The following is a 56,115-nucleotide window of genomic DNA, read 5'->3' as shown; positions in this document are numbered from 1 at the left end:
ATGCGCTCATGCATCTCTTTCGGCGGAATCCCCATATTTTCAAGTCCAAAACCGATTTCCTCATACACCGTGAATTTGGCCCCGGTCATTTGTGAAAACGGTTGGTCCAGAACGAGGCCGACTATCCCGGCAAAACTTGCGATCTCATGTTTGAATACTTCTTTGTTCCCGATGAACACATGCCCGCCGTAAGCCCCTTTGAAAAAATGGGGCACGAGTCCGCAGAGCGCATAGCATAGTGTCGTTTTCCCGGCACCGTTTTTTCCAGTGATGCCGATCAGCTCGCCCCGCTGCGCCGAAAAGGAGATGGAATCAAGGGCTGCTTTGCTGCTTTCAGGATATTTATACGTCAACTCGTCAACACGGATCATATGGCAAACCTCCAGGCGATTGCGCAGAGCAGGCCCGCGCACAGCAGCACCCTCAAAGCGGCGGCATGCCTATAAGGAACCGCCTGACGGAGCCGCGTCTTTCTGCCAGCCGCGCTGAATCCCCTGATTTCAAGCGCGATCGACCGCTCTCTTGTTTCATTTAGTGAGCTTAAGACAATCGGACCGATCAGCGGCAGAAAGGATTTGATGCGGACTGCGAGCGGCCCGTCTGTCTCAAGGCCGCGCGCCCGCTGGCTATCCATAATTCTTCCTGTCGTCATTTTCATCTGCGGAACGATCTGCAAAACTGACAGGAGGATATAGCCGAACTTTGGTGAAAGCCCCTGGGAAATGAGAGCTTCGACAAGATCATCGGGCTTAGTCGTCAAAATCAGGACAGCGAATGATGTAATCATATTGACGACCCGCAGTGCGATCAAGAGTGCGATGGAAATGCTCTCTTTGTAGATTGTGACAGGTCCGATGTCAAAGAGGGCAGTCTGACCGGAAGGGTGGAACAGTCCCTGAACGACCAGAATCGAGGCAATCAGGATAATGCTTACCCCGATAAGTGGAAGTGCATGCCTGAAAACCCGTCCTATGCATAAGAGCGCCATGCTGACAGAAACGATGCAGAGCACAGGCACGAGTGAATTCGCCAAATAGGAAGAAGCGACTGAAACAGCGACAAACAGCAGTTTTGTCAGCGGATCCACCCGGTGGATCGGCGATTCCTTATCCACATACAACGTCATTCTATTCATGCGGGCCCATCCTCACAGCCGCTCAATCCCGTTGCGCTGATCATATAAAGCAAGGACGTTTTTCGGCAGGCTTTTGAAGATGAGGTAGCTGAGCAGTACCGTGATCATCTTGTCAGGAACGTCCACAACAATACTGTCTGCAAAAGAGGCCAGCCATAGGGGGCTTCCTTTTGCAAGCATCACGCCGAACAACGCATCTCCCCAGACATTTCCTGTTGTGCCTTCCCAGAAGCCGATGTTCAGCGGCGTCGAGACGGCTGCGGCAATAAGTCCGACAACAAAGCCGAGAATCAGCGCTTTTTTTACACTCCCGATCCACCCTTTATAGGCCATGATGCCGGCTGCAATGCCGATGACGGCTGACGTGATGGCATATACGAACGAAACGGGGGAGGCGGTGAATCCATAGATGACATTGTTGATCATCCCGACAAGCGCGCCGACAATGGGCCCTGCGAGCATGCTGGACAGGATGGTGCCGATCGAATCGATCCATAGCGGCAATTTGAGCAGTTCAATAAAGAACTTCCCGATGAAATTGATGCCGACTGCGGCCGGAATCAAAACGAGGGCGGCTGTTGGCAAACGGAAGGACCACATACTTGTACGTACCATTTTACTATCTCCATTCAAAATATATTGTGGTGTGACTAGTGTAAAGACACATGACTATACTAATCTATTTTGATGGAAGAAGGAAGCCCCTATTTGGAAAAAATGAAAAGACCAAGCAGCCCCGATGAGTCGCTTGGTCTAATTGATTATTCATGTGACAGCTGGTTGAACCGTTTGTATCCGACGAACTTGTCCTTCCAATAGACGTTGTCGATGGATGTGATTTCAACTTTCTTTGTGCCGGCATGGATGAAATTGCCGTCACCGATATATATGCCTGCATGCGAAATGCCATCCCGATATGTATTATGGAAAAACACGAGATCCCCTGGAAGAGGCTCCGTGACATCGACAGAGTTCGAATACATGGCGATAGTGTCGTAACGCGGCAGGTCCATGCCGGCTGCCTTGAAGACATAGTAAATGAATCCGCTGCAGTCAAATCCGTCTGGCGTCGCTCCTGCCCATACATAAGGCGTATCAAGAAGCGGCATCGAAATCTCTACTGCTGTCCGCATGATGGAAGGCGAGCTATTCGGAAGTGCAGCCGCAGTCGTTGCCGCCTGTTTCGCCGGATGCACGTTCGGTTTAGCTGCCGGCTGCTTGTCCGCTTGAGGTGCTGGTGCTTTAAACAGCGCTGTTGCGGAAGTCTCTTTTGTCACCGAAACGCTTTTCACGTTTGCGGCTTTGTCCGCAGCGACCTTTGTTCCAGTCGGTTTCCCGGAGATTTCCTTCCCGACAATCAGCTTCTGGTCAATTTTAATGTCTTCCGTTTTCAAGTGGTTCAACGCTTTTAATTCATCGACTGTCAATTTATGCGATGATGCGATCTTCCATAGCGTGTCGCCCTTTTTCACGACATACGAGCTTGCGGCCTCTGCCTGTCCTGCTGTAAAAGCAGCAGCTAAAGCAGCCGCGGCGACAAACGACAAAATTTTGGTTTTCATCGTACTCCTCCGTTCGCTAAGTCCCTATGATTCTATTGTAATGTCGGCTAGTCGACAAAACAATAGGATAATAGGCTTGAAGCGTCAGAAAGAGTAGGATTTCAGCAAGTTTTCAAGCTTCAGCGCAAGGCCGATGTTCCCTTTGACCTTGAGTTTCCCCATCATGAACGCCCCAGTCGCATTCAGGTCGCCAAGAAGCAGTTTCTTGAAATCCTTTACGCTCATCGACAGATTGCAATCCGCTTCTTTGGAGGTCTCTCCCGTTATGGCTGTCGTAGCACCGTCTTTCAATTGAAGGGCAAACGCACCGCCGTCGTCCCCTTTCAGGTCGAACGAATAAAGAACGTCCATTTGCCCGAATGGCTCAGGGTTCGCGTTCATCCGCTCCTCGATCACAGTCCAGATCTCATCCATCCCCATCGCGTGAATATCCATATTCCCATCCTCCTGTTTCAAAAAAATGAATTCCCATTCATTATAGCATGGAAGGCCGGGCGGTTGGGGCAATGCTTTATTTCCTACTGAATTTTCTTTACATGCTATATGTAGAAAACTACTATTGCGCCGATATTATCCATAGGACTATCCAGCTTGAAAGGAGGCGATGATTTGGAGCGATTGACAACAGAGGGAATCGAGGCTTTACAGGAATTGTACCGCCAGCAGAAAAAGATATTTTCCCATGCGAAGGAACTGCAGATCTCACGTCATTCGATGAAGGAAGTGCTGGAGGATGTGTGCAGGGGAATTGCATCCATCATGGATTGTGAACGGGTGAGTATTTGGCTGTTTGATGAGGAAAGCAATAAAATGACAGCACAGAATGTATATAACGGAGACCAATCTTATCATTATTCGGGAAACGAGATTACCCGTGATCGCTACCCGTCCTATTTCCGGGCGATCGAACAGGAGCGTGTGCTGGCAATCGAGGATATACATAATCACCCTGCTACAAGTGAATTGAAGGAGTGGTATCACTATCATGACAATAGTATTTGGGGTCTGATGGATGCCACCATTATTTTAAGCCGCGGGTTAGGGGGAGTCCTTTGCTGCGAAACGACGAAAGAGCGGACTTGGACTTCCTTGGATAAAGTGCTCGTCGCGTCAATTGCAGACATGGTGTCCTTCATTTTCGACAGGATGCAGCGCATGGAAATGGAAGACTATGTGCGCAGGCTGGCGTATACCGACCTATTGACCGGGCTTCATAATGAGTATTCGTTCATGGAACAAGTAAGCGGCAAGCTGCAGAAACTGGAAAAGGGGCAGCGCGGTTTATTCATCTATATGGTACTCGACCAGTTTGACGAGATTCAGAGTGTTCTCGGCCCCGATATTGCATCTCAGCTCATCCGGCTGACGGGTGAACGGCTGCTTACGGTATTCCCTGAACCCGCTGTCACGGCACGGATCGCGTTTGACCATTTCCTGATCTACTCCCCGTATGACGGCGATACGGACGAGGAAATGATTGTTCGCAGAATGGAGCTGATCGGCAATGAATTGAGAAGGCCGGTCTATATACATGGCCAGGAAGTGCATTTGACGTTCAGCTACGGTGTCTCCATGTACCCTGACCTTGCACTTGATGTGCATGAGGGCATCCAAACGTCCATGCTTGCGCTGCAGTCTGGAAGGAGGAAGATGAAACGGCGGGTGCGCAGCCTATATGACAAGCGGATGCACAATGAGATGAAAGAAGCGCTCTTTTCGGAAATGAACTTGCGTAAAGGGCTGGAGAACCGGGAATTCCTATTACATTATCAGCCTCAGGTGGACAGGGAGGGGCGCTTGACAGGCTTTGAGGCGCTCATCAGATGGCGGCATCCGGAACGAGGGCTGATTTATCCGGGGGATTTCATCGACCTTGCGGAATCGACCGGGCTGATCATCCCGCTCGGGGAATGGGTCATCCAAGAGGCGACGCGGCAGCTGGCGGTATGGCACCATGCGGGATGCGAGGATCTCACCGTGTCGGTCAACTTATCGCCGCGCCATTTCCTGCAGCCGAACTTCCCGTTTTATCTGCAAAAATGTGTGGATGGCAGCGGAATCTTCGCGCACCATGTGAAACTGGAAATCACGGAGAACGTCGCCCTCGAAAATCCGATGGTCGTGGAGAAGCGGATTTCCGTCCTGCGGGATCTCGGCTTTGTCATCTCCATCGACGATTTCGGGAAAGGCTATTCGGCCTTCAGCTACTTGAAGCAGTTCACCGTCCAGGAAATCAAAATCGACCGGCAGTTCATCAACGAAATCGGAGACGACTCGAAAGGCGATGCGATTGTGCAAACGATCATCCATCTGGCGCGCCTGCTGAAACTCGATCCGCTCGCGGAGGGCGTGGAAACAGCGGAGCAGTGGGAGCAGCTGAAATTGTATGGATGCAATGCTGCGCAAGGCTACTACTTCAGCCGGCCCGTGCCTGCCGCCGAAATCGACGGCCTGCTCGCATCGTGCGCGCCAGGAAGCCTGCCGATCCTGCCGATCATCACGGCCGCCGCTTATTGATATCAAGGAAGCTGTCCTTTGCGGGACGGCTTTTTTGATTGGAATAAAGCATTCCGCCGTGGAGATTAGTTGGAGTTGGGGTAAATGAAGCAATCTCTTTGTGAAAGTAAGCAATCCGGGTGGTGAAGTGAGCAACATGCCTTCTAAAGCAAGCAACAACGGCGCGAACGAAGCAATCCCGGTGCAGAAGTAAGCAGCATGTCCTCTTAAGTAAGCAATAGCGACGAAGACAAAGCAGCACCGCTGTGAAAGTAATCAGCCCGTTCACAAAGCAACCGCGACGCGAATGAAGCAACTCATGCGCAAAAGTAAGCAATCCGCCTCCTGAAGTAAGCAACCTGTCCAGTACAGTAAGCAATCAACTGCGCTAACCAAGCAACTCATGCGCAAAAGTAAGCAACATGCCCTCTGAAGTAAGCAATCCGCCCGGCAAAGCGAGCCGCGTCCGCAGTGCGGCGGCAACAAAAACGTCCGCTGACGACAAAAAACAGGCAAGAGTGGAATGCTCTTGCCTGCTAAGATCAGCCTCTGCCGATCGGCCAGTCGAATGGCGACGATCCGGGCGGTGAATGTTTCAATATGTCGAAGACCGGGATGGTGTACGCGAACAGGATGAGCGCACATGTGATGCCGACCCATAAATACCAGTTCTCCAAAACTTTCGGTGTCTTTTCCGCATCCTCTTCTTCCTCGGCGATCGGGAATTCCTGGACACCTTTTGGCGCGAAGAAGGCTAGCTGGATGAAGATGTAGATCATGAGCACGATGCCGACGAAGAGAATCGTTCCGCCGATCGCCTGTGCAAGCTGATAGCCGATCCATGTTTGCACTTGCTCTCCGCCCGCATAGTTCGAGAAGTTCGAGCGGCGCGGCCCGCCGAGCAGGCCTTGGATATGCATCGCGGACGACATGATTGTCATGCCGACTGTCCAGATGATTGTCTGGATGATGCCGAGTTTATTCAATTTCGGAGTCAGGCGGCGGCCTGTCAAATGGGGTACGAGCCAATAGGCGATACCGAAATATGTCAAGATGACAGTTGTTGCAATTGTTAAATGGAAGTGGCCAGTTACCCAGATCGTGTTATGGATGAGCGAGTTCATTTGGTGGGAAGCGTTGACGATACCGCCCGCTCCGCCAGGGATGAACGCGACCATGCCGATGAACGGTGCAAGGAAACGGACATCTTTCCAAGGGAGATGCTTGAACCAGCCGAATAGGGTTTTGTAGCCTTTGCGGCGGCCGGTTGTTTCAAATGTCGCGAAAATCGAGAAGGCAGTCATGAGTGTCGGGATGACGACCATCATTGTCAAGACGACTTGGATAAATTTCCATGTCGGATCGATGCCCGGTTCTGTCAATTGGTGGTGGAAACCGACCGGAATCGAGAACATGAGCAACAGGATGAACGAAAGTCTTGCGAGTGAATCACTGAACAATTTTCCACCGATGATTTTCGGGATGATCGCATACCATGCCATATAGGCAGGGAGCAGCCAGAAATAGACGAGCGGGTGACCGAAGTACCAGAACAGCGTACGGCTGAGCAGGACGTTGATCGTTGCCGCGTAGCCGAGCGACCACGGGATGAACTGGATCACAACCGAGATGGCGACGCCGAGAGACGCGATGACCCACATCGCCATATTGATGACGACCATGAACGCGAGCAACGGAGATTTTTCGCCTTTATGCGCTTTCTTCCATACGTACAGCTGGCGGAAGTTCGTGAAAGCGGCGACCCAGCTGCCGATGATGACGAGTGCCAAACCGATGTAGAACGCGGGATGGGCGCGAAGCGGTGCATAGAATGTGTAGAGTACGTTCGCTTCACCGACCAAAATGGTGACAGCCGCCATGACAGTACCGACGAGCATTGTCCAGAATGCCCACCAGCCCGCTTTGCGCTGCTGATCCGACAAGCCGACTGTTTTGCCGAGCAAGGCGAATTGGAATCCGACGATGAAGAATGTTGTGAGCACCAGGCCGAGAATGACGCCATGAACAGTAAGGATCGTATAGTAATTAATTCCGAAAGGCAGCGTGAACTTGCCGGATCTTGCGAGAGTCTGGAGCAGTCCCATCAGTCCGCCGACGAGCAGCGCTGTGAAGGTGACATACATGAACGCCATATAGAGACGGGCGTCGCGTTTCGGGATGGATAGCTGTTTCATCATTCATACACCTCCACAGTGCCGAACATCTGATGGTGGCCGATTCCGCAATATTCATTGCAGACGACGGTGAACTCACCAGGGTTTTTCATTTCCACTTCAAGCCGGCTGACGTGTCCAGGTTCCACCATCATATTGACATTCGTCCCTGCAACTTGGAAACCGTGAACGACGTCCTTAGAAGTGATCTGGAATAAGACGGTCGAGCCTTTCGGGATTCGGATATGTTTCACCGGTGTCCCTTTTTCATCGCTGCCGAAATCGTAGTTGAACGCGGATGCGACAATATTCACTGTATATTTGCCATCGGCGACTTCGCGAAGGCCGAGATTCTCCGGCTGGAACGCTTCGTTCGCTTCGACATGATTCGGATCGATCGTTTCAATATGACTTTGCGGATGCGTACCTTTCCAAAAAGCCGCGAATCCGATGATGACGAGGAAGAGTACGAGAGATGCCATTCCGAACGCCAGCCATATTTTTTCAAATTTATGCAAATGCATTGTTTTCCCTCCTGACGGGTAATCCTATCTTGAAATGAATAAATAATAGCAGCCGAACCATGTAGCAAGAATGAAAACGCCGAGCAGCATGACCGCGATGAAGGTGCCTTTCAGGTTCATCTCCTGGTTATGGGAGGCATCCTGCTGTCCTCTGTCGTGAGGAGCCGCTGTCCGTTTCACTTCTTGGTTTTTCAACTTTGTCATAAGCTCACCTCCAAGGTGTTGTTTCGTTTTGTTACTTTTATCATAATCGAGCACGAAAAAATGAGAATCAGGGATTTCCCTATGAAACAAGTAATGGAGTCTTTGTTCACACTTTATTCAAACGCACTTCGAAATTTTGACATAGTTGAATATGTTTTAATTAGGGGAGCGCGGGAAAAGAAAAATGGTCAGGCAGCAATCAAGCGCAGAAAACGCGCTGTCTTCCCCATTGACCGGGCATTCCCGGGAATTTACAATGAGAAAGCGTAAAAAATCCATAGGAAAGACGGTAGATACAATGAGCGAAATAAATTGGGTCCAAGTAGATAGCCAGGAAGAAGGGGCAGAGCAAGTATACGGACAGATCAAAGAGGAACTGGATGCGGGACGGCTGCATGTGCTCGGTCTTGCTACAGGCAGCACGATGATCCCGGTATATAAGCGCTGGTCCGAATCAGAATTGGACTTCTCTGACGTCACGACGTTCAATCTGGATGAGTATGTCGGCCTCACAGCTTCCAATCCGAACAGCTATGCCTATTTCATGAATGAACACCTATTCTCCAATAAACCGTTCAAGGAAACGAATATCCCGAATGGCATGGCGGAGGATCTCGAAGAGGAGTGCAAGCGATACGAAGCAGCCTTGGATGAAAAAGGATTGGACGTCCAATTGCTCGGCGTCGGGGAGAACGGCCATATCGCCTTCAATGAACCCGGCACGCCTGCAAACTCTGTGACGCATGTCGCACAATTGACCGATTCGACACTTGGCGTCAACAGCCAATACTTCGAGAACGATGATAAAATTCCGGAAACGGCTTTGACAATGGGGATCGCCTCCATCCTTCATGCGAAAAAGCTGATCCTGCTCGCCTTCGGAGAAAAGAAGCGTCCGGCGCTTGAAAAGCTGAAAGAGGGCGGAGTGGATGCAGAATGGCCGATTACCCATTTGCATACACACGACAATGTTACAATTATTACAGACCTGAAAATCTGATAGAACGTGAAGAGACCGCATTCCTTTTGGAGTGCGGTCTTTTTTTAGGTAGAAATACATATCAGAAGGTTATATTTTTGTCATTGCCTTGTTACATAACTGTAATGTTTAGAGGGTGAAATGCATGATAAAGTGTTTGTAGATGATTTATTCAGACAAATAGAACACGGGGGACAATATGAGAATACTAACACGCATGCAAAAGCCTTTGGCGGTCATTGCAATGGCACTACTCTTATTTGTTGCGCCTTTCATGGGTCAAGCTGAAGCGTCATCCAAATCAGCCGATATACTGGAAACGGCCTTCAGTTTGAAAGGGACGAAATATGTATACGGCGGTACGACAACAGCAGGGTTCGACTGTTCCGGCTTTGTCGGTTATGTTTTCAAACAGCACGACATCAACCTAGCGCGCACGGCATCCGGCATGTACGCTTCCGGAAGCTCCGTTGCTAAGGATGACCTGGAGGAAGGCGATCTCGTATTTTTCAATACGACAGGCAAAGGGGTATCCCATGTTGGAATCTACGTCGGTGACGGTAAATTCACTCATGCTTCCACTTCCAAAGGTGTCCGGGTAGACGCGCTGAATGACCCGTATTACTGGGGAAAACGATATGTCGGTGCGAAACGCATTTCAAATGTGACTACTATTGCAGCTAAATAAGATAGAAGATGAGAAGCGGCTCCTGTTATACAGAGGGGCCGCTTTTGCTTTTGATTCAGCCAGGAAGGACTTTTTTCTAACGCAAAAACGCCACACGGCCGGATCCAGGCAGTGTGGCGTTTTGTTTGCTGTTTTATTGTGGAACACGGATAGTCCAGCGGGAGAAGTCCGGATTCTCTTTGCGGACCATGTCCTTCGGATAGATGAATGTCCACGGCTTCGTTGTGTTCGCCTTTACGGAAAGAGGAGCGAGTGTGAACGAGCCGCTTGCGACGACTTCGCCAGTCGCATCTACAAGTTCAAGCGGGAGCTTTTCGATGTTGATCTGCTTCGAGTGGCCGTTGCGGATGAAGACGGATGCGGCGATGCTGCCGTCTTCCTGTTCCTTCACTTGGAAGCCTGCGAAATTCACTTCACGCGGCTTGAGCTTCGGCATGCCTTCGACGACTTTTGCGAGGGCGTCCTTCTGCTCCTGGGGCAGGCCTTCTTCCCAAGCTTGTTCGAATTCAATCTTATGCGGAACCATGGACTGGACGTTGAACGCCAATTTCCAGCCTTCTGCCGGCGGTTCTTCGACTAGGATATTGTCTTTCGTGAAGACGAATACCCATGGACGTGCACTGCGGCCAGGCATGTCGCCAAGCTCCCCGAGGTCGAATTCCTGGGAAGCGGCCGTTTTGCCTTCCGCGTCGAGAAGCATGAGCTCAACCGAACCGACGGAGATCGTCTGGTCAAGCGACGAGCGGAAAAACGCTTTGACGAGCCAGCTGCCGTTCGCCGGTTCGACGTCGATGTCGATGCCGGAGAGTGAAATCTGGTTCGGCTTGAGCGGTTCGAGTTCGTTCGAAAGGAAGCGGAAGACGTATTCCTGCTCCTGCGAAAGCGACCATTCAGGATGAAGGGAGAGCGCAGTTTCGACATCCTCCGTGCCGCCGGCTGCGCCGGACCCTTCTAGGATTTCATTGGAATCAACCGTGCTTTCCGATCCGGTCTTATCTGTCTTTTTGAATAAGGAAAAGAGTTTCATATCGATTGGGCCTCCTGTTGTTGGGAAATGAGCTTCATGAAGCCGATGACTTCGGAAGCGATGTTGCGGCGCAGTTTCTGATAATGCTTCGCGAACAACTGCAAGCCTTCACGCTGATAAATACGCATCGGATCTTCCTGGCCATATGACCGGAGACCGATCCCTTCCTTCAGACGAGACATGACATCCAAGTGTTTCACCCACATCGTATCGATATGGCTGAGCATCACTTGCGGGATGATCTGCTGTACTTGTTCATTCTCAGCGAACAGGTCAAGGTATGCGAATAGCTCGTCCACCGGTTCCTTGTACGCTTTCATGATATCCTGGACGCGTTCATACGAGCGGTCAAGCGTGACAGGGTAGAGCAGCAGGCCGTTCATCGTCTGTTCGATCCGGTCATAATCCCACTGATCCGGCGTCTCGTTTTCAGGGCAGCTGTCGTACACGACGAACTCGACTGCTTCTGACACCATCGTCTTCAGCATATCGAACAGTGCATCCTGCTCGAGCACCTTATCACGGAGCGAATAGAGGACGCCGCGCTGGTCGTTGATGACATCATCGAGCTTCAGGTTGTATTCACGCATCGAGAAGTGGGCGCCTTCGACAATGCGCTGCGTCCGTTCCGTCAGTTCATTCACTTCAGGGTTCTGGACAAGGCCGGTTTCATCGGCTCGCACTTTTTTCTGGAACTTCTCGAGATCGTCCTTCGCGAACCGCTTGAACATATCATCTTCGAGAGACAGGAAGAACTGGCTTTCACCGACGTCGCCCTGGCGTCCGGAACGTCCGCGCAATTGGTTGTCGACGCGGCGGCTTTCATGCTTCTCCGTTCCGAGGACAAACAGCCCGCCAAGCTCATGGACGTCTTCGCCAAGCATGATGTCTGTTCCGCGGCCTGCCATGTTGGTAGCGACCGTAATATGTCCGCGCTGTCCGGCTTCGGAAATCAATTCGACTTCCTGCTCGACGCTTTTTGCGTTCAACAGACGGTAGTCGAGTTTGTGCTGGTCGAGAGCTTCGGCCACTTTTTCAGATTGGAGGATCGAAGTCGTACCGACGAGGACAGGTTGTCCTTTTTCATGACGTTTCACGACTTCTTTCGCGACCGCTTCGTATTTCTGTTCGATGGTTTCATACACTTTATCCGGCGAATCGATGCGCGCCCGCGGACGGTTGGTCGGAATCTGGATGACTTCCATGCCATACACTTCCCGGAATTCCTTCTCCTGTGTTTTCGCTGTGCCGGTCATGCCGGACAGTTTCGGGTACATCCGGAAATAGTTCTGTATCGTGATCTGCGCTTGCGCCTTGTTCTCATCCGTGATCGGCAATCCTTCTTTCGCTTCGATCGCCTGATGGAGTCCGTCCGATAACGTACGGCCTTCCATGATACGGCCTGTGAACATATCGACGAGTTCGACTTTGTCCTCTTTGACGATATAATCGACGTCCCGCTTGAAGATGACATGCGCCCGGACCGCCTGGATCATATAATGGTAGAGCGTCTGATGCTCGAGGTCATACAAGTTGTCGATGCCGAATGCCTTCTCGACCTTCTCGATGCCCGTCTCCGTAAGGGACGTCGCTTTAGTTTCATCATCGAAATCAAAATCGACGCCTTTTTTGAAGCGTTTTGCGAGTAATGCTGCAATGGAATGAAGATCCGGATCCGCCTGCATCTTGCCGGCGACGATGAGCGGCGTTTTCGCCTCGTCGATCAGGACGCTGTCGACTTCATCGATAATTGCGAAATGGTAAGGACGCTGCACTTTCTGGGAAATATGCTGCACCATATTGTCGCGTAAGTAATCGAAACCGAATTCCGTTCCGACACCATACGTGATATCTGCTTCATAGGCAGCTTTCTTTGCCGGGCCTTGCATCATCGGCACGTTGAGGCCGACTGTAAGTCCGAGGAAACGGTGGATCTGGCCGATCTGCTCGTAGTCACGCTTCGCGAGGTAGTCGTTCACCGTGATGACGTGGACGCCTTTCCCTTCGAGCGCGCGGACGTAAGAGGGAAGGGAAGCAACAAGCGTCTTACCTTCACCCGTCGGCATCTCTGCAATATTTCCTTCTGTCAGCACCATGCCGCCAATCAGCTGTACATCGAAATGCCTCATGCCGAGGATCCGTTTGGATGCTTCCCGCACGACAGCGAATGCATCAGGGACAATCTGCTGGACAGTTTCGCCCGCTGCAAGACGGTCCTTCAGCACTTCTGTCATATGAGCAAGCTCTTCGTCAGACAAATTGTCATATTTTGATTCCAGGTTATTTATGTGTTGGACGATTTTTCTATATTTCTTCAATTGTCTTTCGCTCGTCTGATTCGAGCGTTTAAATAGTGATAGCATGCGTGACGCTCCTTTACTATGCTCCTTCTGAAAGGATACGCTACTATTTTATCAAACAACGGAACAAAAGACTACCTTAAGTCGTCAATTCAAACGACACTAGGAAACTACTTGCGGATATTTTAAAAGAAAGGGGGTATACTAGATTTAGTCAGCAAGTCAATTCCGGGGAAAGTGTGCCATCCGGCATTAAATATGATATAATACGCGTGGCTAAATATATTACAGTTATTCAGGGAGGAACGACATGCTATTCCTTGCTATGGCCGCTGCATTTGCAGCTTCTATCATACTCACACCGCTTGTCATCAAACTCGCATTCAGGATCGGAGCGGTTGACCGCCCGAACTATCGGAAAGTGCATGCGAAAATCATGCCGCGCATCGGCGGGCTTGCCATCTTCGGCGCATTCATGGTCGGCTATCTCATACTGCGCCCGGTTGACGCGCATGTCAATGAACTAGGGATCATCGTCGGAGCCTTCATCATCATCATCACAGGCGTCCTTGACGATATGCTTGAAATCACCGCAAAAGCGAAATTCGCAGGACAGATTGCGGCAGCCCTTGTCGTCGTCATGTGGGGCGGACTGCAGATCGATTTCATCAACATCCCGTTTTACGGCCAGCTTGACTTCGGTTATCTCAGCATACCGATCACAATCATCTGGATCATCGGCATCACGAATGCCATCAATCTGATTGACGGACTGGACGGTCTTGCTGCGGGCGTTTCGACAATCGCCCTCATCTCGATGACGGTCATGGCTGCGCTCATGGGCAATGTGTACGTTATTGCGATTGCTGCAATCCTTGCTGCAAGTTCCCTTGGATTCCTATTCTTCAACTTCCACCCGGCGAAAATTTTCATGGGTGATACCGGATCGCTGTTTTTAGGCTATATGATCGCGGTGCTTGCCATGCTCGGTTTCAAGAATATCGCTGTCGTATCGCTCGTCATCCCGATTATCATTCTCGGCGTTCCGATTTCCGATACATTCTTCGCGATTGTCCGCCGCGTCCGGATGAAGCAATCCATCACAGCACCGGATAAATCGCACTTGCATCACTGCTTGCTGCGGGCAGGGTTTTCACACAGGCAGACGGTTCTGATCATCTATGGACTAGCTATTCTGTTCGGTGTCGCTGCCGTGCTATTTTCGCAAGCGACCGTCTGGGGAGCGATTGTCCTCATCGGCGTCATGCTGCTTGCCATCGAGCTGTTCGTCGAAATCATCGGCCTCGCGGGCACGAATTACAGACCGATCCTCAATCTTGTCAGGATGATCGGCAAATAATTATGACAGAAACACCGGCAATGGGAAGGTAATCTTCTCATTGCCGGTGTTTTGTGTATATAAAAGAGCCGCTCCCGATTTATTGGGGAGCGGCTTATCCTATTACTGAGAGAACGTGCTCTCTTCAGCTTCATCTGCTGTTCCTGTGACATGTTTCGTGCTGCTGTCCGTCAGGCTGGATGAATCAGGGATCAGGCCGAGGCTTGATTTCAGGATCTGTTGTACATTTTCAAGGTCTCTGTCGTCCAGCTTGTAATAATAAATGCCGGTCGACCAGTCGTCATATCCTCTGATCGACAGTGTGTCGACTTCAGGCATGCCGCCTTTTGCGTATTCAATGAACGAGGTCATTTCATCATATGTCATGTTCGTTTTCATATTGTTGCCGACCGCTTCGATGACATCACCGTATTTTGTAACGGATTTGAAGGATGCCGCTTCTTTCAAGATGGCTTTGATGATCATCTGCTGGCGTTTGCCGCGTTCGATATCGCTGTCCATCTTACGGGTCCGGGCAAGCGCAAGGGCGTGTCTTCCATCAAGTCTGTGAATCCCTTTTACGAGCTTGATGGCGTTTTTATCGTTCTCATCCTTCTCGATCCGATCATACGGCACTTCGACTTCAATGCCGCCGAGCGCATCGACGATTTCGATGAACGCATTGAAATTCATCTTCATATAGTAATCGATCGGAATATCAAGCATCTCTTCCACTGTCTCGATTGCAGCGTGCGTGCCGCCGTATGCGTGTGCATGTGTGATTTTATCCTTGTAGCCGACTTTCGGTATATAGACATACGAATCACGCGGAATGCTTAAAAGCTTCACCGATTTCTTATCGGGGTTGAAAGTCGCGACGAGCAATGCATCCGAGCGGCTGTTATCATCGCCTTGCATGCGCGCTTCACTATCATCCACCCCGATCAGAAGGATGGAGACATTATCATGGGCGGGCTCGACTTTCGCTTCCGCCCGCACTTCGGACTTCGGTGTATCCGGCACAGCTTCATATGCCTTCTCCACCGCTTGTTGCGCTTTCTGCTGCAGCGAAAGGGCGTAGGCCGCTACGACAAGCAGTCCGGACAAAGCGGTCAGCAACCCGATTTTAATGAACAAGCGGCTTTTGGATGACCGCTTCTTCATTTTCTTATAATCTTTTCTTTTCATGTATGAGCCTCCGAAAGAGATCGACTATGGAATCGGCATTGCCCGAGGGCATGAAAAAAAGGCGGAATTCCATCCGGCCTGCATTCCATGTCAGATCATTTGTGTGCATCCATTTAGTACGACGCCAAGCTGGCGCATAAAGTTCTCTTTATTCAAATAGACGCCAACTTTCCTCATTATACTATCAAATTCTTGCAACGTATACTACTTTAGACACTGAACTCAAGGAATGTCTCCGAAACATGCATAATCTCCGCTTTCCCGTTCGTCAGTTCTGTCATCCATTCGGTGAATTTGTCGACATCTAGAATGGGTGCATACATGTACAGGCTGACCCCTTCATCATACGTGATTTCATGGAGAGGGTAGGGAGACTGTCTCGCTTCGTTTTCCACTTTGCCGAGCAATGTATAATCAATGGTCACTTTCATCAATGCGTGCAGGCGCCGTTCGACAACACCGCTTGCTGCAATCCCTTCCGAAGTCGCCCGGCCGTATGCGCGGATCAAACCGCCTCCGCCGAGCTTGATGCCGCCGAAATAGCGGGTGACGACAACTGTCACATCTTTCAGCCCCTGCTTCTTCAGCACTTCGAGCATCGGAACGCCTGCCGTTCCGGATGGCTCCCCGTCGTCATTCGCTTTCTGGATCTGATCATGCTCCCCGATCATATAGGCGGAGCAATTGTGATTGGCGGAATGGTGTTTTTTCTTGATCTCCTGAATGAAGGCCGTTGCTTCTTCCTCTGTCTCTGTCCGTTTGACATGCGACAGAAACCGAGATTTTTGTATGATTAATTCGTTTTCACCGTACTTTCCTACTGTTTTGTAATCTGCTCGCATTTGCAGTAAACCTCCCATTTGTAATACAATCTTAATACGCAAATAGTAATGTGATGATATAATAAAGTGAACCAGCGCTCAGCGAAGACCGGTATGACTGAATCCGGAAGCATTTGTTCAGCAGGCATCCGCCGACATTGCCGGAAAAAAGTTGCCGGGCAGAATAGGTCTTTGTTCTAATCGAGTTATCCACAGTGTATAAGGTATTTCCGAATACTGCAACACCGCTATCTTTCCTTGTAAAGAATGGTTTCTGGCAGGAGGGGATGAATTGGCAGAGAAGACTATAGATATCCGGAAACTGGAATCCATTTTCGACAATATGGTAAAGGCGATGGACCAGTCAAAGAACGATATTTTTACAATTAGCGAGCAAAGCAGACAAAGCTATGAAGATATGCGGAGTGAGCTCACTATTATAAAAGAGGATATTTCCCGGGTAATAACTGAAGGGGACTACTTGGAGGATATGACAAGGCATTCCCGCAGAAGGCTTGCAGATGTCTCGAAAAACTTCATGAAGTATAGCGAAGAGGAAGTCCGCCAGGCTTACGAAGTGGCGAATGATCTGCTTGTCAGGCTGTCGATCAATCGGATGGAGGAGAAGCAGCTGCGGGTACGCCGGGATGAACTGGAACGCCGGATCGCCTCCCTGCTGGAGACGATCGAGAGAGCAGACCATCTTGTGAACCAGGTGACAACGGTCATTACATATTTGACGTCCGACTTGAAAAAAGTGGGGCAAGCGCTCGAAACTGCTCGACAAAAGCAGGAATTTGCAATCCAGATCATTCAAGCGCAAGAAGAGGAACGGAAGAGGCTATCCAGGGATATCCACGACGGACCGGCGCAGATGCTTGCGAATGTGCTCCTCCGCTCGGGTCTCATCGAAAAGACGTTCACCCAAAAGGGAGCTGAATCTGCTCTTGATGAAATGACCCAGTTAAAGGAAATGGTCCGGAATGCACTGCATGAAGTCAGGCGGATCATTTACGATCTGCGGCCGATGGCACTGGATGATCTCGGGCTGATCCCGACGCTGCGCAAATACTTGTCGACGGTCATGGAGTATCAGAAAGGGATCATCATCCATTTTGTGAATAACGGCAAGGAACGCCGATTCGAATCGAACATCGAAGTTGCCATTTTCAGGCTTGTGCAGGAATGCGTGACAAATTCATTGAAACATGGCAATTCAAGGGATGTGTGGGTGAAAATAGAATGGCTTCGTGATACAATGAACATTGTCATCAAAGATAATGGGCAAGGTTTTGACCAAACAGAAACAAAAGATAAATCATTTGGTATCATCGGAATGCGAGAGCGCGTCGACCTGCTGAAAGGTGAAATGAAAATCTTGTCATCTGCAGGCGAAGGGACGACCGTGCTGTTCCGCATTCCGCTTACCGACGAGTTACTAGCTGAATAGGGCATACGGGAGGGAAATGACAATGACTAAAATATTGATTGTAGATGACCACCAACTTTTCCGGGAAGGCGTGAAAAGGATCCTGGATTTCGAAGATTCCTTCGATGTAGTAGGCGAAGGGGACGACGGCAGTGAAGTGATTGATCTGTACCGTAAATATGAGCCGGATGTCGTGTTGATGGACATCAACATGCCGCGCATGAACGGAGTGGAAGCGACGGATCAGCTGCGGAAGGAATTCCCGGACGCCAAAGTGATCATGCTGTCAATCCATGATGATGAATCATACGTTTCGCATGCGCTGAAATCGGGCGCGCTCGGCTACATGCTGAAGGAAATGGATGCAGACGCGATTGTCCAAGCGATCAAAGTCGTCGCTGCCGGCGGCTCATACCTTCATCCGAAAGTGACGCATAATCTCGTGTCGGAATTCCGACGCTTAAGCGAACGTGAATATAAAGGTTCATTCCAACAAAGCGAAATCCGCCGTCCGCTGCATCTGCTCACGAAGCGTGAGTGTGAAGTGCTGCAGCTTCTGACAGACGGACAAAGCAACCGGACGATCGGTGAAACGCTATTCATTTCAGAGAAGACGGTCAAAAACCACGTCTCCAGCATCTTGCAGAAAATGGGCGTGAACGACCGGACGCAAGCTGTCGTCACAGCGATCAAGAACGGCTGGGTCGAAGTGAAATAAGAGCAGGAAACAAAGGGAGAGGGGAGGGATAGATCGCCTCTCTCTGCAATATGAAATGGGCTCTCCAAGCGGAAAAGCCCTTTTTCTTATGTATGGAGGGAATCAAATGAAACGAAAATGGCTAGTACCCATGCTGTCGGTCGCCCTGGTGCTCGGTGCTTGCAGCAAGGGCGAAGAGAAGCCGCCTGCTGCGCAGGGCTCAGTCGACGACGGGGAAGCTGCCGGCGGATACGGCGCAATCGACCACGGTGTCAAAGACAAGGGCGTCGGCTTCAATATGGCCGGCGACTCGATCGAAGAAGCGGAAAATGTGCCTGCGGAAGATGAGAAAAGCATCCGTCAAGCATTCGACGACTATATTGACGCGTTCAACGAGAAGGACATCGACCAGTACATCGCCCTTTTATCCCCGAACTCGGAAAGCTTCAATATAGAGGAGGAGCGCACGCTGCTCGGCACGATGTTCGAGGAATACGACATCAACCGGAAAGCGAGCGACGTGACGATCGTCAAATATAACGGATCGGAAGCCCAAGTCTTCAGCACGCTGAAAACGAAGCTGAAGCAGATCGAATCCGGCCTCACCACAAATCCGACAGGCCGCCAAGTGACCGTCTTCACAAAAGAGGACGGCGCCTGGAAAGTGTCTGCCGTGCATTATATCGGAGACAGTGAATCGAAATGAACAAGACCCCTTGCGGATGCCTGACAGGCGCCGTGAGGGGTTTTTTAGGTTAAAGTTGCTGTGAAATGATAAAACTGGCTTGTAACTGGACGTTGCTTGTTTGGAGTGAGCTAGCAAGCTGGTCGAACGGAGTTAGGTCATTGTGGAAGGGGGCAGCCGGCTGGGCGCAGGAAGCGACGGGCTGGGCTATGTAAGCAATGGGCGGGTCTCAGGAAGCAACAGGTAGTGCGAAGTAAGCAAGAGGCGTGGCAAAGTAAGCTATCGGCCGGGCGGAGGAAGCAACGGCTCCGGCAAAGTAAGCAATAGGCATGGCGAAGTAAGCAATCGGCTGGGCAGGAGAAGCGGCAGGCCAGTTGAAGCAACAGCCTCGGCTTAGTGAGCAATGGGTGGGTCTTAGGAAGCAACGGGTGGTGCGAAGTAAGCAAGAGGCGTGGCAAAGTAAGCTATCGGCCGTGCGGAGGAAGCAACGGCTCCTGCAAAGTAAGCAATAGGCATGGCGAAGTAAGCAATCGGCTGGGCAGGAGAAGCGGCAGGCCAGTTGAAGCAACAGCCTCGGCTTAGTGAGCAATGGGTGGGTCTTAGGAAGCAACAGGTGGTGCAAAGTAAGCAATAAACATGGCAAAGTAAGCAATCGACCGATCAGAGGAAGCAACATTCCCGCAAACGAAGCAACAGGCCATGCAAACTCAGCAATCACCTGGTCCGCCCCGCAGCCGCCCAGCCCCGAAAACAGACCGCAATCAGACGCGCAAGCTGTGCCGACATAAATTGGAATTGCATATCCAGTTGTATTTCTAGAGCATTCGGCATATAATAGAACAAATGTTCCTTTCGAGGGGAGGAAGTTGTGATGCCTTTAATACCGACGAAGGCATTGCCGCATTTCGAGAATATGATTTATTTGCCGATGCTTTGCATCATCTTGGAGCGGGATCGTATGCAGATTGAAAAGGGGTCTTTTAAACTGAAGGCGCCGTACTTGAAGATGATCGATGAGGCACTCCGATGCGTCAGGGCTGAACTGCAGGAGACATCCATCTATTTGCGGAAACGGAAGATGCGCGTGGTGCGCACGAAGACGGATGACACGTTCACGGAGTACGTGTTCATCAATGGGGGCTATGAGGATCGCAGGCGGTATTTGAATATCCGCCTGCGGAACCGGACGGAGGAGCTGCTCACCGTCTACTTCCAGATGGCAGCAGGCATCTCTTCGTCTCAGTCGGGCTTGAACCGGTAGGATTTGTTCAATATGAACTGTTTTTTGACGAAATCCTTTTCCAAGAAGCGCGCTAGTGAGCATTGGCGGAACATCGAAGTGGCGGAGATGTTCAATTCCAGATGCTTGTTGTTTTCAAGATAGACGATGCAGCCTAACTCGGTAGGTTCGATGTAATCGATTGCGTGGTAGGCGATCCACGTGTTTTGGTCCGAGCGCGGTGACTGGGTCGGGATGAACACGAATGGCGTGTCATAGGCCTGTGTCAGTAAGATGGGAGTCTTATGAATCTGCCCGAGAATGAGTTTTGCAGTGTTCGTCAGCAAGTGTAAAGAGGTGCCGTAGTATTTCGTTGATTTTTGCACTGTATGTATAGGCTTTGACGGGATTTCGAATGCATCATCCCGTTCGATGACGTATGTGTGAATGGTATTATCTTTCCGTACAGGCTGCAGGACAAATGTGTTAAAAGAGATTACATAGTCTTCGCTTTTTGATGGCTTTCTCATTTTCCAATTACACCCTTTCCTTTAAAAAGATATATTCCTAACCTATTGTAATCCAAGAAAAATATAAATCAACAAAATAGATAATTAATTTATCCTAATTTGTAAAATGATTAAAAGGATCTATGGAAATGAGTGGAATGTAGCAGGGAGAAAGGAGGAAGGACTAGTGGGAGACAAAAAAGAAACCCTCTCGCTAATGAGAAGGCTTCCTCTTCAATTTATCGTTCTTGGTACCCAACCGCCGCAGCGCCGAGTGTTTTCGCCGCGATGAGCATGGAGCGTTCATCGATGTCGAAACGCGGATGATGATGCGGGAATGGTTTTTCAGGCATGGCGCCTGTAAAAAAGAATGTTCCCGGGACGTTCTCCAAGTAGTAGGCGAAGTCCTCGCCGCCCATTTGGGGTTTTGTGCGGACGGCTTCCACTCCCGGAATCGTTTCCGCCATCTCTTTCAGGAATTCCGTCTCTTCCGGGTGGTTTACAACCGCCGGGTAGCCGCGGTAGTAGTTGAACTCGATTTCGCAGTCCGAGGCGATTGCTGTGCCGCGGACAACGCGTTCCATTTCACGTTCCATGAGGTCGCGGATTGCAGGGTCGAATGTCCGCACGGTGCCGCCGAGTTTCGCCGTGTCCGCGATCACATTGAAAGCATTATCCGCGACGAACGATCCGACGGACAGAACGGCGGATTCAATCGGATCGACCCGGCGTGAGACGAGCTGCTGCAAGTTCATGACAAGCTGGGAGCCGATGACGATGGCGTCTTTTGTCTGATGAGGCGAGGCGCCGTGGCCGCCGGCTCCTTGGATGGCAATTTCGAACCGGTCTGCGGCCGCCATGATCGGCCCTGGCGCGTATTCGACGCTGCCGAATGGCGTCAGCGACCAGAGATGCGTTCCGAAAATGACGTCGACTCCGTCGAGGCAGCCGTCTTCGATCATCGAGATGGCGCCGCCTGGAGCATATTCTTCCGCATGCTGGTGGATGAACACATATTCCCCGGCAAGCTGCTCGCGCAGTTCGTAAATCGCCTTCGCTAGCTGCAGCAATGTAGCGGTGTGTCCGTCATGTCCGCAGGCGTGCATGACGCCGGGAACGGTCGACTTGTATGGCACATCTTTCTCATCGTGAATGGGAAGGGCGTCAAAATCCGCACGCAATGCGACCGTCTTGCCAGGACGCGCCCCTTTGACGCGGGCGACAACACCGTTTCCTCCGACGCCGCCGCGCACTTCCACGCCGAGATCCGTATAAAAATCCTGAATGTACTGCGCTGTCTTCTCTTCCTTGAATGAAAGTTCCGGATGCATATGCAAATGGCGCCGGATGACCACCATATCCTCATACGCTTGATCCAGCTTCTCCAGCAACAGCTCCCTCATCGCCATACCCCTTTTCAAAAAGCATTTTCATTATTATAGCAATTTACTTCGGGGTCCGCAATAACAGCTGTTCAAAGAGATTCATCTTCCTCTTTCGCAGTATACGTCGTGATGTAAGGAGCCCCTGCGAAGATCCGCGTCGTATTATCAGTGAACCCATCGGCGGATTTCGGGTCATGGGCTTCCGTGAATGCGGTGGAATGCTTCCATTTGTCGAATGACATCGCATCCTCCCATTCCGTCATGACGACATATGTGTCGGAATCCAGCGGACGAAGCAGGCGGAAAGCGGTGAAGCCGGGCTGGTTCTCGATCATTTTGGCGCGTGAGGCGAACCGGTGCTCGAAAACCGGTTTCCCTTCATCGGATACCGGGATATTATTACAGACATAATATCCATTTTGCGATAATTGACCGGACGCGCTGATCACTTCATAGCGCCTGGGCGCCTGGAACACTGATTTCTTCTCGTCCGTTTCATACATCAAAAGAGAGCCGCCGCTGCCGTGCAACAGCAAGATGTCTTTTGAGGCGTGCTGATTCCTGATCTTATCAAGAAAATCCCTTGTTCCTGTCGTCATATAAATGAACATCGCCATTACCTCCTCGTATTGGTTGCAGTAATCATATTTTCCCTTCTACAGGCAAGTCAAACAAACGGTGGCTAAATCGTGTCACGCGCCGCGCACAAATTTATGACAAGCGGTTCAAATGCTATACAATAAGGCCGCAGTCGTCTATATTGGAAGGCGGAATAAACAATATATGATAGCAATTACAAAGAAAGTAGGAATCGATTGATGACCACATTTAACGATACTCTGCTTCGCGCCGCAAGAGGCGAAAAGATCGGCCATACGCCTGTCTGGTATATGCGCCAGGCGGGACGTTCACAGCCTGAATACAGGAAGATCAAAGAGAAATATTCCCTTGAGGAGATTACGCATCAGCCGGAACTGTGCGCCTACGTCACAAAACTTCCGGTCGACCAATATGGCGTCGATGCGGCGATCCTTTATAAGGATATCGTCACGCCGCTGCCGGGCATCGGAGTCGACGTGAAGATCAAGGCGGGCGTCGGTCCCGTCATTTCAAACCCGATCCGCGACGTGAAGGATGTCCAGAATCTCGGGGAATTCGATCCGGAGAACATCAAGTTCGTGACGGACACGATCAAGCTTCTCACGCAGGAGCAGCTGAATGTGCCGCTTATCGGATTCGCAGGAGCGCCGTTCACGCTTGCGAGCTATATGATCGAAGGCGGTCCGAGCAAGAGCTACAACAAGACGAAAGCGCTCATGGTGTCGGAGCCTGAAACATGGTTCGCGCTCATGGATAAGCTTGCGGATACGACAATCGCTTATATCGGCGAACAGGTCGCAGCCGGAGCGAAGGCGATCCAGATCTTCGACTCATGGGTCGGCGCACTGAATGTCCAGGATTACCGGACGTTCATCAAACCGGTCATGACGCGCATCTTCACGGAGCTGCGCAAACTGGACGTGCCGCTGATCACGTTCGGCGTCGGGGCGAGCCACCTCGCGAACGAATGGCATGACCTGCCAGTTGACGTCGTCGGGCTTGACTGGCGCCTGCAGATCGAGGAAGCGGAAGCGCGCGGCCTTACGAAGCCGCTGCAAGGCAACCTCGATCCGTCGCTATTGCTTGCGGACTGGCATGTCATCGAGGAGCGGGCGAAAGCGATCATCGAGCAGGGCGTCCGCCACGGCAGCCATATCTTCAACCTGGGCCACGGCGTCTTCCCGGAAGTGCAGCCGGCCACCCTTAAGAAACTGACAGAATTGATCCATACGTATAGCGCAGAATTACGCAATTAAAATCCAGACGAGGTGAATGAGATGACGAAAAAGACGATGGGACTTCTCGTGATGGCGTACGGAACGCCGTACAAAGAGGAAGATATTGAACCGTATTACACGCATATCCGCCGCGGCCGCAAGCCTGCGCCGGAGCAGCTCGAAGACTTGAAAAACCGCTACGAAGCGATCGGCGGCATTTCCCCGCTGGCGAAAATCACGGAAAATCAGGCGCAAGCGCTTGCCTCCCGGCTGAATGAAAAGCAGGATGACATCGAATTCAAGCTGTATATCGGCCTTAAGCATATTACACCGTTTGTCGAAGAAGCGGTCGAGCAGATGGCGAAGGACGGCATCAAGGAAGCGGTCTCGATCGTCCTTGCGCCGCATTACTCCTCCTTCTCCGTGAAGTCGTATAACTCCCGTGCGAAAGAGGAAGCGGACAAATACGGCATTTCGATCACCTCGGTCGAGAGCTTTTATAAGCAGCCGAAGTTCATCGATTTCTGGTCACGCCAGATCAAAGGCGCGTTCGACGCGATGGACGACGCGGAGCGGGAGAAGGCGTGCCTCGTCGTTTCCGCGCACTCGCTGCCTGAGAAGATCCGTCAGGCGGGCGACCCATACCCGGACCAGCTGGAAGAGACGGCTGGCATGATCGCAGAAGCGGCTGGCGTAAAACAGTACGCAGTCGGCTGGCAGAGCGAAGGGCAGACGGGCGAGCCGTGGCTCGGGCCGGATGTCCAGGACTTGACGCGTGCGCTGCATGACGAGAAAGGCTACACATCCTTCGTCTACACGCCGGTCGGCTTCGTCTCTGACCATCTGGAAGTCCTTTATGATAACGATCACGAATGTAAAGTCGTCTGCGACGAGATCGGCGCGGCATACCACCGTCCGGAAATGCCGAATACGGATCCGCTCTTCATCGACGCGATGGCGGATGCGGTCCTCGGCAAGCTTGAAACTGCCTAATGGGGTGAAGGGATGAACAGCGAAAACAAGAAAGTCGTCATCGTCGGCGGCGGCATCACAGGGCTCGCGGCCGCCTTCTATCTGCAGAAGGAAGTGAAGGAGAAAGGGCTGCCTGTCGACATCCAGCTGATCGAAGCGTCCAACCGTCTCGGCGGGAAGATCCAGACCGTGCGGAAAAACGGCTTCGTCATCGAGCGGGGGCCGGATTCCTTCCTCATCCGCAAAAAGAGCATGGACCAGTTCGCGGAGGATCTCGGAATCGCGGACCAGCTCGTCCGGAATGCGACAGGGCAGGCGTTCATTCTCCTGAATGAAAAGCTGCACCCGATTCCAGGCGGCTCCGTCATGGGGGTGCCGACGCAAATGGGGCCTTTCCTGAAGTCGGACCTCTTCACAGCGGCCGGGAAGCTCCGGGCAGCGGGCGATATCCTGATGCCTCGCTCCAGTGCGGCCGCGGACCAGTCGCTCGGTGCGTTCTTCCGCAGACGCTTCGGCGGAGAGCTTGTCGAGAACCTGATCGAACCATTGCTGTCGGGTGTCTATTCAGGTGACATCGACCAGATGAGCCTGCAATCGACGTACCCGCAGTTCTATGAGGTCGAGAAGAAGCACAGGAGCCTGATCCTTGGCATGAAGAAGACGACGCCGAAGCAGGTGCCGCAGAAAGGCGGACGCGGTGCCGGGAAACAGGGGGCGTTCCATTCGTTCCGCGGCGGCCTGGAGTCGATCGTGGAAGCGGCGGAGCGGAGCCTCGATCCGGGCATCGTCCAGAAAGGCGTGCGCGTCATGAAGATCGAGAAATCGGACGGGCAGGCGATCCTTCATTTGAATGATGGGAGAAGGCTTGTCGCGGATTCGGTCATCATGACGGCGGATCATGTCACGGTGAGCCAGCTGTTCGCACCGTACGGCATCCTGAAAGGGCTTGGCGAGATCCCGACGACGTCTGTCGCAACGGTGGCGCTTGCGTTCCCTGAGGAAGCGGTCGTCCAGGACGCGGAAGGCACGGGCTTCCTCGTCTCTCGGCGCAGCGATTATTCCATCACTGCATGCACATGGGTGCACAGGAAATGGCCGACGACGACGCCGGACGGCAAAGTGCTGCTCCGTGCCTTCGTCGGAAAGGTCGGCGACGAAGCGATCGTCGATTTGCCGGATGACGAGATCGAGCGCATCGTCCTCGCTGACCTGAGCCGCATCATCACGATCAAAGGCAAGCCTGACTTTTCCGTCATCACCCGTTTCAAAGAGGACCGGCCGCAATACCGGGTCGGCCATAAGGAGCGGATCGAACAGGCGCGCAAGGAGATCAAAGCTGAATTTCCGAACGTCAAACTGGTCGGCGCCACGTATGAGGGCGTCGGCCTGCCGGACTGTGTCAATCAAGGGAAAGCGGCAGTACGGGACGTGCTCTCGGATTTATTCGATTAAAAGTGGAAAGGGCTGCCTGCGGGCGGCCTTTTCTTGCATCCATGGTTAGGAAACTGGCGAAAACGGTTATAGAAAGGGCAGGCCGCTTGATAGAAAAGAGAAGGCCGCGAAGGGGAAAACACCATGAAACGCTTACTGCTATTGTTATTATTGATCATCCCGCTGTCCGCCTGTTCATTCGGCGATAAATGGAACAGCGCCATGCCGAAAGACGAATTTCTCGTCATCGGGCACCGGGGCGCTTCTGCGTATGTGCCTGAAAATACGCTCGCTGCTTTTAAGCTCGCAAAAGATCTGGAGGCGCCGTATATTGAACTCGATATCCATGAAACGAAAGACGGGGAGCTCGTCGTCATGCATGATAAAGACGTCAAGCGCACGACGGATGCCAAAGGGAAAATCGAGACGTTCACGCTGGCTGAGCTGAAACAGCTGTCGATCGATGAGCGGAAAAAAGAGAAAGTCGCCATAGATACGGATGGGAAAGACCTTGCGGTGCCGACCCTCACCGAAGTGTTCGATGAGCTCGGCGACTCGATGAATTATGTAGTCGAGCTGAAAGACCCGGAGCGCTACCCGGGCATTGAAGGGAAGCTGCTCAGCGTCCTTGAGGAATATGATCTGCTTAAAGAGGACAAGCATGGCAGGCCGCGCGTAGCGATCCATTCATTCAACAAAAAATCACTGAAGCATGTCCATGAACTGAACGACGAGGTCCCGCTGCTGCAGCTCATCTCATTCGACGAAGGGGAAGAGGCCGAGTTTTCGAAGAAGGAACTGGACGATCTGCTCACATATGCAGATGGGGTTGGTGTCAGCTACGAAGCAATTGTGCCGGCATTCGTCAACTATATGCATGAAAAGGGCCTCGCGGTCTACGCGTACACAGTGGATGACCCGGAGGAAGCTTTGCGGCTGAAGGCGATGGGCGTCAACGGCATCCATTCGAATAAACCCGATCTGCTGGACCGGGCAGAGGAAAAAGAGGGGCTGTCCGAGTAGTATCGGCGCCCCCCTTTTTCCGTTAGCTTGTCTTTTGCTTGTCCATTAAAGGACAGGCGTCAATTCGGAATTCAGCACGCGCTGCGCCGCGATGACGACGCCTGAAGCTGTGCGGCCGTATACGGAATAGATGCCGCCCGCTTGATTCGGTGCGATTTCCACTTCATATTGGAATGCGCCGCCTGTCAAAGGCAGTGTGACAAAACCGGAAGCATCCGCCCTGACATTAAAGTTGGCAGAGCTGAGCAGCCGTCTTGTCCCATTCAATCGATACACGCGAACTGTCCCTGTCAAAGGACCGCCTGTGCGATTGAGGATTTTGACGCGTACCGATGTGGCGTTGGATGGCTGGTTGCCGGTGTTTTCGATCGGACCCGTTGTAAGTGGCATGTATGTTCACCTCCCCTGATCGATAGTGAATCTGCAGATTCTACTGTCATACTATGCAGCGTGCAGAAGGGTGAGTGGGAGCTTGTACCGAATCGGGGAGATCATCTACATCTGCAAAATATAAAAGAGACGGCTTCTGCTCAGATGACAGCAGCCGTCTCTTTTCAGGGTTAACTCGGTTTGCGGTTAGAGAAGAGATAGGTTTCATTGCACGAATCGCATGTGTTGCCATAGCACTCATGCTGTTCTTCGATTGTTTCACCACAAGATGTACACAGTTTCGGGGGCAGGTTCCTGAAGAAGTCGACAATGCTTTCAGCCATCCATTCCACCTCCTGTTGTCTGTACTACTATTGAATAGAAATTGGTCGTTTGTCATATAACAGATGCGATAAAAAAATTACAGCATATTGCATGCGTCGCATTTCCTGCTGTAGCACTCATGCTGTTCCTCGATCGTTTCACCGCAAGATGCGCATTCCTTTGGCGGCAGGGACTTGAAGAATTCTACGATGTTCTCTATCATATGCACCGGCTCCTCTCTTTGTTATAGGACTGAGATTAAATTATTGGTAGTGTATTATAACATTGAATCTTTTGTCAACACTTTTCCCCCTACTTCAGATAAAATGGACGTATCACGGTACATAAGGAGCGAATTTCATGATTTTCATTGACAATAAAGGGATCACAGACCCGCGCATCAACCTCGCAATCGAGGAATATCTATTGAAGACGATGGATGTCGAGAAGGACTCGTATTTGCTGTTCTATATCAACGAGCCGTCGATCATCATCGGACGGAACCAGAATACATTCGAGGAGATCAATACCGAATTCGTGGATGCGAACGGCATTCATGTCGTCCGCCGGCTGTCGGGCGGAGGCGCCGTCTATCATGACCACGGCAACTTGAATTACAGCTTCATCACGAAAGACGACGGCGAATCGTTCCGCAATTTCAAGAAATTCACGGAGCCCGTCATCAAGGCGCTCCAGGAACTGGGCGTGAAAGCGGAGCTGCTCGGCCGCAACGACATCCTCGTCGAAGGGCGGAAAGTGTCCGGCAACGCGCAATTCGCGACGCAAGGACGCATGTACAGCCACGGCACGCTCATGTTTGATACGGAAATCGAACGCGTCGTCTCCGCGCTCAAAGTGAAGAAGGACAAGATCGAGTCGAAAGGGATCAAGTCGATCCGCAGCCGCGTCGCGAACATCTCGGAATTCATCGAAGGGCCGATGACGATCGAAGCGTTCCGCCAGCACATCCTGAAGTCGATCTTTAATGGATCGGAAGATGTTGAAACGTACGAACTGACCGATAGGGACTGGGACAATATCCGCGTGCTTTCCGCGGAGCGTTACGGCAACTGGGACTGGAACTACGGCAAATCGCCGAAGTGCAACGTCCAGCACTCCCACCGCTTCCCGGTCGGCGGCATCGATGTCCGCCTGCAGGTGAACAAAGGGAACATCGAGGAAGTCCATATTTTCGGCGACTTCTTCGGCGTCGGCGACGTGGCGGAGATCGAAGAGAAGCTGCAAGGCGTCCAGCATGAACGCGAGTCCATCAACAGGGCGCTTGACGGCATCGACATCCCGACCATCCTCGGCGGCATTACGAAAGAGGAATTTGTGAATTTGATTTATTGAGATGGTGGAAAGCCCGGCGGATGCCGGGCTTTTTGTATGCAGCCGGCCGGGGGGCGGGTTGCTTCGTATGGCGGGAGGATTGCTTGGTCAGGAAGGCATGTTGCTTCGTGCAGGCGGGCGATTGCTTCGTTTGGCAGAGGGGTTGCTTCGTTTCGGTGGTGATTGCTTCATAAGGCGGGCTGATTGCTCATTTGGCTGTTCGGGAAGAGGGTTGCTTCGTTTGCAGGCTTGATTGCTTGGATTAGGCGGGTGATTGCTTCATATGGCCGGTTTGTTGCTTCATAACGAGGTGCGATTGCTTCGTTTCGCCTGTTGAATGCTTCATAAGGCGGGCGGATTGCTCATTTGGCTGTTCGGGAAGACGGATTGATTCGTTTGCAGGCTGGATTGCTTAGATTGCGCGGGTGATTGCTTCGTTTGGCGGGCTTGTTGCTTCATATCGAGGGATGGTTGCTTTGTTTCGCCTGTTGAATGCTTCATAAGGCGGGCTGATTGCTCATTTGGGTGTTCTGGAAGGGGATTGCTTCGTTTGATGGCTGGATTGCTTGGATTAGGCGGGTGATTGCTTCGTTTGGCCGGCTTGTTGCTTCATATCGAGGGATGGTTGCTTCGTTTCGTCTGATGAATGCTTCGTAAGGCGGGCCGATTGCTTATTTGGCTGTTCGGCAGGCGGATTGCTTCGTTTGCAGGCTGGATTGCTAAGAATAGGCGGGTGGTTGCTTCGTTTGGCCGCCTTGTTGCTTCATATCGAGGGATGATTGCTTCATTTCGTCCGATGAATGCTTCATAAAGCGTGCCGATTGCTCATTTGGCTGCCCGGAAGGCGGATTGCTTCGGGTGATGCCCCGCTCGCCCGGCGCGTTACTGCGGGAACGTTGGAAATGCGGTATAATTGGCGGAGACTGAAAGGGGATTGAACGATGGAGAACCACCGGATTTTCATTGTGGAGGATGACAGGAAGATCGCGGCGCTGCTGGCGGAGACGCTCCGGAAGTATCAGTATGATGTCGCGATTGCGGAGAACTTTGACCATATCATCGAAGAGAGTGCGGCGTTTGACCCGCATCTCATTTTGCTCGATATCAATTTGCCGTCCTATGACGGATATTACTGGTGCCGCCAATTGCGCCAGCATACGACGTGCCCGATCATTTTCATTTCTGCGCGCTCCGGCGATATGGACCAAGTATTTGCGCTCGAGAACGGCGGGGATGATTTCATTACAAAACCGTTCCATTACGAAATCGTCCTCGCCAAGATCCGGAGCCATCTGCGCCGCTCGTTCGGGGAGTATGCGCCGAGCCAGGCGGAGCGCATGGTGAAGCTGGGCGCGCTGACGCTGTTCATTGAACGGATGGAGCTGCAGCTGAGGGAGACGGTGATCCCGCTTCAGAAGAAGGAGTGCGTCATCCTGGCGCTGCTCATGGAAGCGTCGCCGAAAGTCGTCGCGCGGGAGACGCTGCTCGAGGAGTTGTGGGATGACCAGTCGTTCGTGGACGAGAATACGCTGAACGTCAATATGACGCGCGTGCGCAAGAAGCTTGCGGATTATGGGGTGAAGTCGTCGATCGAAACGGTGCGCGGTTCGGGCTACCGGCTGCTGCCTGCGCCGGAGGAATCATGAAGCAGTTTCTGCTGTTCCTCCGGGAGCATACGCCGCTCCTCATCTTTGAAGTGTTCCTCGTCATGTTCATCCTGCTGCTCTATTATCTGGACGGCTTCCGTGGGATGAATACGGCGATCTACTCGATCGTCATGACGTTCCTGCTGACGGCGTGTTTCCTTGCGGGCAAATACATTATGAGGCGGTCGTTTTACGCATCGGTCACGCGCAGGCCGGAGCGGATGGAGGATGCGCTGATCCGCGGGGCGCAGTCGCCGGAGAACCGGCAGACGGCCCAGTATATGCGCAGGCTCTACGGCATTTATCAGAATGAAGTGCAGACCCTCTATGCGTCGCAGCACAGGCAGCTTCATTTCATGAATCAGTGGGTGCACCAGATGAAGACGCCGCTGTCCGTCATCAATCTGCTGCTGCAGGAGGAAGGGCCGCTCGACCGCAAAAGTGTCGCGGAAGAGGTCGATAAACTGCGGTTCGGGCTGGAGGCGGTGCTCGTCAATGCGCGGCTCGATACGTTCGAGCAGGACATGCGGATCGAGCAGGTGAACTTGCGGCAGCTCGTGCAGGATATCGTCAACGAGCATAAGCGGCTGTTCATCACAAGCGGGGTCTTCCCGGCGATCCAGATCGACGAGTCGTTCACCGTGTCGACGGACGCAAAATGGATGCATACGATCATCGCGCAGTTCATCACGAATGCAGTGAAATATACGTTCGAAGAAGGGAAAAAGGTCCATTTCACGGCGAACCAGGAGGAAAAGGGGATCTGCCTCCGCATACGCGACGAAGGGATCGGCATCCCGGCATCCGATCTCAAGCGCGTGACAAAGGCGTTCTTCACCGGCGAGAACGGGCGGCTGACGGGCGAGTCGACGGGCATGGGCCTGTATATCGCGGCGGAAGTATGCGAGAGGCTCGGTCATCCGTTGTCGATTGAATCGGAACCGGGCAGCGGCACCGTCGTCCGCTTAGAATTCCTGAATGGAGAGAGGGGGGCCCCGAAGGATGGAGAGACGCAAAATCGTCGAACTGACAGAAGTGACGAAGATCTATGAAGGGAAAGTGATGCACCGCGCGCTGAACCGGCTCGATTTCGAAGTGGATGAAGGCGAGTTCGTCGCGGTCATGGGGCCTTCCGGGAGCGGGAAGACGACGCTCCTCAACCTGATTTCGACAATAGACTTGCCGACATACGGCAAGATCGTCATCGACGGCGTGGAGCCTGAAGCGCTCAGCCAGAACGAGCTTGCCCTGTTCAGAAGGCGCAACTTCGGCTTCGTCTTCCAGGATATCAACCTGCTGCATACGCTGACGGTCGAGGAGAATATCGTCCTGCCGCTGACGCTCGACGGCATGCCGGTCCATGAGATGGAGCGGAGGGTCTCGATGCTGGCGGATCAGCTCAGCCTCGGGCAGATCTTGAACCGCCGGCCGGACGAGCTGTCGGGCGGCCAGGCGCAGCGGACCGCGATCGGTCGGGCGCTCATCCATACGCCGAAGCTGATCCTCGCGGACGAGCCGACGGGGAACCTGGATTCCAAGTCAGCGAAGGACGTGCTGGAACTGTTATCGAACGTGAACCGCAAAGAGCGCACGACGATCATCATGGTGACGCACGACCCGATTGCGGCGAGCTACTGCGACCGCGTGCTGTTCATCAAGGACGGCGAATTCTTCAATGAGATCTACAAGGATGAGCGGCGCCAGACGTTCTTCCAGCATATCCTGAACGTGCTGTCGCTGCTCGGAGGGAACGTCCATGATCTGCGTTCCTTGTAAACCGGAAAGGGGGCGGGCTAGATGACATTCCGCCAGTTCGCCTTCCGGAACGTCGTCAGGAACCGGCGGATCTATGCCGCCTTCTTCCTCGCGAGCGTGTTCTCGGTCATGGTGTTCTTCCTGTACTCGATGCTGCTGTTCCACCCGTCGATCGAAAACCGCTTCGTGCAGGAGATCGCGTTTGTCGGCATGAGCGCAGCGGAATTGATCCTGTTCATCTTCACGCTGTTCTTCCTGTTCTATTCGATGCGGGCGTTCCTTGAGGCGCGGTCGAAGGAGTTCGGGATCCTGCTTCATCTCGGCATAGAGAAACGGCAGCTGCACCGGCTCATCTTCATCGAGACGCTGATCATCGGGATGGCGGCGATCGTGACGGGGACGTTCCTCGGATTCATGTTCACGAAGTTCTTCTTCATGGTCGTCAAGCAGATCGTCCTGCTGCCGGCCTTGCCGCTATACTTGTCCTGGAAGCCGTTTGTGCTCACGGTCAGCGCGTTCCTGAGCTTGTTCGTCATCATTTCCTTGTCGGCACCGGTCTTCATCCGGACAGGCAAAGTCGAGGAACTGATCAGCGGCGAGGCGGCTGACCAGCGTTCCCACGGATTTTCGCGCGTGCGGGCGGGGTTAGGGCTGGCGCTGCTCGCCGTCTCGTACGTGATGGCAGCGGCGATTGCGAACTCGTTCGTCATCAGCCTGCTGTTCCTGCTGCCGCTGCTTGCCGTCATCGGAACGTATTATTTTTTTACGGATTCACTGCCCTATTTGCTGCAGCAGATCAGGAAGCGCAAACAGATCTACTGGCAGCATTCCTGGCTGCTGTCGATCTCGGAAGGGGTTGTGCGGCTGAAGGAGAACGCGCGGATGTTCTTCATCGTCACGATCGTCTCGACGCTTGCCTTCATGTCCGTCGGGCTGCTCGCATCCTTGACGTCATTCGCGTCGCAGTACCGGGAAATGAACCCCCTCGGCCTCGTCTACCAGAGCTATCCCGGCAACACGCTCGAGCAGCGGCATGTCGCGGGGCTCATCGAGGAGCTGGAGGACCGGCAGCTTGAATACACGCTCGTCCGGTTCCCGATCATCGTGCAGACTTCGTCATTCACGAACAATGCGGTGTTCATCTTGAAGCTTTCGAATGTTAACATGCTCGCAGCTTCGTTCGGATATGACCCGGTTCGCCTGGAGCGGGGGGACGCCGTCTTCCTGCCGCCGTCGGGATCCGCATATAGTGCGCTCGCGCGGAGGACAGTCAGCACGGAACTCGTTGAAAGCGAGATTGAGGTGGAGATCAAAGGCGCCTACCCGCACCAGCTGTTCCCGGCGAATGCAATCGGCACGAACGCGATCATCCTGAATGACGCCGACTTTGTGGAGATGCTGAAGGCGGATATTGACCCGATTTCGTCCTACTACGCCTTCAACGTCCCGGACTGGCAGCAGACGCCGGACATCGGCCTGCGCATCTCCCACTCGATTTCGGAGTCGTTCATCAGCGGGACCGCGCAGCGCCTGCCGTATAAATTCGACAATCCGGGCGCGAATTACGCGATCATCCGGACGACGTTCTCGCTGCTGCTGTTCATCGGGCTTCTGCTCGCGGGCGTCTTTTTCCTCGCAGCGGGAAGTTTCATCTATTTCCGATTATATACGACGCTCGACCGCGACAAGCGCCAGTTCGACGTGCTGCGGCGGATGGGCATCACGGACCGCGAGTTCAAGCGGATCGTCAACCGGCAGCTCATCCCGCAATTCTTCTTCCCGTGGGGCGTCGCGTTCGTCCACAGCTCATTCGCATTCCTGTCGCTGCAAGTCATCTGGGACGCCCTCGCCGAAATTTCGATCGTGCGGGAGATGCTCCTCGTCCTCGGCGGCTTCACGATCATGCAAGTGCTGTATTTCTATCTGATCCGCTGGCGATACCTCGCCCATATCAAAACACCGGCTTAGTTGGCTGGTGTTTTTTTGGTGGAGCGGGGAGGAAGTGAGCAATGGACTGCTTGAAGTGAGCAACGAAAGCCGGTAGGAAGCAATCGGGCCGTCAAAGTAAGCAACGGCGCTCCAAAACGAAGCAACATTGCTGTAAAGTGCGCAATGCAGGCTGGATAGGAAGCAATGAGGAGGGCGTGCTCGGGTTTATCTGCTCAGTTTCTGCCGAGATGAACTCGTGATTCCTTCTTTTAATCTAATAAACCCACCCCTATTCAGGAAAATCACACCCAATAGCATTGTAAAATCTAAATTTTTCTTATATAATAATAGAGGTGAGAAATGAATGAGTATTCATTCAAAACGCAAAAGGGGGAGTTTACATGAATTTAGTCATGCGGGTCCACGAGACTGCGAAATCACAGCCGGGCAAGACCGCGTATCACTTCATGGGGAAAGACACGTCGTATGCGGAATTCGATCAGTCGGTGTCGATGTTCGCAGGCGCTCTGCAGGAGATCGGCATTGGCCGAGGGGACCACGTGGCGCTATTGCTCGGAAACACGCCGCATTTCCTCATTTCGCTGTATGCTACGATGCGGATCGGCGCGACGGCGATTCCGGTCAATCCGATCTATTCGCCGGATGAGATTTCGTATATCCTACATAACAGTGACGCGAAGGCGGTCATTGCGCTGGATGCGCTCCTGCCGTTAGTCGAGAAGGCGGCCGCCGGATTCCCGTCGATCCACGATTACATCATCTGCGAAACGGCGCCCGATGCCCTTGAGAAGATGATGGCGCTGCCGGACGCGGTGAAGGAGAAAGTCCATCCGTTCTCGCAGTTCATCATGACGGGCCGCCCGGATCTTGAGCCGGTTTCTGTTGATGAGAATGAAACCGCTGTCATTTTGTATACGTCGGGGACGACCGGGTATCCGAAAGGCGCGATGCTGACGCATAAGAATCTGTATTCGAATGCGCGTGATGTCGGCGATTATCTCGGGTTCTCGGAGAATGACCGCATTGTCGCGACGCTGCCTGTGTTCCACGTGTTCGCGCTCACGGTCGTCGTGAATGCGCCGCTGCTGAAAGGGGCGACGGTGCTGCTCATTCCGAGATTCAGCCCGCGTGATGTATTCCAGACGATCAAGGAACAGAAGGCGACCGTGTTTGCGGGCGTTCCGACGATGTTCAACTTCCTGTACCAGTATCCGGACGGGGACCCTGCTGATTTCAGCACGATCCGGCTTGCGATCTCAGGCGGTTCGTCGCTTCCGGTCGCGCTGCTCCACAACTTCGAGGACAAGTTCAGCACGCGCATCTCGGAAGGGTACGGCCTGTCCGAAGCGTCGCCGGTCACGTGCTTCAACCCGCTCGACCGCGACCGGGTGCCGGGCTCGATCGGTACGAACATCGTCAATGTCGTCAACAAAGTGGTGGACGAATTTGGGGATGAAGTGCCGTGCGGGGAAGTCGGCGAACTCATCGTCCAAGGCCCGAATGTCATGAAAGGCTACTACAAAATGCCGGAAGAGACCGCGGTCGCTATTCGTGACGGCTGGCTTTACACGGGTGACCTTGCAAAACAGGACGAGGACGGCTACTTCTATATCGTCGACCGTAAAAAGGATTTGATCATCGTAGGCGGCTATAACGTCTATCCGCGCGAAGTCGAGGAAGTGCTGTTCGCGCACCCGGATGTCGTCGAAGCCGCGGTCGTCGGCGTGCCGGATCCGGATTTCGGCGAGGAAGTGCAGGCGTTTGTCGTACTGAAAGAAGGGTCTTCCGTTGATGAAGAGCAGCTGAAGGCGTTCTGCGCAGGGAAGCTGGCGAAGTACAAAGTGCCGGAGACGATCGAGTTTCTAGCGGAACTGCCGAAGAATACGACCGGCAAGATCTTGCGCCGCAGCTTGAAAGACCAAGTGAAGGCGAATGGGATGAAATAAGGAGACGCTGTTTTCGGCTGGATGGCCGGGAGCAGCGTTTTTTTATCTGATAAGTAAGCAATAAAGCCGAAAAGTGAGCAATGACGGTTCCTAGTAAGCAATAACTGTGCGAAAGTAAGCAACAGCGATATGAAACTAAGCAACCGGCATGACGAAGTAAGCAACGCTGCTTGAAATCGAAGCAATAAAAATTTTTCATCATCAAAGAAGGAGATTTACTACGACTGTCGAAATATGTAGAGGAGAAAAAGATTGGGGGAATGAACATGGAAAAGGTAAAAGTGGACGATCTCTATACATTGCAGTCGGTGACGGACCCGCATATCGCGCCGAATGGCAAGGAAGCGGTATTCGTGAAGACGCATATCGACAAGGACGACAACAAGTATTATTCGAATCTGTTCCATATCGATCTCGAGACGAACGAGATTACGCAGTGGACGCATGGAAAGCAGCGCGCGATGCAGCCCGCGTGGTCCGCGGATGGCGTGCAGCTTGCGTTCCTGTCGAACCGTGATGAGAAGAACCAGCTGTATGTGCTGTCCGCAAAAGGCGGCGAGGCGCGCAAGGTGACGGATTTTGAGAAGGGCGTATCCGGTTTTGTCTGGTCGCCGTGCGGCACGAAGATCTGGATCAACGGCGCCGTGAAGCAAGGCAAGACGTTCACGGACAAGGAAGAGAAGGATGACAAGAAGAAGCCGGAGCCGTACCGCGTGACGAAGATGAAGTACAAAGCGGATGGCGTCGGGCTCTTGCCGCAAGATGTGTTCCGCCAGGTCGGCGTCGTCGATCTGAAAACGGACGAAGTGACGCAATTCACGGAAGGCGACTACCAGCATGGGCTTGAGGCGGTTTCGCATGACGGCAAGAAGATCGTCATCGGGGTGAACCGCAAAGACAACCTCGACCGGGAATTCCGCCAGCCGCTGTACCTCATTGACATCGAGACGAAAGAGGAGACGGTCGTCATCGACGAGGAAGGCTATTACGGCGGCGCGACATTCTCGCATGATGACCGCTATATCGCGTTCGCCGGCTCGGACCGCGCGTTCCAGAATGCGACGCACAGCAGCCTGTATGTGTTCGACACGCACCGCGGCAACCGCCTGAACGTGACGGAAAGCATCGATGCGCCGATCGGGGATGCGGTCGTTGCGGACCATCAGCAAGGGGCGTATGCGCCGGCTGCGGTCTGGACGAAGCATGACCAGCTGTACTTCCAGCTGTCGGCGATGGGCGACGTGCGCCTGTACTTCGCGACGCTGGACGGCGAAGTGTATCCGGCGTCTCCTGAAGATGAGCATGTGTACGGCTACGATATTTCGGAAGACGGCACGTTTGCGCTTCTGGCGGTGAGCAATCCGGTGAACCCGGGCGAATTGTATAAGATGACGATCGCGACGGGCGAGCGCGAGGCCCTCACTTCATTCAATCAAACGTACCTCGAAGAAACGGAGCTTGTGAAACCGGAAGCGATCCAGTTCAAAGGGCACAATGACTGGGATGTCCACGGCTGGCTCATGAAACCGGCGGGATTTGAAGACGGCAAGACATATCCGCTCGTCGTCAACGTCCACGGCGGCCCGCATGCGATGTACGGGAACTCGTTCTTCCATGAGATGCAGCTATTAGCAGCACAAGGATGGGGCGTGCTGTACATCAACCCGCGCGGCAGCCACGGCTACAGCCAGGAGTTCGTCGACGCGGTGCGCGGCGATTATGGCGGCGGCGACTACGAGGATATCATGGCGGCGGTCGACTACGCGCTGGAAGAGAACAGCTGGATCGACGAAGACAAGCTCGGCGTCACGGGCGGCAGCTACGGCGGCTTCATGACGAACTGGATCGTCGGCCATACGGACCGCTTCAAGGCGGCCGTCACGCAGCGCTCGATCTGCAACTGGATCAGCTTCTTCGGCGTGTCGGACATCGGCTATTACTTCAGCGAGTGGCAGATCCTGTCCGATATGAAAGACGTCGACAAGCTGTGGAAACACTCGCCGCTGAAATACGCGGAGAATGTCGAGACGCCGCTCTTGATCCTTCATTCCGAAAAGGACTTCCGCTGCCCGATCGAGCAGGCGGAACAGCTGTATATCACACTGAAAAGCATGGGCAAGGAGACGGAATTCGTCCGTTTCCCGGATGCGGACCACAACCTATCGCGGACCGGCACGCCGAACTTGCGCATCGACCGGTTGGACGAGATCACGGGCTGGTTCGCGAAATACCTATAAGAACCGGAGAATGAATTTGACCTATACAAACGATAACGTCACGATCAGGCCGATCACAGAAGAAGATTTGCCGCGCATGTGGGAACTCGCGTTTAAGGAAGAGGACCCCGAGTGGAAAAAATGGGACGCGCCGTATTATCCGCATAAAGCGATTCCCTATGAGACGTTTCTTGAGCGGAAAGAGAATTTCGTTCAGCAGGACGACATCTGGGCGATCGAGGCAGGCGGCGCCTTCATCGGCATCGTCAGCTATTACTGGGAGCATAAGCCGTCGCTCTGGCTCGAGATGGGCATCGTCATTTACGAGCCGGCCTACTGGAGCGGCGGGTACGGGACGAAAGCGCTCACGATGTGGATTGATCATTTATTCAATGAAAAACCGCTCGTCCGCGTCGGCCTCACGACGTGGTCGGGCAACGAGCGCATGATCCGCGTCGCGGAGAAGCTCGGCATGACGATGGAAGCCCGCATCCGGAAAGTCCGCTTCTGGAACGGCGTCTATTATGACTCGATCCGGATGGGGATGCTGCGGGAGGAATGGAGCCCGCAGCGCGCATGAGGTGGACGAAGCTGAAGCAGCTGGCGGAAGGCTTCCTGTGCGAAGAGCTGAAAGGACGCGTGAAGTACGACGTGACGGTGCACCGGAAAAGCCATGACCGTACCGCGACGCTTCGCATCACGCTGGACGGCGAGGAGATTTTCCGCGCTTCGGATATTCCTTACGACTTGCGGGTGAATGAACGGGGCGGCGAGTTGAGCGAAGAGCGCGCGATCGACCCGCTCAAATGGGACGGAGACTGGGAAGCCCTTTTCGCTTCGGCTGAGCTGAAGGAGCTCCACGCCGCCTATGACGATGCGGAAACGGAGACGCGGGAAGCGGGCTGCTATCCGGCATGGGAGATTGTGCGACTGTTGTGCGACTGTTGTTCGACTATGTCCAGATGCCGATTGCAGGTGCGCGAAGCCATGCCCATCCGTTCATCCGGGCGCTCGCCATGCTTGACCGCAGGACGGGGAAGCGTTCGCTAAGGGCGATGGACGTAGAAGAGGAAGATGGGCTCGTCAAGCGGTTTTACGGGATTCGCATGCAATGACAAGAGGGCAGCGCGCAGCTGCCCTTTTCTCATTGTGGAAAAACTTTCCCCTAATCAGGGAAGCAGTGGTACAATAAGGATATAGCACACAGGGAATGGCTGGAGGGAACTACATGGGAATTTACAATGTCATGGAAGATGTCGTACGCGATGTCCTGAATAAAAACAAAAAGGACCTTCATCTTTCATGCGATTGTGAGCGCTGCCAACACGACATCATGGCGATTGCGCTCAACGAACTGCCGCCCCAATATATCGTCAATGAACAGCACAGCCCGTATATCCGGGCGAGCCACGAAGCCGACCGGCAGGGGGCGACGAACATTTTGCTTACTGTGGCGAGGGCGGCGCGTCTTGTTGCGGATTCGCCGCGGTGCGGGAATGCAGGATTAATTACGCAGCAGGCAGAACGGAAATAGTGAGCTGCCTGACAAGAATCAGCAGAACTTTGGGACACTAGATTGTTGAGTGTCCTTTTTTGTGCCGCTGCATCATGAGGGGATGAGGAACATGAAAATAATTGAAACCGAGCGGCTTTACCTCAGGGAGCTGCGGATGGAAGATTAGCATGAGCTGGCGAAGGTCCTTTCTGATCCGGAGTCAATGCGCTATTACCCGCATCCTTTTGACCAGGAGAAGGTGAAGGCGTGGATCACCTGGAATGTGAACAACTACCAGCAATACAATCACGGGTTATGGGCGGTTGTCCTGAAAGAGGATAATACATTCATCGGCGACTGCGGCATCACGATGCAGGACATCGATGGGAGGCGGCTGCCTGAAATCGGCTTCCATATACGAAAGGAATACGAGAACCAAGGATACGCCACAGAAGCAGCGGCGGCCTGCAAGGACTATGCATTCACGGTCCTCGGGTACTCCGAAATCTACTCTTACACGACTTTAGCTAATAGGGCGTCGCAGAAAGTCGCTGAAAAATCGGCATGCAGCCGTTTGCGACGTTTGAAAAGAACGGCGAACCGAAGATTGTCCAAGTTGCCTATAGACCGTGATGCTGCATGCAAAAAGACACCGTGTCGCCACGGTGTCCAATCACTTCAACAGGCCCAGCACATTCTGGACGTTCTGGTTCATCTGGTTCACAAGCAGATGGTCGCCCTTCTGCCGGATGTCGAGACTGACGAAATTCATCATTTCCTTCGCCATATCGGTGTCTTCGAGCATCGACAGCGATTTCGTCAAGTTGTTCTCGAAGACGAGCGCGTTTGCCAGATGATGCTCGATCGATTCCATCTGCGAGCCGACTTTCGTCAGGTGCCCGGAGACGGTTTTGATGGCGTTGTCGACTTTGGTGATCATCGCTTCGGCGTCTTCCTGGGAACTGATGGAGAGCTTGACGTCTGCACCGAACAGCTTGTCCGTGCTCACATCGATCGTATCGATCTTCATCTGCTGGCCTGGATTTGCTCCGACATGTAGTACGATCGGCGCACGGTCCCCGAGGATCTGCTTCGTATTGAACTCGAGTTTCTCGGACGTATCGTTGATCGCGCCCATCAGTTCATCCAGTTCCGTCTGCGCAGCTGTCCGGTCACTTTCCGTCAGTGTGCCGTTCGCCGTCTGCACTGCCAGCTCCCGCGCCCGCTGAAGAAGGCCGTTGACGTTGTTCAGCCCTTCGTTCGACGCTTCTAGAACCGAGAGGCCGTCCTGCATATTGCTTTGAGCGCGGGAAATGCCGCGGATCTGCGCACGCATCGTTTCCGAAATCGACAGCCCCGATGCGTTGTCTGCGCCTTTCGCGATCGTTTTCCCCGAACCGAGCTTCAGCAGGCTCTTCTCGATCTGCGCCGTGTTGCGCTGGGAGCGGTTCATCGAAAACGCAATCTGCTCCTGGCTATGTATGCGCATATAGTCACCCCATTTACAGTAATTTCACCTATCCCTTTCTATATCGGCGCATTTTTATTGAAATGAAACCCCAATCTGCCGATAGAAAAGAAAAAGGCTCCGGAGTGAACCATCGTGAATTTTAACCATGCAGCACGCATCTACCGGGAAACGAATGCATCGACCCTCCCGAAAATTGAATATGTCATCCTTCTGCTGAAAGCGCTCAGCCGGAACATCGATGCGTGCCTGGAAGGAGCAGGCGCGCTAGAGAAGAAGGAAATGCTGCGGCAGGGCCAGGAATTGCTGTTCGAACTGCTGGCGACGCCGAACCGGAAAACGGAGGAGGGTGAGCGGCTCTTTACGCTCTATGTCTACCTGAACCAGCTGATCGTCACTGCGCAGCTCACGAGGTCGGGTGCATCCCTTGAAGAAGCAGGGCGGATCACCGGGGAACTTATCACTTCCTGGGAAGCGGCGCAGCAGAAGACGAGGCGGCAGACCTATACGTCGGATCAGATCTGAACGAAAAAGAGCGCCCATGGCAGGCGCTCTTCCACATCATTTTCCTTTAAACTCCGGCTTCCGCTTCTCCGAAAACGCCTGCAGCGCCTCGATGCGGTCCTCGGTCGGGATCGTCACTTCATACGCTTTCCGCTCGATCGCGAGCCCCGTCTGCAGATCCGCGTTCATGCCGTGTTTCACGGCGAACTTCGCCTGCTGCAGCGCAATCGGTCCGTTCTGGAGCATCAGTTCCGCGAACGCTTTCGTCTCTTCGACGAGATTTTCGGAATGGACGACTTTCGTCAAGAGCCCGCAAGCCATTGCTTCCTGTGCCTTCAAGCGGCGTGCTGTCAGAATCAGCTCGAGCGCTTTATTCTCGCCGACGAGCCGCGGCAGACGCTGCGTGCCGCCCGCGCCCGGAATGATTGCGAGCCCTGTTTCGGTAAGGCCGACGACGGCGCGCTCCGACGCCACCCGGAAATCACAGGCGAGCGCAAGTTCCAGCCCGCCCCCGAGCGCATAGCCGTCCAGCATGGCGATGGTCGGCTGCGGCAGATTGTCGATCGCCGTGAACACTTCCCCGGTCTTATACAGATTCCGCTTCACCTGCTGCTCCGTCAGCGACTTGCGCTCCTTCAGATCCGCCCCCACGCAGAACGCCTTCTCGCCGGTTCCCGAAAAGATGACGACCCGGATGTCCGGATTGATGCGGATCGACTCGATCACCTGCCCGAGCTCCGCCAGCAGATCATAGGAGAGCGCATTCATCGCCTCCGGCCGGTTGAGCGCGACGAACGCCAGATGCCCCTCCTGCACATACAGTATATGTTTCATTCCAATTAACCCCTTCCCATTTCCAGATACCTTTAACATAGCATTTTCAGGCAGGCAATTCTATCATCCGACATATCCCAACCTGGAAGTTTCGAATTCTCATGAACAATTACCTAAAAAGCATGGTGAACAAAGTCGCATTTTGGTATACTACTAAAAATGGGAGGTGAAGGGAATTGAGCCAGAATATTTTTGTCGGCAGGCAGCCGATTCTCGATCGCAAAGGAAATATCTACGGCTATGAGCTGTTATATCGCAACAGCATGCAAAACCGTTTCCCGATGATCGAGCCGGAGAAGGCGACGATCCGGCTGCTCGTCAATAGTTTCATGACGATCGGCATCGACAAAGTATCCGGTGGCACCAAATCCTTCATCAACTTCACGGGCGAACTATTGACACAAGATATTTTTACGAGTTTCCGTCCCGACCGGATGGTCATCGAAATCCTTGAGGACGTCGAAATCACGCCGTCCCTTCTGACCCGCATGCGGGAATTAAAAGCGAAGGGCTTCGTCTTCGCGCTCGATGATTTCGTGCTGCAGGAACAATACATGGTCCATACCTCACTGTTCGACATGATCGACATCGTCAAAGTGGATTTCTTCCATTCGGACGCTCCTCTACGAAAACGGATACGCCAATTCCTGAAGGCCTACCCGCATATCCGCATGCTCGCTGAGAAAGTGGAGACGCGCGCGCAATATGATGAAGCACTCGCCGGCGGATACGAGCTGTTCCAAGGCTACTTCTTCGCGGAGCCGGAAATCATCACGGGGAAGGAAATCCCGGCGAATCTATCCTGGCATCTGCAGATCCTCGAGAAATTGAACATGCCGACGCCGAGCATCAGCGAGATCGCGGGCATGATCCGCAGGGATGTCTCGCTGTCCTTCAAGCTCCTGCGCTTCATGAACATGCATGCGTTCCAGGTTCCGGCGAAAATCGTTTCCATCCAGCAGGCGATCGTCATGATCGGGCTGAAGGAGACGCGGAAATGGATGCAGGTGATGACGCTTTGCGAACTTGGCGAGCAGTCAGGCGGCCGGGTGAAGGCGCTCATCTCATATTCCCTTGCGCGGGCGAAACTGTGCGAGCTGCTCGCGGGCTACAAAGGCCAGGCGAACGCAGATGAATGCTTCCTCGTCGGGATGTTCTCGCTGCTGGACGTCATGCTGAACAAGAAATGGCCGGAGCTGCTGGCGCTTGTGCCGTTCACGGAGAAAGCCGCGGCGACGCTCCAGGGCGAATGGACGGATATCACGCCGTTCCTCCAGCTGGCGGCTTCGATGGAGCGGTTCGAGTGGGACCGGATCGAGCTCTACTCGAAGATCCTGGACATTCCGCCGCATGTGCTCGGTGAATTTTCCCAAGAGGCGAACCGCTGGGCGTATGAACTGGAATGACCGTTTGTTTCCGCGTTTTCATTTACGGCATAATTAGGTAGAATGGGAAGCGGGAGTTGATTTTATTGAGAACAGCAATTGTGACTGACAGCACCGCGTATTTGCGGGCTGATCAGATAGATGAGTACGGCATCCGCGTCATCCCCCTTTCCGTCACGATCGACGGGAAGGCGTATGAAGAGGAGATCGACCTGTCTACGGAGGATTTCTACGAGAAGGTGCGCGGCAACGGCCCGCTGCCGAAGACGTCCCAGCCGCCGGTCGGACGGTTCGCGGAATTGTACACGGCGCTGAAAGAGGTCGGGTATGATGCGGTCATTTCGATCCATTTGTCGAGCGGCATCAGCGGGACGTACGCAGGTGCGGTGCAGGCGGGCGAGATGGTGCAGGGAATCGATGTGTATCCGTTCGATACGGAGATTTCGTGCTATGCGCAAGGGTTTTATGTGATGCGGGCGGCTGAGCTTGCGAAGAAGGGCGTGGACCCGGAGCTGATTATGGACGAGCTGCGCGGGATGAAGAAGACGCTGCGGGCGTATTTCATGGTGGATGATCTCGGGCATTTGCAGCGGGGCGGCCGGTTGTCGAGCGCGGCGGCGCTGCTTGGCGGGTTGCTGCAGGTGAAGCCGATTTTGCATTTTGAGGATAAGGTGATTGAGCCGTTTGAGAAGATCCGGACGCGCAAGAAGGCGATGAAGCGGATTGCGGATATGCTGGCGGAGGATGATGCGAAGTTGCCGCTGGAGGCGGTGATTATACATGCGAATCAGCCGGAGGAGGCGCGGGTGTGGCGGAAGGAGCTGTCGGAGCGGCTGCCGGATGTGGAGTTTTCGATCAGCCATTTCGGCCCGGTGATCGGGACGCATCTCGGGGAAGGCGCGATCGGCTTGGCTTGGGTGAAGCGGGCAGGGAAGTAGTCTTTCGGCGCCGCTGGCTTGCGTTCCGGGCGGACGCGTTCCGCGGGCACGGCTTCAATCTCCTCGTCGCTTCGCTCCTGCGGGGCTTTCAGCTCGCGCTGTTCCCGCTGGAGTCGCCGCCCTCCACTCCAGCCAGCTGGAGAGTTCTAGGCTGCCAATCCACCACTGAGGGGTTAAAAGAAGAAAAGAAAAGAAAAGAAAAGAAAAGAAATGAAAAAAATAATAAGGGAGAGGGGTGATGCATGTGGGGAAGTCATTCGATCCTGCTGTCAGGGATTTTTTGGATGGCCGGGTTTGGCTGCGGGTGCACGCTCCTTTTTTGCGTGGGGAGATGGATCGGCATGTGGCGGAGGGGTTTGTGGAGGTGGTTCCGGGGGTGCGGGTCACGTCCGGTTTTTTGAGTGGGACGCGGTTTGTGTGTAATCGGTGTGAGAACCGGGATCCTGGGAAGTTTACGGAGTTTGATTGCGCGAAGTGCGGCGGGGCTTGTGTGTATTGCCGGAACTGCCTCAAGATGGGGCGGGTGTCGCGTTGTTCGGAGCTTGTTGTGTGGAGCGGTGAGCGGATTGATTTCCCAAGGGAACATAAGCTTACGTGGGAAGGTGTGCTGACGAAGCGGCAGCGGAAGGCGGCGGAGGAGCTGGCGGAGAGTACGCGGCTTTCTAGGCCGCATCTGGTGCATGCGGTGTGCGGGGCGGGGAAGACGGAGATTCTGTTTGAGCCGATTCATCGGCTGCTTTCTGAGGGGAAGCGGGTTTGTCTGGCGGCGCCGCGGGTGGACGTCATATTGGAACTGGAGCCGCGGCTGCGGGCGGCGTTTCCGGATACGGCGATTGAGGCGTTGTACGGCGGCGCGGAGCTGAAGGAGCATGCGGCGCAGCTTGTGCTGGCGACGACGCATCAGCTGTACCGGTTCAAGGAGGCGTTCGATGCGGTGTTTGTGGACGAGGCGGATGCGTTTCCGTATAAGGCGGACGAGACGCTGCGGAAGGCGGTGCAGAAAGCTGCGAAGCCGGGGGCGCCTGTCCATTTTGTGACAGCGACACCTTCGGATGGCCTGCTTGCGAATGTAAGAAAAAATGGCGCCGTTTCGACGATCGACGGACGTTACCACGGACACCCGCTGCCGGTTCCGCGTTTTGATCCTCTTTGGAATTATGCGAAGCAGATTGCGAAAGGGAAGCTGCCTCAGAAGCTGGCGGATTGGACGAAAGAGCGGCTCAATAAAAATGAGCCATTCCTCATCTTTTTCCACGAAATTGCCCTCATGGAGCAGGCGAAGCCTTTATTTCAGAAGCTCGACCGCCGGATCCGCTCGGTGCATGCCGCTCATCCCGACCGGAAAGAGCATGTCGTTGCGCTGCGCAAAGGGGAGCTGCCTGGGCTTCTGACGACGACGATCCTGGAGCGCGGCATCACGATTGCGAATGTCCAGGTGGCGGTCGTCGGGGCGGAGCAGCAGATCTTCGACAAAGGCGCGCTTATCCAGATCGGCGGGCGCGTCGGCAGGTCAGCGCAGCATCCGGGCGGCGATTTCGTCCTGTTCCATAACGGCATCACATACGCCATGGATGACGCGAAGCGGGAGATCCTGCAGCTGAATAAGGGAGGCGATTCTGGATGAACTGCCTCCTTTGCGAACAGCCGCTAGGCGCAAGGCCGTCGTGGCAGGCGCTCCTCGGCATCGAAAAATCGCGGACAATTTGTGAACCGTGTTCAAATTCCTTCGAGCGCGCCGACATAAAAGAGGAAGGCGGGATGCTCGATGCCGTCCATTCCCTCTATACATACAACGGGGCCATGCGGGAGTTCCTGCACCAGTACAAGTTCCTCCAGGACATCGCGCTTGCGGATGTGTTCAAGGAGGAACTGCGAATCGCGCTGAAAGGGAAGGAACGCGTTGTCCCGATTCCTATGCATCCTGAAAAGAGGATCGAGCGCACCTTTTCCCATGTGGATGAACTGCTGAAGCGGGCAGGGATCCCGTTCGTCCACCTGCTCGAGAAGACGGGGACGGATGTCATGGGGGAGAAGACGCGGGAGGAGCGGCTCGCGATGACGGATTTATTCACATTACAAGAAGGTGCGGCGGTTGATCCATTGGCGTATGTGCTCGTCGATGACATCTACACGACCGGCACGACGCTGAACCGCGCGGCGGCTGTCCTGAAAGCAGCGGGAGCCGTGCGCGTCGAAGCGGTCACCTTGATCCGCGCCTGACGACAACATGATAGGAGAGAACGAAATGGCTGAACTGCGAAATTGCCCGTCCTGCGGAGACTTTTTCAATTATACCGGCGTCCGTGAAGTGTGCGCAAAGTGCGCGAACAACGAAGAGAAGCTGTACGAGGAAGTGTACCGCTTCCTGCGCAAGCGCGAGAACCGCTCGGCGTCGATCGAGCGTATCGTCGAAGTGACAGGCGTCACCGAGACCCTGCTCCATAAATGGGTGCGCAAAGGACGACTGCAGCCTGCGCTGTTCCCGAATCTCGGGTATCCGTGTGATAATTGCGGGAAGCTGACGACAAAAGGGAAGCTGTGCGAGAGTTGCACAGATGACCTGCAGCGAGAACTGCGGACGTTCGAAGCCGCACAGGAATTCCGTGAATCGATTGCGGAAGCAGACCGCGGCACCTACCTCGCAGACCAGAAGAAGAACCGGTAATCCCTCTGCGGACTGCCGGTTTTTCGTTTCTTTGTATCACAACTGGTAAAGACCTCCCTCACGAGTCCTGGTATCTAGAACGACCGAACCGTTCCGGGAATTCATACAAAAGGCCCTAAACGTTCACCAATTTGAGCCGAAATAAAGTACAAGAGGCATATTGGGTGTGTTCCAATGCCGAGTGCTGCTGCACCTGGCATTCCGGCCACATATGCTACACTAACAGATACCGATAAAAGAGAGGAGCGAGACCAGATGAAAATCAACAACAACATGAACATCCAGCCGGTCAACCCGTACCGCAGCAACCAACTGAAAGCCGAACAGGCGAAAGAACAGGCCAACATGAAAATGGATAAACTCGAAATCTCATCAAAAGCAAAGCAGCTGTCCGAAATCACGCCGTTTGAAGCAGCCCGCAGCTCACGCGTCCAGGAACTCAAGGCGCAGATCCAATCAGGCGACTACCAAGTCAATCCTGAAACACTCGCCTCCGACCTGATTAACCACTTCAAAAAATAAAAATGATGAAAGCAGGTGGCCCGCATGTCCATCGACACGATTCTGTCCATTTTAGACAACCTCGAAAAACTGCATAAGAGCCTGCTTCGCATCGCGAATGACAAAACCGCCCTCATCAAAAGCGGCGACATCATCGGCATCGACCAGCTCTTGAAAGACGAACAGGCGCATTTAGCCGCCATCGTCCAGATGGATGCTGACCGCCAGAAAGCGGTTTCGGCCTACCTCGCGGGACAAGGACGTCCTGCCGGCAGCCCGACGATCACAAACCTGATCGACGCAGCTCCAGAAGCCGAAAAACAACACCTCACGGAGGCGAAGGACCGTCTCCTGCACGCGATTCATGAATTGAAATGGCAGAACGACCTGAACCAGAAGCTGACGTACCAATCCCTTCAATTCGTGAATCTGTCGCTGGACATGGCCCGCCCGCGCACCGACACGGCGACCTATACGAAAAACGAAATCACCGGCAGAAAAGAGACGAAGGACATTCCAACCTTCGACTCCCAGGCCTAAGGAGGAACACTCACCATGCGCTCGACATTCATGGGACTTGAAACGAACAAACGCGGACTGTATACGCAGCAGTCCGCTCTCTATACGACAGGACATAATATCAGCAACGCCAATACGCTCGGCTATTCGCGTCAGCGTGTCAACATGCAGGCGACTGCGGGGTATCCAGGCGTTGGATTGAATGCGGGCACAATGCCAGGATTCCTCGGGACAGGCGTCGAAGCCGGCTCCATCCAGCGTATCCGCGATTCTTTCGTCGACCAGCAGTACCGTCAGGAATCGAACAAACTCGGCTACTGGGAATCTAGATCGAAGGCGATCGAGCAGATGGAAGATGTCTTTGCAGAGCCGTCGAAGTATGGCCTGCAGCAGTCTTTGAGCGAGTTTTGGTCGTCGCTGCAAGTACTTGCAGGAAGTCCAGAGAATGGCGGAGCGCGTGCTGTCGCAGTCGAACGTGGTGTGGCGGTTGCTGACTCCTTTAACTACATCCATAAATCACTTACTGAAATACAAGATAATCTTGGCAAGGAAATTGGTGTTTCCACAAAGGAAATCAATTCGATCATGAACCAGATCGCGGACCTTAACCGTCAGATTGCGGATGTCGAGCCGAATGGCTATATGCCGAATGACTTGTATGATGCACGCGATGTTTTGCTGGATCAGCTGTCGGCTTATGTGCCGATTGAGGTCAGTTATGAAAAGACAGGCGGCAAATCGCTGGCGATTGCTGAGGGGACTGTGACGGTCAGCATTAAACAAGAAACAGGAAGTCCTATTACAATTATTAAAGGCAAGGACTACGCGGAGATGTCCATTGATGATGCGGTTGCTGGTGATCCGGCGGGGCCTGATAAGATGACAGGCTTTACGTTTACAGGAAAAGGCCAGGCGACTGGAGGTAAACTTGAAGTCTCCAACATGCAGCAGTCCGGCAAATTGAAATCCCTTGTGGCTTCATACGGCTATCCAGATGGAAATGACGTAAAGGGCTTATATCCTGATATGCTGCAGAAATTGAATGATATGGCGCAGGAATTTGCGAAGGCATTCAATGACCAGCATAAAAAAGGAACAGATCTGGAAGGGGTTCAAGGAACTGATTTCTTTATTACAAAGGATGGAAGTACCCAAATTAATGCAGGAAATATAAAAGTCGATAAAGCTTTTGAAGAGAACAATGGCTTATTGGCGGCGTCCAGTTCAGATGCAGGAATTGCGGAAGTTGGAAATGGTGAAAACGCAAAAGCGCTTGCCGGAATTCAATTCGATAAGATTAAGGATCCGAATAGTAAGCTTAATGGCTCAACCATCCAATCCTACTATGCAAGCATCATCGGTGAGCTAGGCGTCCAAGGCCAGCAATCCATCCGCGTGACGGAAAGCTCTGCCGTCCTGCTCGGTTCGGTCTCCAACCGACGCGACTCTATCAGCTCCGTCTCACTCGACGAAGAGATGACAAACATGATTCAGTTTCAGCAGGCATACAATGCATCCGCGCGCATGATTACCGTCGTCGACGAGACGCTCGACAAGATCATCAACGGCATGGGCGTTGTCGGAAGATAATAGGGGGAATTCGTAATGCGTGTTACACAATCAATGCTTTCCAATAATATGCTGCGTAACTTGTCCACAAGCTACAATAAGATGGGCAAGCTGCAGAATCAGCTCGATACAGGAAAACTCGTCAATCGTCCTTCCGATGATCCTGTGGTTGTCATGAAAAGTCTTGGCTATGGCATGACGGTCGATAAGGTGGCGCAATATCAGAACAATATGGGCGAAGTGAATAACTGGCTCGACAGCTCGGATGATGCGCTTGCGGGTGTTGGGGCGGTTCTAGACCGTGCGAAGTATATTGCGACCAATGCTGCAAATGCGGGTGCAATGACATCAGATGACCGGGATAAGATCAAAGTAGAGCTTGACCAATTGAGAGAACAACTGCAGGACCTGGCCAACACAAAGGTCGGGGACAAGTATATTTTCAGTGGAACAGCAACTGACAAACCTTTATACACTAAAGAGGGTGCCAATAAAGGATATCCAGGTTTAAGTACTGATGAAAATGCGAATATCGAGAAAACCGCTTTCGAGAAGAATGTTGAAATCGAGGTCTTTGATGGAGTGACACTCCGTGTAAATACGAATGCCGGCAAGGTCTTCAAAGAGATAGATGCAGTATTTGATAAACTTACACGTCGAGCAGAAAACAGTGACAAATATGATGATACGGTAGATTTCAGCAAGGAGCTTGAGACGATTGAAGGCCTTAAGGATGCAATCTTAACTCAACGAGCAGACATCGGTGCCCGCTCCAACCGTGCAGAACTTATGAGCAACCGTTTAGAAGTCCAAGAAGGCGCCGCGAAAAAGCAACGCTCTGAAAACGAAGATGCGGACTTAGAAAAAACAATTACTGAACTGATCACCCAGGAGTCCGTCCACCGTGCAGCCCTTTCAGTAGGCGCACGGATCATCCAGCCTTCCCTTGTAGACTTCTTGCGATAACGTACCATACTACCATGCCAGGCATCGTCACCTTGAAGGTGAGATGCCTGGCATCTGTGTAAGGAGAACAATGCCATGCAGATTCCACAACTTCAAATTCAGACAACCCGCGGCGTGCTCGGCCTGCAGATTGATAAGCCGGTACAGGAGATTGAGCAGCCGCGTGCTACCCAGCAGATTGAGCAGCCTGCAGCTATTCTTGAAATGTCCACAACAAATCCAGAACTCCAGCTCGACACGACTGAAAATCGGGCGGATCTCGACCTGAAAAGTCCCATCCGACGCGGCAATGAAAACGCGCAATATGGCGTTCAGCAAATCATGCAAGGCATCTCGCGCCGCGCAGCGGAAGGAGACCAGCTGATGCGGATTGAAGACGGCGGCAATGCCATCATGAGTCTTGCAAAACAGAATACCGAAAAGGATCCGGCTCCCCTCGGCATCCGCTTCGTCGGCGACCGCCTGAAAGTCCAGATGAACTTTACTCCTGGCTCGCTGAGCATAAACTCCATCCCGCAGAAGCCGGTCATCGATGCTCAGGTGAACAAACCGATCCATACATACACACAAGGGAAAGTGACGGGCGTGATGGAACAGCAGCCGTCCATCCAGATTGATTGGCTTGTCTAACCAGATGCCAGGCAAACTTCACTTACTTCTGTTGTGAGTGACGTGCCAGGCTTCTTTTATTTTGTCATCTAGTTTTGCGATACACAAAGAATATGAAAGAATGCTATCCTGTTAGTAATGAACATACCAGTCAAAGGAGCGATACTATGCTATTTCAAACCAAATTCCATGGGCCAGTTGAAATAACACCAGACCAGCTGTGGACTTTCCCGAAAGGCCTTCCCGGCTTCGAAGAAGAAAAACAATTTGTCCTCCTGCCGATCGATGGAAATGATGTCTTCCAAGTACTGCAATCGACAGCGACGCCGGCTGTCGCCTTTATCGTCGCAAACCCATATACATGGGCAACTGACTATACATTCGACATCGACGAGCCAACAGTTGACCTGCTCGGCATCCAATCGGAACAAGATGTCTTCGTACTTGGAGTCCTGTCGTTAAAACAGCCATTCGAAACATCGACGATCAACCTGCAAGCTCCGCTTATCTTCCAGGCGTCAAACCGCAAAGCGAAACAGATGATACTGAACGACAATCGCTTTGGCATCCGCCACACTATCGGCAAGGGAGGCAACTGACATGCTCGTTCTATCCCGAAAAACAAACGACACTATTCAAATTGGCGACGACATCCGGATCCGAATTCTAGAAGTAAAAGGGGACACAGTGAAAATTGGAATTGAGGCACCGAAGAACGTTGATATCTTAAGAGGGGAACTCATCCAGTCTATTACTGAAACTAACAACGAAGCTATCACACTGGACGCCAACTTATTCGCGCAGCTGACCACTAGGGAGTAAGCAACTGGGCCATTCAGGTGCAGACACCTCAGGTGCTAGGCTTCATGTCTTTATACGAATTATGCATCACCTGGCACCTTTTTCATTCCCACAAAAAAATCTTTGCTAAAACCACTAAACACTCCTGCCGCCCATCCGATATAAGAGATGTAAGCGGGAGAGCGAGACCGGCCGGCTCCCTCCCCGCCGACTAACACGGGTCACAAGGACGTGCACCCATACACACTCAAGGAGGAAATTACAATGAGAATTAATCACAACATCGCGGCTCTTAACACACACCGACAACTAGGCATCAACAACACTGGTGCTTCAAAAAACCTAGAAAAACTATCTTCTGGTCTTAAAATCAACCGTGCTGGAGACGATGCAGCAGGTCTAGCTATCTCCGAAAAAATGCGTGGTCAAATCCGTGGATTGGACATGGCTCAAAAGAACTCCCAAGATGGAATCTCTTTGATCCAAACAGCTGAAGGTGCTTTGAACGAAACACATTCCATCCTTCAACGTATGCGTGAACTCGCAGTTCAATCTTCGAACGATACAAACACTGGCGTAGACCGTGGCGAAATTCAAAAAGAGATCGATCAATTGACTGCTGAAATCGATCGAATTGGTAATACTACTGAGTTCAATACTCAGAAATTGCTTAATGGGGATCGTGTTGGTCTTTCGGCAGCAAAAGACGGTACAGCTACAATTCAAAATAATAGCCGCGGCGACGTTAAAATAGGAAATACATCCGTAGTTGCAGGATTAACATCTGGGGGAACTGTAACTATTACACGTGTTAATGATGCAACAGGGGTTGCTCAATTCACACTTTCTGATGCAGCAGATAGCGGAATAACTATGAATGCTCTAACATCAGCTGCGGCAAGCATCGATGTTGGAGGAACTACAGTAAATCTTTCTGGTCTTCAATCCATTGGTGTGGGAGAAAGTGTTACAATCACTATAAATGCTGCTGAAGCTGCTCAAACAGATGCATCTAAATCTGTCTCTTTACAAATTGGCGCTAACACAGGTCAAAACATCTTAGTAGGCATTAACGATATGCGTGCAGAAGCTCTTGGTGTGCGTGCTACAACTGGTGAGTCATTAGACGTATCCGATGCTGGCAAAGCCTCTACAGCTGTTACAGTCATTAATAACGCAATCGAAAAAGTATCTGCTGAGCGTTCTAAACTTGGTGCAACTCAAAACCGTTTAGAGCACACAATCAACAACCTTGGTGCAGCATCTGAGAACTTAACAGCCGCTGAATCACGTATTAGAGACGTTGATATGGCCGCTGAAATGATGGAGTTCACTAAGAACAATATTCTAACTCAAGCTGCTCAAGCAATGCTTGCTCAAGCAAATCAACAGCCTCAAGGAGTTTTACAATTACTCCGTTAATCCGGGTTAAAACCTCCTCAGCAATGAGGAGGTTTTTCATATCCAATACTTAAGTGAAGTGAGGAGAAATCATGAACCTCTTAGACAAAAATATTCAACAATTATCTCGAAAAAAGTCAAGAATTGATTTAGAATTTATACATACAGCCCCGGATTATGAGTTGCTACATTTTAATGGTGAGGAATCAGAATTCATTAAAAAGGATGGGGAGATTTACGAAATTAAATATGAAGTTGATCTAATGAATAAGCCTAATAAAACCATAAGGGAAATTTACTTTATTTTAGGTGTTAGTAATATTAATGAAATATATTCGCTCTTTGAATCAGCACATCCTAAAACGATTTTTTATATTGTTGAACCTCAGGCTGGATTTTTGAAATACACATTTAGTCAATTCGACTTTGAGCTATTAAGTAAATTTGATATTCGAATTTATTGTGATAGGTTAGATAACTTTCCTAATTTCCTTGAGGATATATTCAGAACAGAAGATACACTCTTAATAAGAAATATCAAAGTGTATGGGGATTACTTTTATCGAAACTTTGATTTAAATAAGCTTAGTGAATTTGTTGAGATTATTAAGACTAGTGTTAAACATAATTTATTTAAGTTCGGTAATTCAATAGAAGACTCACTTATTGGTTTAGCTAACAACACATATAATATGCGTTTTCTTGAAAGTTCATTAGATTTTACGAAGATGAAAGATTGTTTTAGAGGGAAGCCGGCAATTATTGTCTCAGCTGGACCATCATTAGAAAAAAATATTCAGCAAATAAAGGCTGGACAAACAACAGCAGTCATCTTAGCTGTAGATACTATTGCTGAAAGGTTGACAAAAGAAGGCATTATACCTCATTTTATATTTGCTATCGAAAGGATATATGAAGTATATGATTATTTCTTTAAAGGAAAAGAATACCCTTTAGAAACAACCCTAGTAGTACCGCCAGTAGTCCAGCCTAGAATACTTGAGGAATACAAAGGGAAAATCATTTTACCTTTCAGACAAAATGTGCATGAATATGAGTGGTTCAATCGTATTTATAATTTTTCGGAAGAGGTATTCATGCCTATGGGACTTTCCGTTGCCCATTTAGCGTTTGGATTTGCTCAACATTTAGGTTGCTCTCCTATCATTTTAACAGGTCAAGATTTAGCTGCGGGAGAAAAAGGAACGCATGTTGCAGGGACAATCTATGATCGAAAACCAGTTGAAAAAAATGAGGAGAGTTTAGAGGTTGAGGGATATTACGGTGGTAAAGTTAAAACCTCCCAAATTTGGTTGGA

Annotated in this window: 59 protein-coding genes and 1 pseudogene (2 of these 60 only partly in view); 40 read left to right on the top strand and 20 right to left on the bottom strand. The window is 52.4% G+C overall.

What is annotated here, in order from left to right:
- From ACZ5FK_RS06005 to ACZ5FK_RS05985, 5 genes are all read right to left on the bottom strand, one after another.
- Positions 1–371, bottom strand: partial view of an ABC transporter ATP-binding protein gene (locus tag ACZ5FK_RS06005; protein WP_464806997.1) — the beginning only. 1,153 nt of this gene lie to the left of the window's left edge; 371 of the gene's 1,524 nt are visible here — the first part of the coding sequence; the start codon lies at positions 369–371; the stop codon falls past the left edge of the window.
- Entirely contained in the window at positions 368–1,135 is a 768-nt protein-coding gene (locus ACZ5FK_RS06000) for an energy-coupling factor transporter transmembrane component T family protein (RefSeq protein WP_464806996.1), read from the bottom strand. The genes ACZ5FK_RS06005 and ACZ5FK_RS06000 overlap by 4 nt, the downstream gene beginning before the upstream one ends.
- 12 nt (positions 1,136–1,147) lie before the next feature.
- Positions 1,148–1,750, bottom strand: coding sequence for an ECF transporter S component (locus ACZ5FK_RS05995; protein ID WP_464806995.1), 603 nt, complete (start codon positions 1,748–1,750; stop codon positions 1,148–1,150).
- A 146-nt stretch (positions 1,751–1,896) separates the two neighbouring features.
- Complete coding sequence (locus ACZ5FK_RS05990; RefSeq protein ID WP_464806994.1) at positions 1,897–2,697, bottom strand: NlpC/P60 family protein; 801 nt, start codon at positions 2,695–2,697, stop codon at positions 1,897–1,899.
- Between the two features lie 84 nt (positions 2,698–2,781).
- Positions 2,782–3,132 carry an SCP2 sterol-binding domain-containing protein gene (locus ACZ5FK_RS05985; protein ID WP_464806993.1) on the bottom strand — a complete coding sequence of 117 codons (351 nt, stop codon included), beginning with the start codon at positions 3,130–3,132 and terminating at the stop codon, positions 2,782–2,784.
- Positions 3,133–3,306: 174 nt separating this feature from the next.
- On the opposite strand from ACZ5FK_RS05985, the gene ACZ5FK_RS05980 reads away from it, so the two are divergent.
- Positions 3,307–5,214, top strand: a complete 1,908-nt coding sequence (locus ACZ5FK_RS05980; protein WP_464806992.1) for a putative bifunctional diguanylate cyclase/phosphodiesterase — start codon at positions 3,307–3,309, stop codon at positions 5,212–5,214.
- A gap of 521 nt (positions 5,215–5,735) precedes the next feature.
- On the opposite strand, the gene ACZ5FK_RS05975 is transcribed toward ACZ5FK_RS05980, so the two are convergent.
- Genes ACZ5FK_RS05975 through ACZ5FK_RS05965 form a run of 3 tightly spaced genes read right to left on the bottom strand, consistent with a single transcriptional unit; the run spans position 5,736 to position 8,095 of the window.
- A complete protein-coding gene (locus ACZ5FK_RS05975; protein WP_464806991.1) occupies positions 5,736–7,391 on the bottom strand; it encodes a b(o/a)3-type cytochrome-c oxidase subunit 1 in 1,656 nt (551 codons plus the stop codon).
- Positions 7,388–7,891 carry a cytochrome c oxidase subunit II gene (locus tag ACZ5FK_RS05970; protein WP_464806990.1) on the bottom strand — a complete coding sequence of 168 codons (504 nt, stop codon included), beginning with the start codon at positions 7,889–7,891 and terminating at the stop codon, positions 7,388–7,390. Before ACZ5FK_RS05970 ends, ACZ5FK_RS05975 begins: the two co-directional genes overlap by 4 nt.
- A 24-nt stretch (positions 7,892–7,915) precedes the next feature.
- Complete coding sequence (locus ACZ5FK_RS05965; RefSeq protein ID WP_464806989.1) at positions 7,916–8,095, bottom strand: cytochrome c oxidase subunit 2A; 180 nt, start codon at positions 8,093–8,095, stop codon at positions 7,916–7,918.
- A gap of 81 nt (positions 8,096–8,176) precedes the next feature.
- On the opposite strand from ACZ5FK_RS05965, the gene ACZ5FK_RS05960 reads away from it, so the two are divergent.
- The 3 genes from ACZ5FK_RS05960 to ACZ5FK_RS05950 all read left to right on the top strand — a co-directional run bounded on the left by ACZ5FK_RS05960 (position 8,177) and on the right by ACZ5FK_RS05950 (position 9,762).
- On the top strand, positions 8,177–8,365 hold the full coding sequence (locus tag ACZ5FK_RS05960; protein ID WP_464806988.1) for a hypothetical protein: 189 nt from the start codon (positions 8,177–8,179) through the stop codon (positions 8,363–8,365).
- Between the two features lie 28 nt (positions 8,366–8,393).
- The gene (locus ACZ5FK_RS05955) at positions 8,394–9,095 is read left to right on the top strand and encodes a glucosamine-6-phosphate deaminase (RefSeq protein WP_464806987.1); all 702 of its coding nucleotides are present in this window, start codon (positions 8,394–8,396) and stop codon (positions 9,093–9,095) included.
- 178 nt (positions 9,096–9,273) lie between these two features.
- The gene (locus ACZ5FK_RS05950) at positions 9,274–9,762 is read left to right on the top strand and encodes a C40 family peptidase (protein WP_464806986.1); all 489 of its coding nucleotides are present in this window, start codon (positions 9,274–9,276) and stop codon (positions 9,760–9,762) included.
- A 133-nt stretch (positions 9,763–9,895) separates the two neighbouring features.
- Here the strand turns inward: ACZ5FK_RS05950 and ACZ5FK_RS05945 are convergent, their stop codons facing one another.
- Together ACZ5FK_RS05945 and secA2 are read right to left on the bottom strand one after the other, a co-directional pair.
- Positions 9,896–10,789: an accessory Sec system S-layer assembly protein gene (locus ACZ5FK_RS05945; RefSeq protein ID WP_464806985.1), complete on the bottom strand. Its 894-nt coding sequence runs from the start codon at positions 10,787–10,789 to the stop codon at positions 9,896–9,898.
- Positions 10,786–13,152 carry an accessory Sec system translocase SecA2 gene (gene secA2 / locus ACZ5FK_RS05940; protein WP_464806984.1) on the bottom strand — a complete coding sequence of 789 codons (2,367 nt, stop codon included), beginning with the start codon at positions 13,150–13,152 and terminating at the stop codon, positions 10,786–10,788. The genes ACZ5FK_RS05945 and secA2 overlap by 4 nt, the downstream gene beginning before the upstream one ends.
- A 247-nt stretch (positions 13,153–13,399) precedes the next feature.
- On the opposite strand from secA2, the gene ACZ5FK_RS05935 reads away from it, so the two are divergent.
- Positions 13,400–14,449 (top strand): glycosyltransferase family 4 protein, encoded by a 1,050-nt coding sequence (locus tag ACZ5FK_RS05935; protein WP_464806983.1) that lies wholly within the window; start codon positions 13,400–13,402, stop codon positions 14,447–14,449.
- A gap of 102 nt (positions 14,450–14,551) precedes the next feature.
- Here the strand turns inward: ACZ5FK_RS05935 and ACZ5FK_RS05930 are convergent, their stop codons facing one another.
- A complete protein-coding gene (locus ACZ5FK_RS05930; RefSeq protein WP_464806982.1) occupies positions 14,552–15,616 on the bottom strand; it encodes an LCP family protein in 1,065 nt (354 codons plus the stop codon).
- Between the two features lie 209 nt (positions 15,617–15,825).
- Positions 15,826–16,458: a YigZ family protein gene (locus ACZ5FK_RS05925; RefSeq protein WP_464806981.1), complete on the bottom strand. Its 633-nt coding sequence runs from the start codon at positions 16,456–16,458 to the stop codon at positions 15,826–15,828.
- Positions 16,459–16,729: 271 nt separating this feature from the next.
- On the opposite strand from ACZ5FK_RS05925, the gene ACZ5FK_RS05920 reads away from it, so the two are divergent.
- The 4 genes from ACZ5FK_RS05920 (at position 16,730) to ACZ5FK_RS05905 (ending at position 20,509) form a co-directional block, all read left to right on the top strand.
- Positions 16,730–17,887, top strand: coding sequence for a sensor histidine kinase (locus ACZ5FK_RS05920; protein ID WP_464806980.1), 1,158 nt, complete (start codon positions 16,730–16,732; stop codon positions 17,885–17,887).
- A gap of 22 nt (positions 17,888–17,909) precedes the next feature.
- A complete protein-coding gene (locus ACZ5FK_RS05915) occupies positions 17,910–18,584 on the top strand; it encodes a response regulator (protein WP_464806979.1) in 675 nt (224 codons plus the stop codon).
- 106 nt (positions 18,585–18,690) lie between these two features.
- A complete protein-coding gene (locus ACZ5FK_RS05910; RefSeq protein ID WP_464806978.1) occupies positions 18,691–19,269 on the top strand; it encodes a YybH family protein in 579 nt (192 codons plus the stop codon).
- An 850-nt stretch (positions 19,270–20,119) separates the two neighbouring features.
- Entirely contained in the window at positions 20,120–20,509 is a 390-nt protein-coding gene (locus ACZ5FK_RS05905; protein ID WP_464806977.1) for a hypothetical protein, read from the top strand.
- On the opposite strand, the gene ACZ5FK_RS05900 is transcribed toward ACZ5FK_RS05905, so the two are convergent.
- From ACZ5FK_RS05900 to ACZ5FK_RS05890, 3 genes are all read right to left on the bottom strand, one after another.
- Entirely contained in the window at positions 20,488–20,997 is a 510-nt protein-coding gene (locus ACZ5FK_RS05900; protein WP_464806976.1) for a competence protein ComK, read from the bottom strand. The genes ACZ5FK_RS05905 and ACZ5FK_RS05900 overlap by 22 nt on opposite strands.
- 218 nt (positions 20,998–21,215) lie before the next feature.
- Entirely contained in the window at positions 21,216–22,379 is a 1,164-nt protein-coding gene (locus ACZ5FK_RS05895; protein ID WP_464806975.1) for an amidohydrolase, read from the bottom strand.
- Positions 22,380–22,450: 71 nt separating this feature from the next.
- On the bottom strand, positions 22,451–22,972 hold the full coding sequence (locus ACZ5FK_RS05890; RefSeq protein ID WP_464806974.1) for an antibiotic biosynthesis monooxygenase family protein: 522 nt from the start codon (positions 22,970–22,972) through the stop codon (positions 22,451–22,453).
- 207 nt (positions 22,973–23,179) lie between these two features.
- On the opposite strand from ACZ5FK_RS05890, the gene hemE reads away from it, so the two are divergent.
- The 4 genes from hemE to ACZ5FK_RS05870 all read left to right on the top strand — a co-directional run bounded on the left by hemE (position 23,180) and on the right by ACZ5FK_RS05870 (position 27,604).
- Positions 23,180–24,217 carry a uroporphyrinogen decarboxylase gene (gene hemE / locus ACZ5FK_RS05885; RefSeq protein ID WP_464806973.1) on the top strand — a complete coding sequence of 346 codons (1,038 nt, stop codon included), beginning with the start codon at positions 23,180–23,182 and terminating at the stop codon, positions 24,215–24,217.
- A gap of 21 nt (positions 24,218–24,238) precedes the next feature.
- The gene (gene hemH / locus ACZ5FK_RS05880; RefSeq protein ID WP_464806972.1) at positions 24,239–25,171 is read left to right on the top strand and encodes a ferrochelatase; all 933 of its coding nucleotides are present in this window, start codon (positions 24,239–24,241) and stop codon (positions 25,169–25,171) included.
- A gap of 12 nt (positions 25,172–25,183) precedes the next feature.
- Entirely contained in the window at positions 25,184–26,602 is a 1,419-nt protein-coding gene (hemY, locus tag ACZ5FK_RS05875; protein WP_464806971.1) for a protoporphyrinogen oxidase, read from the top strand.
- A 123-nt stretch (positions 26,603–26,725) separates the two neighbouring features.
- Complete coding sequence (locus ACZ5FK_RS05870; protein WP_464806970.1) at positions 26,726–27,604, top strand: glycerophosphodiester phosphodiesterase family protein; 879 nt, start codon at positions 26,726–26,728, stop codon at positions 27,602–27,604.
- A gap of 45 nt (positions 27,605–27,649) precedes the next feature.
- On the opposite strand, the gene ACZ5FK_RS05865 is transcribed toward ACZ5FK_RS05870, so the two are convergent.
- From ACZ5FK_RS05865 to yhfH (ACZ5FK_RS05855), 3 genes are all read right to left on the bottom strand, one after another.
- Positions 27,650–27,994 carry an ATPase gene (locus tag ACZ5FK_RS05865; RefSeq protein WP_464806969.1) on the bottom strand — a complete coding sequence of 115 codons (345 nt, stop codon included), beginning with the start codon at positions 27,992–27,994 and terminating at the stop codon, positions 27,650–27,652.
- Between the two features lie 170 nt (positions 27,995–28,164).
- Entirely contained in the window at positions 28,165–28,317 is a 153-nt protein-coding gene (yhfH, locus tag ACZ5FK_RS05860; RefSeq protein ID WP_464806968.1) for a protein YhfH, read from the bottom strand.
- Between the two features lie 77 nt (positions 28,318–28,394).
- On the bottom strand, positions 28,395–28,520 hold the full coding sequence (gene yhfH / locus ACZ5FK_RS05855; protein ID WP_464806967.1) for a protein YhfH: 126 nt from the start codon (positions 28,518–28,520) through the stop codon (positions 28,395–28,397).
- Between the two features lie 137 nt (positions 28,521–28,657).
- Here yhfH (ACZ5FK_RS05855) and ACZ5FK_RS05850 point away from each other — a divergent pair, with 137 nt between their 5' ends.
- The 12 genes and pseudogenes from ACZ5FK_RS05850 to ACZ5FK_RS05795 form a co-directional block, all read left to right on the top strand.
- Entirely contained in the window at positions 28,658–29,650 is a 993-nt protein-coding gene (locus ACZ5FK_RS05850; protein ID WP_464806966.1) for a lipoate--protein ligase, read from the top strand.
- 920 nt (positions 29,651–30,570) lie between these two features.
- Positions 30,571–31,275, top strand: a complete 705-nt coding sequence (locus tag ACZ5FK_RS05845; protein ID WP_464806965.1) for a response regulator — start codon at positions 30,571–30,573, stop codon at positions 31,273–31,275.
- Positions 31,272–32,327: a sensor histidine kinase gene (locus ACZ5FK_RS05840; RefSeq protein ID WP_464806964.1), complete on the top strand. Its 1,056-nt coding sequence runs from the start codon at positions 31,272–31,274 to the stop codon at positions 32,325–32,327. The genes ACZ5FK_RS05845 and ACZ5FK_RS05840 overlap by 4 nt, the downstream gene beginning before the upstream one ends.
- Positions 32,278–33,051, top strand: coding sequence for an ABC transporter ATP-binding protein (locus tag ACZ5FK_RS05835; protein WP_464806963.1), 774 nt, complete (start codon positions 32,278–32,280; stop codon positions 33,049–33,051). Before ACZ5FK_RS05840 ends, ACZ5FK_RS05835 begins: the two co-directional genes overlap by 50 nt.
- Before the next feature lie 21 nt (positions 33,052–33,072).
- The gene (locus ACZ5FK_RS05830; RefSeq protein WP_464806962.1) at positions 33,073–34,998 is read left to right on the top strand and encodes an FtsX-like permease family protein; all 1,926 of its coding nucleotides are present in this window, start codon (positions 33,073–33,075) and stop codon (positions 34,996–34,998) included.
- Positions 34,999–35,360: 362 nt separating this feature from the next.
- Positions 35,361–36,926, top strand: a complete 1,566-nt coding sequence (locus ACZ5FK_RS05825) for a fatty acid--CoA ligase family protein (RefSeq protein WP_464806961.1) — start codon at positions 35,361–35,363, stop codon at positions 36,924–36,926.
- 260 nt (positions 36,927–37,186) lie between these two features.
- Positions 37,187–39,163 (top strand): S9 family peptidase, encoded by a 1,977-nt coding sequence (locus tag ACZ5FK_RS05820; RefSeq protein ID WP_464806960.1) that lies wholly within the window; start codon positions 37,187–37,189, stop codon positions 39,161–39,163.
- Positions 39,164–39,239: 76 nt separating this feature from the next.
- A complete protein-coding gene (locus ACZ5FK_RS05815) occupies positions 39,240–39,722 on the top strand; it encodes a GNAT family N-acetyltransferase (RefSeq protein WP_464807376.1) in 483 nt (160 codons plus the stop codon).
- A complete protein-coding gene (locus ACZ5FK_RS05810) occupies positions 39,719–40,192 on the top strand; it encodes an SF0329 family protein (protein ID WP_464806959.1) in 474 nt (157 codons plus the stop codon). The genes ACZ5FK_RS05815 and ACZ5FK_RS05810 overlap by 4 nt, the downstream gene beginning before the upstream one ends.
- Positions 40,144–40,257, top strand: a complete 114-nt coding sequence (locus ACZ5FK_RS05805) for a hypothetical protein (protein WP_464807375.1) — start codon at positions 40,144–40,146, stop codon at positions 40,255–40,257. The genes ACZ5FK_RS05810 and ACZ5FK_RS05805 overlap by 49 nt, the downstream gene beginning before the upstream one ends.
- A gap of 113 nt (positions 40,258–40,370) precedes the next feature.
- A complete protein-coding gene (locus ACZ5FK_RS05800) occupies positions 40,371–40,676 on the top strand; it encodes a late competence development ComFB family protein (RefSeq protein WP_464806958.1) in 306 nt (101 codons plus the stop codon).
- A gap of 184 nt (positions 40,677–40,860) precedes the next feature.
- A pseudogene (locus ACZ5FK_RS05795) lies at positions 40,861–41,139 on the top strand (GNAT family N-acetyltransferase); the annotation flags it as partial.
- 171 nt (positions 41,140–41,310) lie between these two features.
- On the opposite strand, the gene ACZ5FK_RS05790 reads toward ACZ5FK_RS05795, so the two are convergent.
- On the bottom strand, positions 41,311–42,126 hold the full coding sequence (locus ACZ5FK_RS05790) for a flagellin (protein WP_464806957.1): 816 nt from the start codon (positions 42,124–42,126) through the stop codon (positions 41,311–41,313).
- A gap of 114 nt (positions 42,127–42,240) precedes the next feature.
- On the opposite strand from ACZ5FK_RS05790, the gene ACZ5FK_RS05785 reads away from it, so the two are divergent.
- Positions 42,241–42,630, top strand: a complete 390-nt coding sequence (locus ACZ5FK_RS05785) for a flagellar protein FliS (protein ID WP_464806956.1) — start codon at positions 42,241–42,243, stop codon at positions 42,628–42,630.
- Positions 42,631–42,666: 36 nt separating this feature from the next.
- On the opposite strand, the gene ACZ5FK_RS05780 is transcribed toward ACZ5FK_RS05785, so the two are convergent.
- Entirely contained in the window at positions 42,667–43,443 is a 777-nt protein-coding gene (locus tag ACZ5FK_RS05780; RefSeq protein WP_464806955.1) for an enoyl-CoA hydratase-related protein, read from the bottom strand.
- Positions 43,444–43,619: 176 nt separating this feature from the next.
- Between ACZ5FK_RS05780 and ACZ5FK_RS05775 the strand changes: the two genes are divergently transcribed.
- The 14 genes from ACZ5FK_RS05775 to ACZ5FK_RS05710 all read left to right on the top strand — a co-directional run.
- Positions 43,620–44,849 carry an EAL and HDOD domain-containing protein gene (locus ACZ5FK_RS05775; protein WP_464806954.1) on the top strand — a complete coding sequence of 410 codons (1,230 nt, stop codon included), beginning with the start codon at positions 43,620–43,622 and terminating at the stop codon, positions 44,847–44,849.
- 65 nt (positions 44,850–44,914) lie between these two features.
- The gene (locus ACZ5FK_RS05770; protein WP_464806953.1) at positions 44,915–45,766 is read left to right on the top strand and encodes a DegV family protein; all 852 of its coding nucleotides are present in this window, start codon (positions 44,915–44,917) and stop codon (positions 45,764–45,766) included.
- A 238-nt stretch (positions 45,767–46,004) separates the two neighbouring features.
- Positions 46,005–47,390 (top strand): ATP-dependent helicase ComFA, encoded by a 1,386-nt coding sequence (locus ACZ5FK_RS05765; protein ID WP_464806952.1) that lies wholly within the window; start codon positions 46,005–46,007, stop codon positions 47,388–47,390.
- The gene (locus tag ACZ5FK_RS05760; protein WP_464806951.1) at positions 47,387–47,986 is read left to right on the top strand and encodes a ComF family protein; all 600 of its coding nucleotides are present in this window, start codon (positions 47,387–47,389) and stop codon (positions 47,984–47,986) included. The genes ACZ5FK_RS05765 and ACZ5FK_RS05760 overlap by 4 nt, the downstream gene beginning before the upstream one ends.
- Positions 47,987–48,011: 25 nt before the next feature.
- The gene (locus ACZ5FK_RS05755; protein ID WP_464806950.1) at positions 48,012–48,431 is read left to right on the top strand and encodes a TIGR03826 family flagellar region protein; all 420 of its coding nucleotides are present in this window, start codon (positions 48,012–48,014) and stop codon (positions 48,429–48,431) included.
- A gap of 255 nt (positions 48,432–48,686) precedes the next feature.
- Positions 48,687–48,953 (top strand): flagellar biosynthesis anti-sigma factor FlgM, encoded by a 267-nt coding sequence (gene flgM, locus ACZ5FK_RS05750; RefSeq protein ID WP_464806949.1) that lies wholly within the window; start codon positions 48,687–48,689, stop codon positions 48,951–48,953.
- Positions 48,954–48,977: 24 nt separating this feature from the next.
- Positions 48,978–49,472 (top strand): flagellar protein FlgN, encoded by a 495-nt coding sequence (locus tag ACZ5FK_RS05745; protein ID WP_464806948.1) that lies wholly within the window; start codon positions 48,978–48,980, stop codon positions 49,470–49,472.
- Positions 49,473–49,487: 15 nt separating this feature from the next.
- On the top strand, positions 49,488–51,041 hold the full coding sequence (gene flgK / locus ACZ5FK_RS05740; RefSeq protein ID WP_464806947.1) for a flagellar hook-associated protein FlgK: 1,554 nt from the start codon (positions 49,488–49,490) through the stop codon (positions 51,039–51,041).
- A gap of 15 nt (positions 51,042–51,056) precedes the next feature.
- Positions 51,057–51,986 (top strand): flagellar hook-associated protein FlgL, encoded by a 930-nt coding sequence (gene flgL, locus ACZ5FK_RS05735; RefSeq protein WP_464806946.1) that lies wholly within the window; start codon positions 51,057–51,059, stop codon positions 51,984–51,986.
- 75 nt (positions 51,987–52,061) lie between these two features.
- The gene (locus ACZ5FK_RS05730; protein ID WP_464806945.1) at positions 52,062–52,616 is read left to right on the top strand and encodes a DUF6470 family protein; all 555 of its coding nucleotides are present in this window, start codon (positions 52,062–52,064) and stop codon (positions 52,614–52,616) included.
- A gap of 146 nt (positions 52,617–52,762) precedes the next feature.
- Entirely contained in the window at positions 52,763–53,194 is a 432-nt protein-coding gene (fliW, locus tag ACZ5FK_RS05725) for a flagellar assembly protein FliW (protein ID WP_464806944.1), read from the top strand.
- A gap of 1 nt (position 53,195) precedes the next feature.
- Positions 53,196–53,417, top strand: coding sequence for a carbon storage regulator CsrA (gene csrA / locus ACZ5FK_RS05720; protein ID WP_464806943.1), 222 nt, complete (start codon positions 53,196–53,198; stop codon positions 53,415–53,417).
- A 243-nt stretch (positions 53,418–53,660) separates the two neighbouring features.
- Positions 53,661–54,818, top strand: coding sequence for a flagellin N-terminal helical domain-containing protein (locus ACZ5FK_RS05715; protein ID WP_464806942.1), 1,158 nt, complete (start codon positions 53,661–53,663; stop codon positions 54,816–54,818).
- 71 nt (positions 54,819–54,889) lie between these two features.
- A protein-coding gene (locus tag ACZ5FK_RS05710; protein WP_464806941.1) for a motility associated factor glycosyltransferase family protein crosses the window boundary here: on the top strand, positions 54,890–56,115 show its 5' portion. The gene runs 583 nt beyond the window's last position; the window shows 1,226 of its 1,809 coding nt (coding positions 1–1,226); its start codon is at positions 54,890–54,892; the stop codon falls past the right edge of the window.

It is taken from the genome of Sporosarcina sp. GTC18466, from assembly GCF_055389225.1.
This window is presented reverse-complemented; position numbering and strand designations above follow the sequence as displayed.

What these genes read in the sequence shown, in the direction of transcription:
- ACZ5FK_RS06000 (WP_464806996.1), bottom strand. Translation starts at nt 1,135, where the DNA reads ATGAATAGAATGACGTTGTATGTGGATAAGGAATCGCCGATCCACCGG.
- ACZ5FK_RS05995 (WP_464806995.1), bottom strand. Translation starts at nt 1,750, where the DNA reads ATGGTACGTACAAGTATGTGGTCCTTCCGTTTGCCAACAGCCGCCCTC.
- ACZ5FK_RS05990 (WP_464806994.1), bottom strand. Translation starts at nt 2,697, where the DNA reads ATGAAAACCAAAATTTTGTCGTTTGTCGCCGCGGCTGCTTTAGCTGCT.
- ACZ5FK_RS05985 (WP_464806993.1), bottom strand. Translation starts at nt 3,132, where the DNA reads ATGGATATTCACGCGATGGGGATGGATGAGATCTGGACTGTGATCGAG.
- ACZ5FK_RS05975 (WP_464806991.1), bottom strand. Translation starts at nt 7,391, where the DNA reads ATGATGAAACAGCTATCCATCCCGAAACGCGACGCCCGTCTCTATATG.
- ACZ5FK_RS05970 (WP_464806990.1), bottom strand. Translation starts at nt 7,891, where the DNA reads ATGCATTTGCATAAATTTGAAAAAATATGGCTGGCGTTCGGAATGGCA.
- ACZ5FK_RS05965 (WP_464806989.1), bottom strand. Translation starts at nt 8,095, where the DNA reads ATGACAAAGTTGAAAAACCAAGAAGTGAAACGGACAGCGGCTCCTCAC.
- ACZ5FK_RS05960 (WP_464806988.1), top strand. Translation starts at nt 8,177, where the DNA reads ATGAAACAAGTAATGGAGTCTTTGTTCACACTTTATTCAAACGCACTT.
- ACZ5FK_RS05955 (WP_464806987.1), top strand. Translation starts at nt 8,394, where the DNA reads ATGAGCGAAATAAATTGGGTCCAAGTAGATAGCCAGGAAGAAGGGGCA.
- ACZ5FK_RS05950 (WP_464806986.1), top strand. Translation starts at nt 9,274, where the DNA reads ATGAGAATACTAACACGCATGCAAAAGCCTTTGGCGGTCATTGCAATG.
- ACZ5FK_RS05945 (WP_464806985.1), bottom strand. Translation starts at nt 10,789, where the DNA reads ATGAAACTCTTTTCCTTATTCAAAAAGACAGATAAGACCGGATCGGAA.
- secA2 (WP_464806984.1), bottom strand. Translation starts at nt 13,152, where the DNA reads ATGCTATCACTATTTAAACGCTCGAATCAGACGAGCGAAAGACAATTG.
- ACZ5FK_RS05935 (WP_464806983.1), top strand. Translation starts at nt 13,400, where the DNA reads ATGCTATTCCTTGCTATGGCCGCTGCATTTGCAGCTTCTATCATACTC.
- ACZ5FK_RS05930 (WP_464806982.1), bottom strand. Translation starts at nt 15,616, where the DNA reads ATGAAAAGAAAAGATTATAAGAAAATGAAGAAGCGGTCATCCAAAAGC.
- ACZ5FK_RS05925 (WP_464806981.1), bottom strand. Translation starts at nt 16,458, where the DNA reads ATGCGAGCAGATTACAAAACAGTAGGAAAGTACGGTGAAAACGAATTA.
- ACZ5FK_RS05915 (WP_464806979.1), top strand. Translation starts at nt 17,910, where the DNA reads ATGACTAAAATATTGATTGTAGATGACCACCAACTTTTCCGGGAAGGC.
- ACZ5FK_RS05910 (WP_464806978.1), top strand. Translation starts at nt 18,691, where the DNA reads ATGAAACGAAAATGGCTAGTACCCATGCTGTCGGTCGCCCTGGTGCTC.
- ACZ5FK_RS05905 (WP_464806977.1), top strand. Translation starts at nt 20,120, where the DNA reads ATGCCTTTAATACCGACGAAGGCATTGCCGCATTTCGAGAATATGATT.
- ACZ5FK_RS05900 (WP_464806976.1), bottom strand. Translation starts at nt 20,997, where the DNA reads ATGAGAAAGCCATCAAAAAGCGAAGACTATGTAATCTCTTTTAACACA.
- ACZ5FK_RS05895 (WP_464806975.1), bottom strand. Translation starts at nt 22,379, where the DNA reads ATGAGGGAGCTGTTGCTGGAGAAGCTGGATCAAGCGTATGAGGATATG.
- ACZ5FK_RS05890 (WP_464806974.1), bottom strand. Translation starts at nt 22,972, where the DNA reads ATGTTCATTTATATGACGACAGGAACAAGGGATTTTCTTGATAAGATC.
- hemE (WP_464806973.1), top strand. Translation starts at nt 23,180, where the DNA reads ATGACCACATTTAACGATACTCTGCTTCGCGCCGCAAGAGGCGAAAAG.
- hemH (WP_464806972.1), top strand. Translation starts at nt 24,239, where the DNA reads ATGACGAAAAAGACGATGGGACTTCTCGTGATGGCGTACGGAACGCCG.
- hemY (WP_464806971.1), top strand. Translation starts at nt 25,184, where the DNA reads ATGAACAGCGAAAACAAGAAAGTCGTCATCGTCGGCGGCGGCATCACA.
- ACZ5FK_RS05870 (WP_464806970.1), top strand. Translation starts at nt 26,726, where the DNA reads ATGAAACGCTTACTGCTATTGTTATTATTGATCATCCCGCTGTCCGCC.
- ACZ5FK_RS05865 (WP_464806969.1), bottom strand. Translation starts at nt 27,994, where the DNA reads ATGCCACTTACAACGGGTCCGATCGAAAACACCGGCAACCAGCCATCC.
- yhfH (WP_464806968.1), bottom strand. Translation starts at nt 28,317, where the DNA reads ATGGCTGAAAGCATTGTCGACTTCTTCAGGAACCTGCCCCCGAAACTG.
- yhfH (WP_464806967.1), bottom strand. Translation starts at nt 28,520, where the DNA reads ATGATAGAGAACATCGTAGAATTCTTCAAGTCCCTGCCGCCAAAGGAA.
- ACZ5FK_RS05850 (WP_464806966.1), top strand. Translation starts at nt 28,658, where the DNA reads ATGATTTTCATTGACAATAAAGGGATCACAGACCCGCGCATCAACCTC.
- ACZ5FK_RS05845 (WP_464806965.1), top strand. Translation starts at nt 30,571, where the DNA reads ATGGAGAACCACCGGATTTTCATTGTGGAGGATGACAGGAAGATCGCG.
- ACZ5FK_RS05840 (WP_464806964.1), top strand. Translation starts at nt 31,272, where the DNA reads ATGAAGCAGTTTCTGCTGTTCCTCCGGGAGCATACGCCGCTCCTCATC.
- ACZ5FK_RS05835 (WP_464806963.1), top strand. Translation starts at nt 32,278, where the DNA reads ATGGAGAGACGCAAAATCGTCGAACTGACAGAAGTGACGAAGATCTAT.
- ACZ5FK_RS05830 (WP_464806962.1), top strand. Translation starts at nt 33,073, where the DNA reads ATGACATTCCGCCAGTTCGCCTTCCGGAACGTCGTCAGGAACCGGCGG.
- ACZ5FK_RS05825 (WP_464806961.1), top strand. Translation starts at nt 35,361, where the DNA reads ATGAATTTAGTCATGCGGGTCCACGAGACTGCGAAATCACAGCCGGGC.
- ACZ5FK_RS05820 (WP_464806960.1), top strand. Translation starts at nt 37,187, where the DNA reads ATGAACATGGAAAAGGTAAAAGTGGACGATCTCTATACATTGCAGTCG.
- ACZ5FK_RS05815 (WP_464807376.1), top strand. Translation starts at nt 39,240, where the DNA reads ATGTGGGAACTCGCGTTTAAGGAAGAGGACCCCGAGTGGAAAAAATGG.
- ACZ5FK_RS05810 (WP_464806959.1), top strand. Translation starts at nt 39,719, where the DNA reads ATGAGGTGGACGAAGCTGAAGCAGCTGGCGGAAGGCTTCCTGTGCGAA.
- ACZ5FK_RS05800 (WP_464806958.1), top strand. Translation starts at nt 40,371, where the DNA reads ATGGGAATTTACAATGTCATGGAAGATGTCGTACGCGATGTCCTGAAT.
- ACZ5FK_RS05790 (WP_464806957.1), bottom strand. Translation starts at nt 42,126, where the DNA reads ATGCGCATACATAGCCAGGAGCAGATTGCGTTTTCGATGAACCGCTCC.
- ACZ5FK_RS05780 (WP_464806955.1), bottom strand. Translation starts at nt 43,443, where the DNA reads ATGAAACATATACTGTATGTGCAGGAGGGGCATCTGGCGTTCGTCGCG.
- ACZ5FK_RS05765 (WP_464806952.1), top strand. Translation starts at nt 46,005, where the DNA reads ATGCATGTGGGGAAGTCATTCGATCCTGCTGTCAGGGATTTTTTGGAT.
- ACZ5FK_RS05760 (WP_464806951.1), top strand. Translation starts at nt 47,387, where the DNA reads ATGAACTGCCTCCTTTGCGAACAGCCGCTAGGCGCAAGGCCGTCGTGG.
- ACZ5FK_RS05755 (WP_464806950.1), top strand. Translation starts at nt 48,012, where the DNA reads ATGGCTGAACTGCGAAATTGCCCGTCCTGCGGAGACTTTTTCAATTAT.
- flgM (WP_464806949.1), top strand. Translation starts at nt 48,687, where the DNA reads ATGAAAATCAACAACAACATGAACATCCAGCCGGTCAACCCGTACCGC.
- ACZ5FK_RS05745 (WP_464806948.1), top strand. Translation starts at nt 48,978, where the DNA reads ATGTCCATCGACACGATTCTGTCCATTTTAGACAACCTCGAAAAACTG.
- flgK (WP_464806947.1), top strand. Translation starts at nt 49,488, where the DNA reads ATGCGCTCGACATTCATGGGACTTGAAACGAACAAACGCGGACTGTAT.
- flgL (WP_464806946.1), top strand. Translation starts at nt 51,057, where the DNA reads ATGCGTGTTACACAATCAATGCTTTCCAATAATATGCTGCGTAACTTG.
- ACZ5FK_RS05730 (WP_464806945.1), top strand. Translation starts at nt 52,062, where the DNA reads ATGCAGATTCCACAACTTCAAATTCAGACAACCCGCGGCGTGCTCGGC.
- fliW (WP_464806944.1), top strand. Translation starts at nt 52,763, where the DNA reads ATGCTATTTCAAACCAAATTCCATGGGCCAGTTGAAATAACACCAGAC.
- csrA (WP_464806943.1), top strand. Translation starts at nt 53,196, where the DNA reads ATGCTCGTTCTATCCCGAAAAACAAACGACACTATTCAAATTGGCGAC.
- ACZ5FK_RS05715 (WP_464806942.1), top strand. Translation starts at nt 53,661, where the DNA reads ATGAGAATTAATCACAACATCGCGGCTCTTAACACACACCGACAACTA.